Genomic DNA, 57,671 nt, shown 5'->3' with positions numbered 1-57,671 from the left:
CAAAACAAAAAAGGACTTGTCTTACTTTCGTCTAGGGAGTTGGATAAAATGCGCGTTGTTGGAAAATTGGCTGCAAATCTCCTCAATCATCTCGAACCAATGGTGCAACCGGGAGTCACAACGAAAGATTTAGATGACGAAGCAGCGCGTTTTATGAAAGCAAATGGTTCGATTAGCGCTACTTTAGGTTATGCACCTCCGAATCATCCACCTTATACGGGTTCCGTTTGTACTAGCGTCAATGAAGTGGTTTGTCACGGAATTCCCAACTCTAAAACAATTCTCAAAGACGGAGACATTATCAATATTGATGTTACCCCAATACTGGACGGCTTTCACGGCGACACTTCTAGAACATTCTTAGTTGGTAATGTATCGGATAAAGCCAAAAAACTAGTTGAAGTTACCAAAGAAGCAATGATGCGCGGGATTGCTCAAGTTAAACCCGGTGGAAGAATTGGCGATATTGGTGCTGCAATTCAAGAATATGCCGAAGCTAATGGTTACTCAGTAGTTAGAGACATGGTTGGACATGGAGTTGGTAGAGAGTTTCATACTGAACCTCAAGTTCCTCATTATGGTGAACGAGGTACCGGGTTAAAGTTGCGTAAGGGGATGGTTTTTACAATTGAGCCGATGTTAAATGAAGGAAGTTATGACTTGAAATTTCTACCGGATCGTTGGACTGTGGTTACGGAAGATGGGAAGCTATCGGCTCAGTTTGAGCATACAGTTGCTGTAACGGAAGATGGTGTGGAAATTTTGACTCTTGCTTGAATTCTTAGTCTTTTTACCGAATTGTTGTTAGCGAAGCGTGACTCGGTAGCGTTATTACAAATCATGCGGATAGGGAGACGTAGCACTGCTACGTCTCTACGTTTTTGTAGGGAAATTTTTATTTCTATTTCTTTTTATGCCCAATTTGTAACTTTTACCTGCTCCAATTAAGCATAGATTGGGGTGGATCTAGCATTTATTGCTTTGAGCTTAGTACTGTTCAAGGCTATCAAAAAATACCTTTATGGGTTCATTACATTTATCTTTCACGCTTCCATCTCGCTACAGCAGCTTTTTACCTCGTTTCTTGCGATTAGCATCTGTAAGTATTATCTCGAATATGATGGTACCTTTATCTGGAATAGTTGATACCGCATTCCTGGGTCATCTGGCAGATATTCGTCATTTAGCAGGGGTAATTTTGGCGAGCATTTTGTTTGACTACCTCTATCGAATTTTGAAGTTTTTTCGCAACGGAACTAACGCTATTACTGCTCAAGCGGTGGGAGAAAATGACGAAAAGGGAATTGTGTTGGCTCTATTGCGGAGTAGTTTAGTTGCTTTAGCGATCGCTTTGGTGATCTTAATCCTGCAATACCCGATCCAAAAGTTTGGTTTTGCTGTGCTATCTGGTTCTCCGGACGTTGAAGTTTTGGGAATCGACTATTTTAATGCTCGTATTTGGGGGGCCCCAGCGGTTCTGCTCAATTTTGTGCTGATCGGTTGGTTTTTGGGACGAGAGATGAATGCTCTAGTATTGCTGATTTCTGTTGTAGGCAATGCTTCTAATGTGGTTTTAGACTACTTAATGATTAATCGCTGGGGCTGGGAAAGCATGGGAGCCGGATTAGCTACGGCTTTGAGTCAATATTTGGCGCTGCTGGTAGGGTTAGTTGCGATCGGCTTGAGTATTCCTTGGATATTACCCGCAGCTATTAAAGATGTATTTAACTGGCAAGCTCTCAAAGCAAGTATAGTATTCAAGAGTAATATTCTCATCCGCTATTTGGCTATGGTAACAGCCTATTCTATCTTTACTAACCTCAGTGCAGCGATGGGAAATGAGGTGCTTGCAGAAAATGGATTGCTGCTTCAAATCGTACTTTTAAGTCAGTTCGCGATTAACGGTATCGGCTTAACTACTCAATCTTTAATCGGTAACTTTAAAGGTAAGGGAGAAACCGCGCCTATGATGCCGGTATTGCAAGTTGCTATTTTTACTGGATTACTCATCGCCTCAGTATTTTCCTCGGTGGCAATTTTCTTTCCGCAAACGATTTTTGGTATTTTAACCAGTCATACCGATATTAGCCAATCTGCGATCGATTATCGGGACTGGTTGTTACCCCTCTTAACCTGTGGTGCCGTTGCCTTTATGCTTGAAGGATATACAGTGGGATTAAAAGAAGGAGTAAGACTGCGTAATTCTGCCTTGATTGCCTTGGGATTGGGATTTACCCCTATGGCAGGTATAGCTTGGTACTTTCAGAACAATCATTTATTGTGGTTATCACTGACATTATACATGGCAACATTAATGATAGCTCTTGGAATACAGGTTCCGCGAATGCATAAGCAATAATTACGAAAAAACCATAACCGTAGAATAAATACTATTTGTTAAACTCAGAAAGTTGTCAAAAATGTTTCAAAATGGCGCAGATGACTTTCGAGCAATATCAACCAAAAAGTAATTGGTGGAAAAATTTAATTGCTGTAATTGCAGTGATTAACCTTGTGTTAGTACTATTTAACCTCACCTACATTCCCTTAAGAGACATTTATTTCAAGCATATTCCCTCCATAACTATTTACGATGCAGTTAAAAGTATAGAACCACATCCGGTTACTCAGCGCTATTTAAATACAGTTAATACATTAGAAAGCCATCTTCAAAACAATGGTTTACAGGCTAATTCTACAACTTCGCTGTTTGTCAATTTACGCCAACAAAGCATGGATATACTGACAGAAAATCCTTTTTTATCTGCAAATAAATTTAGTACATTTGCCACATTGAACCGGCGAATGGAATACCATATGGATACTTTATCAGCTAAAGATGCGATTACTCAGTTTTGGAGCCAAGATTATTTTAATCAAGTTGGTTCTAAGGAAGCGTTATCTTTCTTTGATAGTAAAATTCGTCCGTTACTTGAAGTTAACTATTACCGTGTTGTCGATGAAAACGGTCAATTTATCGATAAATTTTGGTTAATTGATATTGGATTTGTAATTTTCTTCACCTTTGAACTTTTAGTTAGAAGCTTCTTGGTTTCTCGACAAGAATCAAATATTAGTTGGTGGGATGTAATTTTAAGAAACTGGTACGATGGATTATTTTTACTGCCAAAATGGCAATGGTTACGAGTTATTCCCGTTGCGGTCAAGTTGCACAAATCAAGTTATGTGAATACAGAGCGGATCTTAGCACAAGTTACCTATGAACCAGTAGTTTATATTGCTAACCGCGTATCAATGTTTATTATAGTACGGTTAATTAATCAAACTCAAGATGCAATCAAATCTGGAGACGCAGCACGTTATTTACTGCAACCAAAAGGCTATCTAAAAGTTGGTCGAGTTGATAACTTTGATACTATTACCGACCGAATATTAGAATTAGTTGTCTACAAAGTTTTACCAGAAATTCAGCCAGATGTAGAAATATTTTTACAACACAGTCTCAAAAGTGCTTTGCAAGAATCGGATTTTTATCAAGTACTGCAAAATATACCGGGAATAGATTTAATTCCTGCAGAAATCAGCGAACAATTAGCGGATTATATCGCTGGAACTGCTTATGAAATCTTGGCTTCTTCCTATGCTGACCAACATGGACGTTTACTATTCGAGAATTTGACCCAAAGTTTCCGAGTCGCTTTACGCAAACAATTGCAAGATAAGAAACTTCAACAAGAGCTTCAACCTTTGATTTCTAATCTATTAGAAGAATTAAAGCTTAATTATATTCAACGTGCGAACCAAGAAAACCCCGAAGCAACACTTAATGAAGCTATGAAAATTTCGCATCGGCATTAAGAATAAATAGTACAATGATTCGTTACAGTGTACTTAACTGTATCTAACAAAAGCATAGACCATTAATTACGAATTACGAACTACGAATTATTATTATGGGTTATCAACCAATCGAAGATTACGGCATTATCGGTAATATGTATACCACTGCTTTGGTGGGGAAGAATGGCTCAATCGATTGGTTTTGCTACCCTAGACATGATTCACCGAGCGTTTTCGCTGGTATACTCGATGAGAATAAAGGCGGACATTTCAGTATTTCACCTACACTTTGCAATAATACTCACAAACAATTTTATTGGCCCGAAACTAATGTTTTAGTAACCCGCTTTCTGGCAGATTGCGGAGTCGGGGAAGTGGTAGATTTTATGCCTGTGGGATTATCCCCCGATGATAAAGGCTACCATTGGTTGGTGAGACGGGTGACTGGAGTGCGGAGCAGCATGAAGTTTCGCATGGAGTGCTACCCTGCTTTTAATTATGCTCGCGATCGCCACGAAACCCAGCTTAGTGAAGGTGGGGTGATTTTCAAGTCATCGGATTTAAACTTAGGATTGCTAACTGATATCCCCCTTAAGCAGGATGACAAAGGCGTTTTTGCCGAGTTTAGTTTGGCTGCGGGAGAATCGGCAGTATTTATCTTGCGCGAAGTTGATTGCGAACAAGGTTGCGGTTTACCATTGAATCCAGAAGAAACTACGCAGATATTTGAGCATACTATAGAATACTGGCGGCGCTGGATTTCTAAGTGTACCTATAAAGGCAGATGGCGCGAAACTGTAGAGCGTTCGGCGTTAGCGTTGAAATTGCTGACCTATGAACCTACGGGAGCGATTATAGCAGCACCTACCTGTAGTTTACCTGAATCATTAGGTGGCGAGCGTAATTGGGATTACCGTTACAGTTGGATTCGCGATGCTGCTTTTACCATTTATGCGTTTATGCGAATTGGATTTACAGATGAAGCAGGGCAGTTTATCAATTGGATTATATCGCTTTGTCCGTCACATTTAGAAAAAGATTCGCAATTGCAGATAGTATACGGTATTGATGGTAGGAAAGACCTTAAAGAAGAAATTTTAGACCATTTAGAAGGATACAAGGGTTCATCTCCAGTTCGGATCGGTAACGGTGCTTACAATCAAATGCAACTGGATATTTACGGCGAGTTAATGGATGCAGTGTATCTTTTTAATAAATATGGAACGCCAATATCCTACGATACTTGGGTTAACTTGCGTAAATATATTGATTGGGTTTGTGATAATTGGGAGAAACAAGATAGCGGTATTTGGGAAACCAGAGACGGAAAACAAGACTTTGTTTATTCAAAATTAATGTGTTGGGTAGCTGTTGATCGCGGTTTGCGTTTAGCCCAAAAACGTTCGTTTCCCGCAAATCTCGAAAAATGGCTGAAAGTTCGCGATCAAATATATTTAGATATCATGTCCAAGGGATGGAGTGAATCAAAACAAGCCTTTGTGCAGTATTACGGCAGCAATACCTTAGATGCTAGTAATCTAATTATGCCCTTGATATTCTTCATGTCACCCACCGACCCCAGAATGTTAAAAACGATCGATGCAATAATGCGATCGCCACAAGAAGGTGGGCTTTTATCCAACAGTTTAGTATTCCGGTACAACACCGAAGACTACAGCGACGGATTGGATGGTGAAGAAGGAAGCTTTAATTTGTGTACATTTTGGTTAGTAGAAGCTTTAACTCGTGCGGGAAGAGCAGATTCGGAACGTTTAAATAAAGCAAGATTAATATTTGAAGAAATGTTAAGTTACGCCAATCATTTGAAACTGTATGCAGAAGAGACGGGTACAAGCGGTGAAGCATTAGGAAACTTTCCCCAAGCTTTTACACATCTAGCATTGATTAGCGCCGCTTATAATTTAGATCGTTCGATTTGATCGTGGGAAATGAGGGGACAAGGGGATGGGGGGGATAAGGAGAAGATAACTCTTAACTTCTAATTCCTAACTCCCCAATTTAAAAAAATCGCGGCAAAATATAAATAGAGGTAATTTTAATTTAGGTAATGATTATGTTTGATTTTTGGATGAATTCTTGCTGCGGTACTGACAGCTTTTCTACTAAAAGACATCGAGAGAACAAATTACAGTTTCTCAAATTTATGAGAGATAATGTAGAAGCTAGATTAGCTGCGCTGAATGCAGCTATTGAAACTATTGAGCGTCAGCTAACCCGAAGCGATACTGTTTAAGAAAAGTTAGGAGTTAGGAGTGAGGAGTTAGGAGTTAAGAGTAATTTCACCTTGTCTCCTTGTCCTCCCCTCTCCCCTCTAATCTTTCAACGTTATTCTTGCATAAAGGTAAATTTTGACTGCTCTACTTTTAACTTTCTTGTTCTACTCTATAGTAAAAACTCGAAGAAAAAGAACGTCATTTTCTTACAAAGATTCACTAAGATATAGCCCACGCAGGTGGGCTTTGTTCTTGTAGACCCAGACTTCTAGTCTGAGGGCTTCGGGGATTTAACATCTCCCCCAATCTTCTTCAACCTAGCCATCACCTGATGCTTTTGCAAAACTCTAATCAAATGTTGCGCTTGCAATTTATATAAAGGTACTGGCAAAATTTGCGGTAAATGATTAATTAATTCTCTAGCTTTATCAAGAGGATAGTTGGAAATTTTGTGAATTTGATTTGCACCTTCAAATTTGGCTTCTTCGGTCATTGCACTTTCAATTATTATTTGCCAATGTTTGGGATAAATACCAATTCTCCCTGCTTCCATTCTTTTTAATCCGTCGATGGTTGCGAGTACTACTAAACGGATTCCTGGTTCTATTTTTCGGTATTCTTTAGGCATTAATTCCCCAATATTAGGTAGTTTTTGATACAAAATTGGTACGATTCCATAACCATACGCAATTTCTGAAAGCATTAAGCCATTTAAAGTATCGACTTCACTAAATTGATATTCGGTGACTAAAACTGTTTGATTGTGGAGCCGGAATAAGTCGAGAATGTTTTCACCAAATGCGGCTCCAGCGAAGGCTTCTGATGCAACTGCATAGGCTGAGATAATTTGAGCGTTGGGTAATATTTGAGCTAAGTTTTCACTCAACCGCTGTCCGAAAGTCCGAATTACCAAGTTACTTTTGGAGTTGAGTTTTCTAGTTTTTAACGCTATCTCCACATTCAACATTTCGTCTTCTGAGGTAGCAATGATACTCTTGGCTGTAGAAAGATTTACTTTATCCAAAGATTCGTTTAAAGCACCTTCAAATAAAGTTATATTGGGTATTTGATTGGTATCTAAGTCGTCTTCTAAAACAATTCCAACTACAGGTTGATAAAATTCCTGTAATATTTTTGCGACTTTACTACCAACTCTTTTAATCCCAATAATTACTATATGGTCTTCTTCAGGAACTTCAGTACGTCGTTTGGAAAATAAAAATTTGGTAGATAAAAGTTTTTCGGTAGCTAAAGCATATAATACACCGACAAACGCAGTTCCAGCTACACCCAATGCTAAGGCTAAAAATTGTGTAATTAAAGATTTTGTCTGTACACCGTATACAAAATCTGCATATCCACCTAATAGTAAACTAATTGTAATGTAAAACGGATTTACGGTAGTAGGTTTCTGAACTAAAAAGTCAAATAGAACGGTTCCCACCACAGCTAAAATAAGAGTAACGAAAGCTGAAACAATTACTACGCGACGAACTTGTGAACCGGAATGCCAATATTCTACAAGCTTTTTATTAACATCAATTGGTTGCCATCTACGTTTTTTATTCGGGCTGTTATTAACCAATTTTTTTTGCTGTTTGGACAGATTGCTGTCAATTGGTTCTACATATATCAGAGTTGAGTCATCTTGAATGACTGTTTCCGAATCCCAATCATAAAAGTAATTAAAGCTATCATCGTTATTTGGTAAATAACAAAGCAACATCCGCGAACTCGAATTTAACTCAAACAGTTGACGACGGTGAAAATTATCTCCATGACGAACTTTACACTGAAACACTCCCAACCAGTTACCATCTAAATTAAAATACCCTAACGAATTTCCTCCCAACGCTGCTAAAGCAAAAGATGCTGCGGATAAATGAATCGGGTCATAAGCAACAAAATTGGTTAAATGTTCCTCTAAAAGTTGATTTAAGTTTTCTTTCGTCGAACGAACTACCAAACGAGCCTTTTTATTAAGTTGTCTAACCGCGATCGCAGTTTCTGCATTAATTAGTTCGTCACTAGTTACAATAATGACAGCGCGACAAAGTTCGATTGAGGCACGTTTAAACACGCTATTATCACGACAGTCACCAATAATTAACTCATCAAGTAAACTATCTACACCAGGAATTCTCCAACTGTTTGGCTGTACCAACTCAATTCCCACAACTTTCACACCGAATTGTTTGAGCGCAACTACACAGTGCTGTCCTAATCCTCCCAAACCGCAAACTAGAAAGCGTTCATCTGTAGCCGATTGATGTTCTCCCATATATGTTATCTCTACTACTTAAAATAATTTTGGGATTAATCTTGAAGAATGTAAAATATCAAAAATTGGCTAAACATTCCTATTTTAAGGTTTTACGTAAAAATATTGAGGTATTTGGTATACATAAATTTTAATACAGTTTATTTATCCGCAATTCCCGAAAGTTGGAAAACATAGATTTTACTTCACTCTTAGAGGATGCTTCAGAAGTCTAATTTAATACTTTATCCGGCGGTTGAAACCGCATCTACACAAACAAAACCCGTCTCCACGGGTTTAAAATTAATTAGTCCACGCAGGTGGACTTTGCCTGTGTAATAGCGGTTTTAACCGCCAGATACTTTTAAAACATCCTCTTACCAAGGAGAGAGAAAGATTTACCGCAGGTAAATTGGAAAAATTCTATTTATTTTTATTCCCATCCATCACATATCGCGATTTTTCCCACAACCCCAACCCTCTTTGTTTAGCATTTGCTTCTGCTACTAAATACTGGGTTCTGCTTTCATAACAATCTTTTTCTACAGATGCTTTATGTACGACAACTTTACCTTCTTTTACCAGTTGCAGATTTATCGATTGATTATTTAAAAATACTTCCCCTACAATTTGGTCATTTTTAGAAGTATCTGCAAATCGAATCACCACGGGACTGTTTTGCACTAAAAGCTGTTTCAACCTTTGAGTTGCTGCATCTCTACGGTATTTTTGAGCGGGTATGTCAATACAAGCAAGCTTTACAGTTGCTGTTTCCCCATGATTGTTTTTAGCCTTAATTGTTTCTCCGTCTACTACACCTACTACTGTGGCAAGTATCAACATCAATTGTGTTAAATCCATGATTGAAAAAAATATGATTTTATACAGAAATCTGATTTAATTATTCGGCGAATTTAAATATAAAATCTCATCTTATCTCCAGCTTCCATCTCTTTAATAAGGAGAGGAATTGAGGGTGAGGTTTTATATTAGATTTAATTATGTTTACCTTCTTGACACACCATACTCGTAAATTATGCATCTGTTTTAGACGTAATTACTTCAGCCGGACGCAGCGTTTTTCCTCCCCAAAAGAAGCCGCGACGCACGACTTTAGTAATAGTTTGCTCGGGGATATCAGTTCTTAATTCCCGGTCAACTACCCGACATAAATTGAAATCAAGTTGTGTTTCTTCGAGTTCTATTGGTAATACTTGACGCTTTTGCAGTACGCTCATAAATTTGCGATGGACGGCTCCTATAGACCTGGGTAAACGCTGCAAAAATTCCGGGCTGGGGTCGGGTTGTTCTAAGTAATCGAGTAATGCTTTTAATGCATCACTAACTTCTAATAGTTCTAAAAATAAATCTTCTGTGTCAGCGTTAGCTTGAGTTTTTTCTGCTCTTAATAATTGTTGTAATAGTACATTATCTTTTTGATAATTGCCGAGCGCTTGGATGATTGAGTCGCGCAAATCTTCGTCAATTATATAGTTGGTTTTGCTGTTATCTTGAATGGTGGAAATACGATTAAATAAAGTATTAAATTTCATTTTTTTATACAATAAACTAAGTTTAGAAGTTGTGGTAATTTGAGGCAGAGCCTCCAAACCTGTGTTCCCAGCCGGAGTCTGGGAACCAAAGACCAGAGAACCAGAATGTTACAAACTTATTTGACTAACGCTGGAGCCTTTTTAGATAGCAATTGCAATGATTTATTTGCCCAAGCTTGTACTTGGGGATTGGAATTAGCGGTTAAAAGCTGACATACTGCAAATGCTCTATGTAATTGTCCGGTGACTTGATAGGCTTTGACTAACCAAACTTGTGCTTGAGCATAATCTTTGCTGTGACAATCTGGAGATTTTTCGCAGTATTCTTCCAAGTATTTAATGGCTTTAGGATAGCGTTTTTGTTTACAGGCTGATATACCTCCAGTTAGTAATTCCGATAAAGATATTGTTAATGGTTCTTTTTCTAAACTTTCCTCTTGGACAGCTTTCGCGATCGCCATTTCTAATCCATCATATTCTGATAGTAATATTAATGTTGGTTGGGCTTTTTCTAAAGCTGATAAATCGCTGTATTTAAAGCGTTTAACTGTAGGTAATATCGTGCATAAATAGTCGGCTATAATGCGTTCCTTGGGCTTCATTAAACTTCTTTGAGCTTTGGCAATTACATCAACAGGATATTGCTTGCTTTTCATCGCTGCGGCTACAGCTTTCGTAATTTCCGCTTTTGATGCTGCTTGTGATACTCCGAGAATTAAATAAGGATTCTTTTCCATAAATATTAGTAAATTGGGAATAGGTAATTGGGAATTGGGAATGGGTAATTGGTAATTGGGAATTGGTAATGGGTAATGGGTAATTGGGAATTGGGAATTGGTAATTATTTTAATAACCTATTTTTAAACTACGATACACTTCTTGAAAAGCTGGTTCATCGGGACAAATTTCATAAGCCCATCGTCCTAGCTGCTGGATAATTTGGTAATCGGCTAATTCTCTGTCAACTGAATTAATTAAATGTTCAATTAGAAAATTAGCTACTGAGAACTTGACTTGCTGCTGGGAGCATTTTGCTTTTTTAACTGCTTCATCATACCGCTGATTATTGAAAAGCCGCTCGATTTCTGCAACTTCTTGACTATATTCAATTCTTTCAATTAAATCAATGACAACAGGATTTTTCAGGTCATTTTTTTTAATTTCTTTGAGTAGTTTTAAAGCTTGTTGTGATGAAATTTGTTGATTAGTTAGTTTCTCGCGGATTTCTTGTGCTTTATATTCAACTAAATAACTTTTAGCCGCTTGACTTCCTAATAAACCATACCAAAATTGAGCAAATTCTAAATGTTCTGCTAATTCTGATATCTCTTGACGCTGCAATCCGCAAAGTTTATCTATTTCTTGTTCCCATTGTCGGTTCGCTTTGATCGCTGTTTTAGCTTCACTCAAAGGAACGATCGCACTTTGCCATTTTCGTTTCAACTGCTCGCAACCTTCATGGTAAGCTACAAATTCACGCGCAAATGTTTCCCCTAGAACGGCTTGATTCGAGGGTTTGAGTTGAATCGCTCTTTGGATATCTCCTTCCACACAAGCAGCAACCGCTAACCCCCAAGGAGTGTAAAGCGATCGCAATATCTCTTGTTTATCTATTCCATCGACTAAAATATTTCTCCACGAATCTAAATAACGACTGTGACAACCTGGTGTAATCAACAGTTGTTTTACTTTCATTCCCCATGAGGGTGGATTACCCATCAGGTTTAAAGCTACTGTTTCCAAACGATAGCGATCGCGCAATTCTAAGTACTCGTTAATATTTTGATCTTTAAAACTGTCTATCATATCTGACAATCGCTGTTTCAATTCCCTAGATACTGTTTCTAAGTCAACTGCTTCTAGCATCCAAGGCAAATCTTTGAGAGACGTATCGTTATGTAAGTTTGCTAATGCTGTTGATAAAGCCACAATTAAATGTTTTACAGATTCTATTTGGATTGGAGTCTCGTTACGAGCGCGGTAATATACTGCTACCATCCAATTATGTAAATTGGTTATGTTGGGTGCTTCAATCCACGCTTTTTCAATATCCGCAATCATTCCCCAGTCGCAACCTTGCCATAATGACGCTGCTATAGATGGCTGGATATGTTCGTTTAAGTTAGTTTCAACTACTGAGTTGGAACCAAACTTTTCGATAAATTCGATACTGGCTGTTTTCGCAGATTCCAAATTTTTCTGCTTAACTAACTGCTCAATATTCTGTAAATTTAGTAATTTTTGCTGTCGAGAATAGGAAAGCAGAATTTCCCTTTGAGCCTGAATTCTCTCTCCAGGTAAAGCTTGCCACTCCCGTTCTGCTGCCTGAAAATTACCTTGTTTAGCCCGAACAAACCCTCGTAAATAAGCGGCTTGTTCAATCTGTAGGTTTTCTAAGTAATTCAGTGCTGCTACCCAATCTTGAGATTTAATTAACACAATTACCAAACGAATTTTACATTCTGTAGAATCACACAGCATTAAAGCAGCTTGATACAAGGTTTCAGCTTGTTTAAAATCACCCGATTTTTCAGCCTTGAGTCCAGAACGGAATTTTTCTCGACTCTGGAGCGTAGTTTGTAATTGCTTTAATAATTCGATTCCATCGGAGCGAGGAAAAGTTGTTAAAGCTGAACTCAACAACCCGATCGCAGTTTTTAATTTTCCTGCATTCCGAGCTTGATTAACCGATTCTAAGGTACGGGAGTAAGCTTGTTCCTGTTTAATGTGAGTTTCACAAGTTGCGATCGCGTTTGTTAATGCTTCGGTAATATAAAGCTGTTGTGCTTGACGGTAAGTTGCGATCGCATTTTGGAAAAACCGATTTTCTGTTTGTAATTCTGCTTCGACAATTATTTTTTTAAACTGTCCTCTAATTGCTAATTCTTGTTGATATTTATCTATAGCTTGCGAAACCGTAGCATCACAGATAATTTTACTACAGCGTTCGTACTGGGCGATCGCGTTGCTCAGATGGTTTGTTTCTAAAGGATTTCCAGTATCTTGCTCCAGCAGGATTTTAGCATGAGCAATTAATTTATCTGCTTGCGCTAACTGTTTACGCCATTTTTTCAATTGCTGCTCAAGCTTGTCTAAATCCTTTTCTAAAAACAATTTACGCAACAAAAGCTGATGAAAACTCGGCTGTTCGTACCAAGTAGCAATCAACTTTTGAGCTATTGCGATCGCTTGTTGTAACTGCTTATTTTTAGCAAGCTTTTCGGCTGCTTCTACTTGCTTTAAAGCTTGATTTAAATCTTTAAAACTGGTCAGGAAAGCCATCAAATGTCCTCCTTGCAGTTGCAACCTTAATATAGTTTTCTGGTGCTTTAAATTGCGGGTTAGTCCCTTCTCCCCCTGCTCCCTCGATTAGCGAAATAGGAGTAAGTACCACCGAATGAATCGGTTGAACAAAAATATAGCTGCATAATATAGCTAATCCCATTCCTAATAGAAGAATGATTACCTTAGATATCAATAATTTAATTGAATCGGATTTTTCTACTAAGGGTAGCTCTTGCAGCCTCCGAATTAATAAAATATCAGTATCGCAGTTATGACAAATATTACCTTTTATCTCCGGATATTCACATACAGGACAGTTGAGCTTAATCATCGCTTTAACCCGGTAGCAATAGTATGGCTGGACAACTCCATATCTATCCAGCGGTTAACATCCGGCTGTAATTCCTGCCAAAGTCGATCTGCTTCACGTTCATTACCCTTAGACCAAACATCAAGCATCCGATAGAACTTTTCTAACATGGCATTTGCTTGAGTCGGTTCCACTGTCTGAGCTTGTTCGATCGCAAATAAACACGCTTGAATTAGCTGGGCTTCCGGGGTTAAATTCTTTAACTCCCTAGCTGCATCTTCATTCAGAGACTGCATTTGAGAAATATTATTACTGTTAATTGCAGCCTGCAAATTTTCAGATAGTTGTTGCAACCTTAACTGCTGCGGTTGAGGAATCATAAATCCGCATTCAACAATGCGATCGCACTGATTCACATTGGATTCAGCTTCGAGTCGTTCTTTCGACATTAATGCTTGAAATGTTTGCAGGTCTACTTTTGCACGTTCGCGTAAATCGATGCGTTCTTCACCACTCCTGTGGTCGATAATCCCGTTCGCTAACTGTACCACTGGTACCGATAAACGCAACGCTTCTTCAACTCCGAACTCTGTGAGAGACTGGTTATTCAACTGTGCGATCGCAGTTTCTAAGTCTTGATAAATTTTCTCATCTGAATTACCGCGAGAAAAGGTATGACTGACGCTTACCGAGGTATCATTTTTTAAAGTCGCTCGTACCGTCAAACCGCTGTTTTTTTCATCGAGATACAAATTCACCAAAATTTCCGTTCCTGCGGGATACTTCTGTTCTAAACCCAACCACAGCACCCCAATACTTTCATCCTCACCGCGAACCTCGTCGGGGCTAAAAAATCTAAAGTGAATCAAACGCTGTCCGTCAGCTACAGTTTTAAAAGTATGACTGGTCGTGACTGGTAAAATATCACCTCGGCGAATAACTTGATATTTATCATCTACCAACTGGATATAATAATCGCGGGAACTTGTAGTTACTTTCTCAATCATTCCTGCTGCAACCATCGCTGCACCTTCAGCCACCGCATACATCGGACGGGGATGGACTACAATTTTGTCACCAAAAGCTTTTTTAACACGATCTTGGACGTAGGGAATTTGGGAACAACCACCCACCAAAAGCACAACATCAACCATATCGGCAGTATATTCGGAATATTGCAGCGCTTGATGACAAATTGCGATCGAACTCTCGACTAAATCCGCGATAATTTCTTCAAACTGCTTGCGGGTGATTTCTACTTCAATCGGAATTGCTAGTCCCAAATCATCCAATAACATACTCGCAGGTTCAATTCGAGCGACATCGGTAATACTTAACTGAACTTTGGCACGTTCTACAGCAATTTTCAGGTCTGCATTAAATCGAACTTTTGCGTAATGGGGCATTTTTGCAATCAACCCATCAATATCGCTAATTTGTTCCTGTTGAGCAACCTGTTGTTTCACAAGATTAATCATTCGAGAATCAATATCATCTCCTCCCAACCACAAATCACCCGCTTTCCCCTGTTCGATAAATTGAGTACCTGCGGCTGTAATTAGAGAAGCGTCAAAAGTTCCACCGCCAAAATCATACACCAAAATTGTTTTTACATCTTCGCTATCCGGTGAAAAACCGTAGGAGATAGCTGCTGCTGTAGGTTCGGGTAACAATTCCAAAGGAGTAATTCCAGCTTTGAGTGCAGCAGTACGGGTAGCATGACGCTGTTTATCGTTAAAATAAGCTGGGACAGTAATTACTGCTTGGTCGATCGCTTGAGCTTTACCAATTTCTTCATAGTAATCTCGCGCATTTTGCACCACCTTCTTGATAATTTCCGCCGAAATATCTTCGGTCGAATATTCCTTTCCTCCCAACCAAACCGCAACACTGTTATCTGTCCCTTCGGCAGGTTGAGCAATTTTGTAACCAATTTCCGACAGTTGTTTTTGCACAGCCGAATCGCCAAAACCACGACCCATCAACCGCTTGATCGAAACAATCACATTTTCCGGTTCCGCTCGTAATTGGTTATATGCTTTATCTCCCACGATCAAATTATCTTGCTGTAGAGCAACCACAGAACGAGTTAGCTTTCTATCTGGTGGTGTATTCTCATTCGCAGTCACAACTTCAACTTGAGCTTCCTTAAATGCTGCAACCGAGTTGGTGGTACCCAAATCAATTCCAATTGCCTTACCCATGCTTCCTACCCCAGCTTGTATAATTTTTAAAAAATTTTTCAATATCTTTATTCAGTACTGAAACTAAAACCTTTAAAAATAAGGGTTATTTGTATTAGCTTCATTAATAATTACATTGATTTTATACAATTAACTGAAAGTAAACTTGAGTAATAACACTTGTAGCAAAAAAAAGAAGCCGCGCTAACTTAATTAAGTAAAAATAGCTAATTTACCCTCTCTAGATCTTTTCTCAGCGTCCTCTGCGTCTCTGCGGTTTTTTTAAATGCCTCGTTCTCAGCTTAAAATGTTGGGTTACACCGCTAAATTTCTTCTTTAGCATCATTATTTTTCGTGCGCTTAATCCAACCTACGAAATACTAGATTACCAATTACCCATTACCCATTACCAATTCCTTAAACTTCTCATCTTCTGCAATTGCTTCAAAATCCGGGTCATTAACAGCATCTTGCTTGTACTGCGGATGCAAATTAATCGCTTTTTGTAGAGTTTCCACAGCTTCATTTACGTTTCCTTGATAGCTGTAACAAATTGCTTTATTGTAATAAGCGCTAGCGTAGTTTTCATCTAATTCCAAAGCTTTATCGAAGCTACTCAACGCTTCCTCATCCTTTTCTAATTCAATTAAAACATAACCCCGCTTATCCCAAGCTTTAGGAGTCGGATTAAATTCAATCGCTTTATCAAAAGAAGCAACAGCATCTTCGTTACGCTGCAACATTTCCAAAGCCAAACCCCGATTCATCCAAGCTACACCGTCAGTTGGTTCTACTTCTACAGCTTTATCAAAAGATTGAAATGCATCTTCGTGACGCTGCAATTTTCCTAAAATTACACCCCGATCTACCCAAGCTTGATGATAATCTGGTTTAATTTTTAATGCTCGATCAAAGCCAGATATTGCGTCTTCATAACGCTTGATTCTTCCTAAACTCATTCCCAAAACAAACCATAGCTTTTCATTATCCGGCTGCTTTTTCACAACTTTACCAAAAGCGGTAATTGCAGCTTCATAACGCTTGATTTCCATCAACGCTAAACCACGATGGTACCAGCTATCAACATGATTTTGATCAACTTCCAATACTCGATCGAATGTTGCGATCGCATCTTCAAATTGTTTCAATTCCCACAGCGCTAAACCTCTTTGATACCATAGTTGAGCGTTATCTGGCTGTACTTCTAAAGCTTGATTATAAGCAACAATCGCTTCTTGGTAATTCCCAACTGCAAATAATTCGTTACCTTGAGTAACAAATTCATCGACGTTAACAAATAACTGCGGATGATTTGATTTGAGCTTTTCTATCGGTTCAATTACTTTCTCTAGCTTTTGTAAGATTTCCCCAACCGCAGAAGCGGCAATCTCGGTGGGTGTAATTTCGGATAGCTTCTGTAATATTTGCTGCTTCTCAACTATTGCATCCGATTGTACTAAATGTAATTGTTCGCTCAAGGTAGATTCCAATTTATCCAACTTTTCCAAACTAGAATCTTTGCGAGCAGTAATTTCCGATTGTAAGGATTCTAGCTGTTCGCGAGCGGTATTTTCTAATTTTCTTAAACTTTCTAAAGTTTGATTTTGCTGAGATTGTACACCGTCGGTAGAAGTTGAAATTTTGGAATTAACTTCCGCTTCCAGATTTTGTAGTGATTCCCAAGCCGAATCCTTGCGAGATTGTACCTCAGATTGTAAAACAGCAAACTGCGATCGCAATTCTGTTTCCAGTTGGGACAAGCTTTGTAGGGTTTGCTGTCTTTGCTGTTGAATTTGCGATCGCGATTCTGTAAGTTCCGCAGTTGTGGAAGTTTCGAGATTAACTACATTATTTTGAGTTGAATTAACCTGTTGTTGAATTAAGTTTTGCGCTTGCTGTAATTCTGTGGTGATTTGCGATCGTAATTGTTCTAAATTTTGTAGAGCAACATCTTTATGCTGTAAAGCTTTTTCTCTCGCTTCTGCTTCAATATCATCTAATTGCGGTGCAAAATCGGCTTCTAACTTTCGTAAATTCTGTACAATTGCATCGCGATAAAGTTGAGCATCTTGTTGGAGTTGGGACAACTGAGTCACAAAATCGGATTCCGTTCCCGCAAACTTTTGGATAGTTCCGTCTTTTTGGGTTTCCAAATCAACCTGTAGCTGAGCAACATGAGATGCAAACTGATTCTCAGAAAGTTTCAAATTTTCGATCATCGCATCTTTTTGAGATTGTACGTGAGTCAAAATCGCTGTAAGTTGCGGAGTGAAATTCGATTCTAACTGCTGTAAATTCTGTAATACCTGCTGTTGCTGCGCTTGCGTTGCCGATTGCAGTTGCTGTAACTCGTTGGTAAAATCGGTTTGCGACTGCTTGAGGTTTTCTACTGCTAAATCCTTATGTTGCTGTAAATCCGTTTGCAGTACATTTAATTTAGGTTTGAATTCCGCAGAAAGACTTTGTAAAGAAACCAAAATCAAATCTCGCTGCTGTTCTGCTGCTGATTGAAGTTCCTTCAACTGACTAACAAAATCAACCTGCGACTGTTTGAGATTTTCCACCACATGATGTTTCTGTTGCAAAACATCCGATTGTAACCCCTCAATCTGCGGGATGAATTCAGTACTCAACCGTTGCAAATTTTGAACAATCGAATTACCTTGTTGCTGAGCATTTACCTGAAGTTCCGTTAGTTGAGCAGTAAATTCTGCATCCAGTTGACTCAACGCTTGCTTAAAAACATGGATTTGCGATTCAATTTCCGACAAAGCTTGTTGCTTCGACGCAGATAGATCCGCAACCAGCAGCGATAAACCTTCTTGCTTACCACCAATATCTTCACTTAAAATTTTAGCTTCATTATTTAACTCATCGACAACAGCTTCCGCTTCGTCAATCAGTTTCTCAACCCTTTTATTAGCGATCGCGATTCTTGCTTCTAAATCACCCAACTCCTTGAGACGAGCAGTTACCAAATTCGTCACTTCCCGGAAAACCGCACGTCTTAACAAGAATATGGCAATAATGACCCCAATCATTAATACAACTAACGTAACGAGTAGCGTATTAAATAGAAAAGCCGTTTGATTGATAAACTGATTCGTAGTTTCCTGCTGCTTCTCCAACTGTTCCAACTTCTGCTGAGTCGGAGCTTGAGCAACAATGTAATTAGAATTTGGTGAATTTGGTGAATTCGGATTCGCACTTACAACCCCAACAGACATGAAAATTGAAAGCATGATATTGCCGAACGAAACCAGAGTAAACTTTGAATTAAAGCGTTCCACAACTCCCTTCCCTTGTCTGTTGGTAATTATAGTTAACGCCTATATAATAGCGGGTTTTTGGGAATGATTGGGAATTGGGAGATGGGGAGATGGGGGGATGGGGAGATGGGGAGATAATTGTAGGGTGTGTGACGCTTCGATTATTTTGTTGGTGGTTAGAAGAAGAATAGCATCACGCACCATCTTTGAGTTTTGGGGATATTTTAAAGGGATTGGTTAGAGTGCGGTAATTGCTACAGTTCAACCGGAAAAGCAAGAGCGATTTGATCAACACAAGAATGCTGAAGTTAAATAATAAATATGGTCTCCTTGTGAGGAAATTTGGCGTTGCTGAATCGTGCGGATGATTTGGGAATTTCACATTATATGAGACTTCCGCAGTGCGGAGATATCTACACAGATTCCACATCTACTACAAAATGTCAACAAATATAATTTATTACTTAATTTAGCAACGCCGGAAATTTATACTCGCAAAGCCCACTGTAGATTCAACAGTCACATAGTATTAATAGTGCTTTGCGAGCGGAGTCTCTGAGATTGTTAGCTCTCCATACCAATCCAATTCATGTGCCATTTATATTGATCGGCTTGTGCTGGAGTAAGAGGATTTCCATTTACCCATCTAATGTAAACACGAAAACCCGTAGCAGTTGGTGAGTAAATAGAGCTAGCTCCTATTGTTGCCCAGTGGCTGCTATTACCGCCAATCGATGCAATGTATACAGGGGTACCAGAGAACCTACCAGCAGTGGTATCTATATCAAGATAGACACCAGAATTTGCTGGAGGATTGTATTGTTGCCAATTTGTTGAACCTGGGGTGGTTCTTCCCGAAGCAATTCTGTGAGTTGCCATAATTACTTTCTCCTTTTAGTGAATCAATTTTCTTATTTCAGACTAATTTCTATGTCAAACTACTGATTTTGTATAATCTCGGTAAACCTTACCTTTGATTTACAGTAGTCTCATTCCGAGAAATTCACGTAACAAAATTTTCCATTGCTGGACAGATTTGTATGAAATCTCTCGTAGAATGTTTGCCTCTTCTGCTCGACACTTCTAATATACAAATGGAATGTGAGGAACTCGTGAGCTTAATGTACTTTATTTTACTCTAAAGAAAGACTAATACTGATATAGTTCGCCTTGTGTTCTTGATACTACGAGAAAGTTGCCTTATGACACGCTCCCATCGATTGTTTTATTTGCAGAAACATTGCGATCGTCTGAGAATACTCGTGTAAATTTGTTTAAAAATATGCGATGCTCCACGGAAGATGCTACGCAAACGCATCAATGATATGTTGTTTTTCATAATTTTTCTAATATCATCGGTTGGGTTACGCTTTGCTACAGTAAAGTTATAGTCAAACGAAAAAACGATTATGTCTTCCCTTCGGGTACATGAAGCCCAAAACAATTTACAAAAGTTAATTGACCAAGCCGCAGAGGGAGGTAAACCGATTATTATTGAAGGCGATTCTTTAAACGAGAGGCTTTGCCAACGCGGTAATGCGATACTGCTGGCTGAAAAAGACTGGTCTGCAATTGTGGAAACGCTTTATTTATTATCTATCCCAGGAATGCGAGAATCTATTAAATCGGGGTTGACAACTCCGATTGAAGATTGTGATGGGGATTTGGATTGGTGAATGCAACAAGAAACTGCTTCGCAACTACTTTACACAAAGCAAGCAAAAAAAGACGAATGGGTTTTTATCTGTGTAATGCGATCACTTGATAGGCATAGCAGTTTTCACGCTTATTAGAAACCTCATCCGGTTCTTTGGACACCCCTCTCCTTAACAAGGAGAGGGGAAGGGGGTGAGGTTCCTTGATGTATTCGACTCAACTGAAAACCGCTATATTTCGCAAATCAAAAAACTATAAAAATCTATCCCTGAAGACAAAAGTAAATCATCCTAGAGGCTATAAATATTTTAAGTTAATCGGATTTAAAATCATTTTAGAATTAAAACTGTAATAAAATTTAAAATAAATGCTTTTAACTAAACTATCTTACTGGCTCAGTTCCGAGGGAACGGCGAACAATTAATTAAATAATTAAGTAAAAATAATTACTTCATAGTTTTGTTATTTATACTTAATTTAGATGAATTTTTCTTTGAAAATTAAAAATAAAACAAGTAGGCTGAAAGTTCGACAAAAACTTTTTTATATTTAAATTGGTGAGATAAATATCTAATTTATAAAAACTGAACTTGCTTATTCGGCTTTGTTCGTGAAAAAATTATTGTAGTTACAGCTAAAAAAAGCTACCTGCTGCCAGTTCAAATACTATGAATACCCAGATAAAATTACCCGACGACTTGACACAAGTATCATTACGGAAGCAAAAAGAAAAAGAAAAAATGCATGATATTCTTCTTTTGTTAGAAAATTTAACCTATAGAGAAGAAGCTTCAATTAAAGTTATCATAGATAGTCTTTATGATATAGGTTCAATTAATTTAATTGACCAAAAGTTTCGTTCTCGTACCCTCAAGGGAAGCTTAAAATTAATTGCTAGATTATCCAAACCAGCAGTTAAAGTTATTGCATGGCGTTGGTATACAAGGAATTGTCCTAAATTAATTACTAACTGGTTACGTAAACAGGTAGCTTTTGAACCAGTAACTACAATTAAACAAGCAGCAGAAGTAGAAGCAGGACTAGTTCCCGAAGCCAAACGTCTCAAAACAGATTCTCTCGTAGAATGGGAAGATCAAACTCGTGAAGTGAAATATTTGCGATCGCAGGTAAAAATGCTGGCAAGTATAATAGTCAGTTTAATCGTCGTCTTTGGTGGTACCGTGGTTTGGTTCGGTTACTCTTTAGAGCGTTCTAACTTGCAAACTGTAGAACAATTGCACAATCGGATTAGAGTTTTGCAAACCAGTACTGATGAACCACTGGCTACAGGTAAGGGGAATTAAATCAGTTATTAGTGAATAATTCCGGCGTTGCTGTGGCGATATGTCATAACTAGCAACACCGATTAATTACAATATTATTTTACTTTAAAAAGTTCGCCACTTGTGATTTAGTCATTCCAGGAAGAATTTCTGGTTGATAAAGCATTTGTATAAGCGTTTTGTCAAGTTGGGAGTATTGATTAATATCAGTCCAAGGTTGATAAAAAATACTGTTTTTATATTTATAAGAATCTCTAAGAAGTCCTAAAGACTGGGTTAATTCTTCTCGAATTAGATGAGAGCGTTCTTTTTGATTAACTCCGGTTTTTGCGATCAAAATATTAGCACTGTATATTACATTATTTTGATTCCAGTTAACCCAAGCATAGCCATCATTTCCTGGTTGATAATTTGGTTCGTATTTTTTAAACTCAGATACAGGAACAAAATGAATTTTCACATTGGGACTATTGTCAACTATCTTCAGGTTGATACCAGATATCAAATTATTAATTTCATCAGTTACCGTTTTCAAAGTCTTAAGATCTTCAGAAGTTGGAGAACCAATTACTTGAATTCTCAGATCTCCCTGCCATTTTCTAATGAGGCTGGGATTTGTAGTAAACTCAGCACCAAGGGCAATTTCCTTAAAGTAATTCGTTTCTTCAGGTGTGTATTTTCTCTTGGGTAGATAAGCTTGTTGAGATTGTTGATTGCTTGTGTAACTACTTTGTGACTGTTGTAAAATTACCGACTCCTGCTTGAGTGCTTCCCTGTTGTCCAAGCTGTAATTATCTGATGAAACAGTGATGGTTTTGCTAGTTTGAGTATTTTTTTGGGTGTTTTGCTTAGCAATCAAATCTCCTCTTACCCAACCCGTAACACCAGATTGCTCTAATTTGACAAAGTACCAAATATAGCCATCAGTACCTTTTATTTGATTGCGGATTATAATGCGATCGCCAGATTTTGCATAGTTCAGAGCGTTAGATTTAGTTGTGGGTGCTAAACGAAGATTGATTTGGCTAGTGGGTTTTTTTGCCGTAAGAGTTGCTGTTTGGGCATCAGAGGAAGGAATTGCAATACTTAAAGTTGTTGTGGATGCGATACTCAGGAGAATAGTATGGCTAATCCCGGAGACAAAAAGTTGCTTAATGTTCATAAAACCTGTGTTAATTTCCGGAAACTTATCTTTGATGACACCCAATTATTTTTCAAAATCAACGCTTTTGATCGTCTTTTTGTTTTGACTTTGTAAAAGGATGCTTGTGTATCATCAATGGTTCCCATTTATATCCCAGACATCATATCTCAGAGGTTTTACTGATGCATAGGTAAAATTACAGCATTTTTATTTTTATTTTTAACAAATGATGCTTGGTAAAAAGTTACACATACAAATACTTGGTAACGAAAGTACTAATCTGTAGCAGCTAATTAGATTGGCATTAAAAATGACTTAAGAATATCAAATGATTTGCATTTTCGTTCGCTTATTGTATAGTTGTATTTACTTGTATTGAACTCATATTTTTAACACCACAATTTAGGCAAGACTTCCTTAAAAATAGAGTTCGAGAAGAATCTTTAAAGTCAGTTTTATAGCAATAACAAAGAAAAAATCCAATTATCTCATGCAAAAAGGAATAATTACTAATCAATTAATATAAGTTATTAATATGACAATATATTAACATTCCTTGTTTTGTTGTTGAAAAAATAATAGTTATAAGTAGTACGTTACAAATAGTACAAATTCCCAGGTTGTAAAAAGAACCATGAATAATTTAACATTTTTCGTGAATTGTCTTGGAAAGCAAAGAGATTCTCAAACTCAACCCAAATCGAAACAAAGTCGGAAAAATCCGATGAAGATGTTGAGTATTATCGGTTTTTGCTTGTCTTTATTTACCATATGTTTATCTTCAGGTGCTGCTTCCGCAGCTAGTGCGAGGGTGAATGCTCGTAATGGATTGAATGTCCGTACAGGACCAAGTACGAGTTATGGAAAAGTCTACGACTTAAGCAATGGACAGGCTGTTAGTACAACTGGAACCTACTCCAATGGCTGGGTACAACTCAGTAATGGTTATTGGGTATCTAACGGTTACTTAAATTACGGTGGTGGTGGTACTGGTGGTGGTACTCGTACATCACTTCTAAGAAGAATAAGTGCTGCTGGTGGAGCAAATATCCGTAGTGGTCCAAGTACTGCTTATAGCAGAGTTAATTACTTCAGAAATGGAACACCATTGACTGTTACTGGTCGTGTTAACAATGGCTGGTATGAGCTTACAAGAGGTCGTGGCTGGATAGCCGGTTATTTACTAGATGGTAATAATTCGTCCGGTGGTGGTACTGGTGGTGGTACTCGTACTTCGCTGCTAAGAAGAATAAGTGCTACTGGTGGAGCAAATATCCGCAGTGGTCCAAGTACTGCTTATGGCAGAGTTAATTACTTCAGAAATGGAACACCATTGACTGTTACTGGTCGTGTTGACAATGGCTGGTATGAGCTTACCCGAGGTCGTGGCTGGATCGCTGGTAATTTACTAGGATAACAGACACGGCTTTGTGCGAAACATCCTAACTCAATAAATAATAGTTGCAAAAAATTCCCCTCCTTTTTTCTTTCTGGAGGGGATTTGATTATCAAAAGTAACTCGATATATCAGCACATTTGGAGAAACTTGCTTGAAAATTCAGTTTGTAGGTTGGGTTAGGCACACGAAAAGATATGTTTTTAATAATAATTTATATTTGTGCCGTAACCCAACATTGTCTTATTAGTATTTTACTATTCATCCACAATTAAAATTTTGGGTTACGAAACGATTAAAATAAATTCTCGTTACATTTTGCGGAACCTCACCCCCATCCCCTCTCCTTGGGAAGGAGAGGGGAGTTTGTAGGTTGGGTTAGGCACACGAAAAGATATGTTTTTAATAATAATTTATATTTATGCCGTAACCCAACATTGTCTTATTAGTATTTTACTATTCATCCACAATTATAATCTTGGGTTACGAAACGATTAAAATAAATTCTCGTTACATTTAGTGTCTAACTCAACCTAGTAGCTCGCAATATTATCCACAATTATGATGTTGGGTTACGACACGATAAAATAGATTTTCGTTACAAATTCAAATTAGTTTTCGTATATAACCCAACCTACCGTCTTATCGATCATTGATAAACTAACTGTCTTCCTTTACCATCATCTATAAATTCCTGCTCTCCCTTTCCTATCACTTCCACAATTACTTTACGCTCGTCAGGATTCCAATTTCCTTTTCTTTCTCCAACTTCAACTACTACTTGATTCCCTGCTAAATCAACTCGATATTGTCTAGTAGAATTCATCCCATCACGATATGCAAATGTGAGTCCGTCGTCTTCATACAGCGTAAATTCTCTTTTACCCGGTGCAACTAACAACCGCATTTCATTTACAGGTAATTCTTCCGCATATTGCATTACTGGAACTAAAGGAATAATTGCACCAGCGCGAATAAATAAAGGCATTTTTTCTAAAGGTGCATCAACGAGGATGTGTTGCGAACCTTGATAAGACTTTCTACTCCACCAATCATACCAGGTACCTTCAGGTAAATAAACCATGCGATTTTCTACCCCTGGTCGATAGATTGGTGCAGCCATTATTGAAGAACCTATTAATACTTGGTCGTATAGTTCATAGGTTTTAACATCGTTAGGGTAATGATAAAGTAAAGGACGTAAAATAGGTTCACCTTTTGTTGCTGCTTGCCAAAATAAAGTGTAGAAGTAAGGTAATAATTGGTAGCGTAGCTCGATATATTTACGACAGATATCCTCTACTTCCTGACCAAATTCCCAAGGTTCGTGACGCTTTGTTCCAATCATCGAATGACCGCGCATCAAGGGATACAGCATTCCTAATTGCATCCAGCGAGCAAATAATTCTGGCGACGCATCCCCAGCAAATCCACCGATATCTGCACCCACAAAAGCGACACCTGACAAACCCAAATTACACAGCATAGGTAAGGACATTTCCAGATATTCCCACTTTGAGTGATTATCTCCCGTCCACACTGCTGAATAACGCTGCACCCCTGCAAAACCGGAACGAGTCAACACAAAAGAACGTTTATCAGAACGCAATTTCTGCAACCCTTCATAGGAAGCACGAGCCATATTCATTCCGTATAAATTATGGGTTTCCCTCCAAGTAGTTTTATCATCCCCACCACCAGAAGATGCATCCATTGGAAAGGTAATTTTATCACCTTCTAAATCCCCGAAAGGCTGATTATTTAAAGCTGGTTCGTTCATATCATTCCAGATACCAGCGACACCCACATCCGTAAGATTATGCTGTAAATTTCCCCACCATTCCCGCACATCCGCACGCATAAAATCCGGAAAAACCGCTCGATCGGGCCATACATAACCGTGGAACACTTGACCATCTGCCCTACGGATGAAATAATCTTGCTCTAAACCTCGATCGCAGACTTGGTAATCTGCCTCTGGGTCGAATTTTACTCCCGGATCGATAATATTGACTACTTTGATTCCTTGTTGCGATAACTCTTCTATTAACTTCTTAGGATTGGGGAACCGCTGTTTATTCCAAGTAAATACTCGAAAACCCTGCATATAATCGATATCTAAGTGAATCACATCACAGGGAATACGGCGATCGCGCAACTGTTTGACTAATTCTCGTACTTCCGTTTCCGAATCATAACTCCACCGACATTGATGATAACCCAAAGCCCAACGCGGTGGTAACGGCATTCTTCCGGTAAGCTGAGTATAGGTTTCGAGAATTTTTGCAGGTTCGGGGCCGTAAATAATATAGTAATCGAGTTCGCTATCTTGAGTTTTTAATTGTAGAGTATTTAATTGCGTCGCACCGACATCAAACTGACTCCAAAAAGTTGTATTGAAAAACAAACCGTAACCAAGATTTGGACGCAAAGACATAAAAAACGGGATTGCTTGGTACATCTCATCCGTCAGCATCGTGTAATCCAAACAATCCGTCGTCCAATTAGTTAAACACTTACCCCGTTGATTCAATAATTGCGATCGCTCTCCAAAACCGTAAAATCTTTCTTCTGCGGTAATTTCCTTCCAACTAGAAATTTCACCCTTACGAAAACCAATCCCCAAATCTGTATCGTGAGCGAAAGGATTACCAGCTTGATCAAAACACATTACTTTACAAGGATCGCGCTGCACGCAAACTTTGATTTTATCGGTTTCGATAATTATTTGTTCGTCAGTTTCTTGAATATCGAAATTGACATTATTCCATTCTGCATCCGGTAAATTTACAGCCCAACTCCGTCTCGGTGTCAACTCCCCATTGGGAGAAAAGCGGACTCGAATTAAATTAGGTGCAAGGATGCTTAGAGTCAAACGAGAATTATTACCGCAATCAAAATGTATTCCTTGGGTGTAGCGTCGGAAGCTTTGCACTGAAGATATAGCATTCCAAGCGGGTTCGCGTTTGGGGAGTTGTCCGATGAATTCTGGCATTGTCAGGAAGTTGGATAGTAGATGCTGGGTGTGGTGATACGCAATCTACAATAACTTGATTTGCAGATAACTAAAAGAGCTTTTCTCATTATCTCGTTACAAGGTTCTACCTTGTAATGCATTTCAAGAGGCTCTGCCTCCAGATTTTACATGAGGCAGAGCCTCTCACACAAGGTTCCCAGCCGGAGGCTAGGAACCAGTTCAACTAACCTTTGACCTTTAACCTGATTTAATTATCTTCCAAAACATCTTGCAACAAAGGCGATAATTCTTGATTTAATCGACCATTCCGCACGAATTCGGCATAGGTATCGGCTTCTACTGCTAATAGTTCATTCCGTAATTGTTCGCTAGCAAATGCTCGTAAGCTGGGATGCTCAATCTGTAATTTACCAATTTTTTCTGATATATTACTCAGTTCTCCTTTTATTAATGCTTCTTGGTAACGACAAAATTCTAAATCAAGTCCGGGACGTTCATCATCTACTTCATCTAAGTATTTTAGAACTCGTTGCAGTGCATTTTCACGCGCTACTAATTGCATATATTCTTGACGCAAAGGTTGATCGCCGAGAAGATTCAGTCGTTGTAATAAAGGTTTTGTGGTTAATCCTTGTACTAATAAAGTAAATAAAACTACCCCAAAGACCGTAGAAATAATGTCTTCTCTTTCCTTACCTAAAATAGTCGGAACGCTCAACGCTAGAGCAATAGAAACCGAACCCCGCAAACCTCCCCACCAAAGTATCGTTTGTTCTGCTAAACTAATGCCGGAATTAACTACGCGATTGCTAAAGAAACCCAAACCGTAGACGGAAACTAATCTCGATACCACCATCCCCGCAATTGTGATGCCGATAATTCCCAGGTTGTCTGCAAGGTTGGAAAATCTTATTTGGTCGCCGATTAATAAGAAAACGATTGAATTGACGAAGAAAGCGACAAACTCCCAGAACTCGCTGACAATGACCCTGGTGCGCGGGTTCATGCCGATTCGGGAACCAAAATTACCTAAAATTAAACCACAGGTTACAACTCCAATTACACCAGACCCGCCAAATTCTTCGGCAATGATGTAGGTTCCGTAAGCTGAAACTAAGGTTAAAGATTGTTCTACTAACGGTAAATCGAATCTTTGAGTTAGGTAGGAAATTCCAAAACCAATTAAACCACCAACTGCAAGACCGATACCGATAACGCTAATTAACTCTAAGACAACTTCTTGTACTCCTAATTTCGCGGTTCCCAATGGAAGTGCTACCAAAAAACCAAAAGCGACAACAGCCATCCCGTCATTGAACAAACTTTCCCCTTCCATTAAAGTTGTGAGACGCTTGTCAACTCCTAATTCGCGAAATAAAGCAGTTACGGAAACCGGATCGGTAGCAGAAAGACTTGCACCAATTAGTAAAGCTGTGCTTAAAGGTAATCCAGCAACTTGATTTAAGCCCAGCGCTACACCAATAATGGAAATTAGCACTCCTACTACAGCGTAAAGAGTTATAGGAAAAAAATCTCGTTTTAAATTCGACCACTTTAAATTCCATGCCGCTTCAAATAATAAAGGAGGCAGGAAAATCGCCAGGATTAATGCAGGGGAAAGATTTACTAACCTTACATCAATGAACGCCAAACCCAAACCGGCGATTACTAGTAATAAAGTGTAAGGTATTTGACGAAACCAGCTAAAAACTTGCGGTAACGTCGCGACGCTTAGAGATACGGACAGTACTAAGAGAAATTGCTTGAGATTTTGTTCGATACCGGCGGTTTCACTCACCGCAGTTTCAATTGCCATAGCCTTAATTGTAGATTTTTTTAACAATTGTTGCACCCCGATGTTTATGTTTGGCTGGAAATTTCGTAATTTACGAGAATATCCCAAAAGTTTAAGGTTGCAACAATTTATTTTAGGCGGTTGTTAGGCAAAATATATGCACAAAAAAATTAATCATCTGCTGTCTGTTTTGGTTAGCAACAAAGTCCACCCGTTTGTGTTAAAGGAATTACAAGACAATTTACAGCTTGAATCAACTATTAATTCTAACTATCTAATTTTAATTTTTGCTTCCTGTGCGATCGCCGCTTTTGGTTTGCTGAGTAATAGTGCTGCCGTGATTATCGGAGCGATGATTATTGCACCTTTGATGCTACCTATACGCGGGTTGGCGTTTGGTGCTTTGGAAGGAGATTTGAAGTTATTCCGCATCGCTTTCCATGCAGTGGCTGTAGGAAGTGCGATCGCTATTTTTTTAGCTTGGATAATTGGCTTACTATCGGGTATTTCTAGCTACGGTAGTGAAATATACGCTCGTTCGCAACCCAATTTATTAGATTTAGCCATTGCGATCGTTGCTGGAGGTATCAGCGGCTACGCGAAAGTACAGCCCAAAATTGAAAGTAGTTTAGCTGGTACGGCAATATCAGTGGCTTTGATGCCTCCCCTATGCGTAATTGGATTGGGTTTAGCTCAGGGTGATTGGGATCTCAGTTTGGGTGCAACTTTACTTTATCTGACCAACTTATTGGGAATTACTTTATCATGTATGGTCAGTTTTTCTATCAAAGGCTATACCCCAGCCCATCAAGCACGTAAAGCTTTAGGTTTGGTATTCGCGCTTACAGGTCTACTAGTAATTCCCCTGAGTTTGAGTTTTCTATCGTTAGTTCAACAAACTCGTTTAGAAGCCAATATCAAAAAAGCATTTCTCAGCAAAACTCTGACCTTTCGAGAAGTAAAATTAGAGAAAACTGAAACTAATTGGTTGACCAATCCTCCCGAAATTCGCTTAACCGTTCGTAGTAAAGAAGCTCTGACATCCAAGCAGGTAGGACTTTTAGAAGATTTTATCAATCAACAGATGAAAGGAAAATATAGTTTAGTTGTAGAAATTCCCCAAGTGGAAGAAGTAAAGAGATAAGGGATGGGGAGATGGTGAACCCACTTTCGTGCGGAGGAACACGACCGTTGAGAGAAGTGGTGAACCCGTTCACCTTTATGTGTTCCCGAAGGGTAGGGGGGGACAAGGGGACAAAGGGAAATATTAATTCCTAACTCCGGTGGTCTTAACTCTTCACCTTTGACCTTTGACCTTTGCCCAATTATTAACTGTTCATTGTTAATTGTTCATTAACTAAACGTTGTCTATAAGGTTTATCAGAAGTTTCTACACCATTTACCACTAAACCCAATATTTGAGCTTGATGTTCCATTAACTGTTCTAAACCATCACGAACTGAGTTACTAAAACTCATCCCTTGTTTAACAACAAACAATACATTCGGAATTTGATCTGTCATCAATGCTGTTGCACTTGTAGCGCTGAGTGGAGCAGTATCAACTAGAATATAGTCGTATTCAGCGTGAGATTCAGCACTTGCTAAGGCTCGTTGAAAGCGTCCCTGGGATACCATTTTGACAATGTTGCCGCTTTGTGGTGCTGTAGGCAATAAATCCAAGTTCGGTTCTATAGAAATAACCGCATTTCTGCTGTCTAATTCTTGAGCGTAATTTAAGCTTTGGGTTAATTCTGCTCGAATAAAATCTCCATCAACTACTAATACCCGAAAACCTAAATCTACTAATGCTTTTGCTAAACCTAAAGTTACAGTTGTTTTACCTTCTCCTTCCATTGCACTAGTAATTAATAGATGACGGTTATTTAAATGTTGTAAGCTAACTGCTGAAGCAAGACGTTGAAATTTTTCATGTTTAGTATCATCTAATTCCCATGTTACCCCACCTTTAAACTGAGGAATAGAAACAACTATCGGGAATTTCATGTCTTTCAAATCTTGAGGACTTAACAGTGGATTGCGTCTTTCTAAAAGTAAAATTAATGCAAGACTACCAATAATTCCTGCCACCGCAGCATTCAAAAGCATTAATGATTTTTTAGGAGAAACTGGCTTGCTATCAGCCCGAGGTGAATCTAATATTTCTACATTAGGATAAACATTAAAAACATCGATATTAGTTTGCTGTACTTGAGCAACTAAACCTTTGTAAACACCTTCTGCAACATCAACATTTCGCTGCAATTCTGCCAATTTTGCTTGCTGTGAGGGAATAAAATTTAAGTTTGCGTTCAGCTTATTGATTTGAGCCTGTATCTGTTGAGCGCGGTTTTGTTGACCGGAGGCTTCAGTTTCTGCGAGAATTAATTGTTGAATTAAATTGGCGCGTCCTTCTCCCTGACCGCTGACTGTAGTATCGATAGACGTTCCCGCACCAGTTTGATTAATTTGGCTTTGGATCTGATTTGATAATACTTCCTGCTGTTTAAAAAGTTCTTGAACTATCGGATGGTCATCTGTATACTTAGCGCGATCGCGGGCTAAATCTGCTTTTACTTGTGATAGTTTATCTTTGAGAAATTGATAGTCTTTATTTTCACCCAAGCTTAAAGAACGAATTGCTTGATTTGGTGACATTCCCAAACGAGTTGATAAAGTATCAACGCGATTTTGATTGTATTTTGCTAGCGATGATGCTTCTAATTGAGCTTTGGTTAAACCATCAATGGTTGTAACAATTGCTTTTGTTTGTTCGTCCGCATCCACTAATTCACTAGATTTCTTAAATTCTGCTAAAGTTTGTTGTGCCAAAAACAAATTATTTTTAGCCTCTGCTAATTCAACTGCACTAAATTCCCTTTTTGATAAACGGTTTTGTTGACGCAATTCTTTGAGTCGCTGCTGAAATAATGTGATGAGATTGTTTGTCCGTAATTCTGCTAATTGTGGAGATAAACTTTTAGTATTTACAGTTAGAATGCGAGCATTTTCATCCACAGAAACTTGAAATAAGGACTTGTAAGCAGGCAAATTTTTAAAATCATTTCTCAAAGGGTCTGCAATAAGTACCTTTTCCATCAAAGTGTCGCTGTTTAAAATACTTTTCTGTATTTCTAATTGACCGTCTGCGGGAGCAGAAATATTGGAATCTTTTCTTAAAGAACCCAAAATACCCAAACTAGCATCCAAATTGCCATTTGTCGCGGGAATCGTCAGTTGGGCTGTGGCATTCCAGACGCGGGGTGTGGTTGTAGCAACATAAGTAGTTATGCCTAAAACCAATAGATTCCAAAGTATTACCGGCTTCCAGTGTCTAATTGCGATCGCTGTTATTTTATTCATATTGATCCTAAGTTATTGATTGTTTTGTAAATTGTTTAAATAAAGGGAATGGGGAATAAGTAGATGGGGTGACAAAGAGAAATATTTATAATCCAGAAAAAGCATCCGTTATTAAAATTCAAAATTTATTACCTGCTCATTCCCAACTCCTAACCCCTAAATCTCCCCATTGGGTAACATTCGGCTGTTGCTGCTGTACTTCAGATAAAACCGCTCCTAACCAAATAAAGAAGAACCAAAAATAAATTGCCATCCAAGTTAAATTAGTGGCATGAATTAATAAATATAAAGCTACTAAACAGCCAAATGCACGCTGACAAATGGGGTTTCCTTGAATAGCGGGCTTCCAAAAGCTGCATAAAGTTGAAACTAAAGCAAGAATAAAGAAGATAAAACCGAAAATACCGTGTATATAAAGTACTTGAGCATAGGAAGAAAACGTTCCTAAAGGCAGTACAAAAACTCCATTCCCCCAACTTGCGGTTTTTTCCACAATTCCCCACCCTAACCACGGTGATTCTTTCCATGCATCGATAGTCGCATTTACAATAAATTCTCGGTCTTTTGATGAATCAGCACGAGCATTATTGAAAGTAGATAAAGGTAAAGCGATGAAGTCTTTAATGCTCAAACTTAATCCAGCCGCAAACAAAGAAGTTAAAGATATCACCCACAAATAAGCTTGTCGAGCCAACCCGCTACGAAAACAATATATAATTATCCAAACTAACGGAAAACACACCCAAGCAAGACGGCTTTGAGAAATTATTAAGCCAACAAAACTACCAGTCAAAGCAAATTTTCGTAAACGTTGGTTAGTTTCGCTCAAACACATAAAGAAACACAAAAGACCGCAAACCCCTAAAATCGGAGGATCGGCTGTGTAGAGATCTGTCCGAGGTAAAGGAATACCAAAAAACGGCTGAATTTCCGCAAACTTAACCATCAAACTGGTTTTTTCACCCGGAATTAAACGCGCTAAAGGAGGTAAAAAATGGTCTTGCGGGCCCAAACCAAAAAGTATTAGCAGTTGAATTGTCAAAAGTATTAAATAGCTAGCTGACATCCACGATACAGCCCGTACAATGGTTTGTACCTTAATGCGATGCCAAAAAGGTAAAGTCATGCAGCCGAAAATCATAAAATAGCCTTTAAATAAGGTAAAGAATGTAGCCGCTGTTTTTAAAGGATCAAAACCGATTGATTCTAACCCGAAAATATTCGTCCAAAGTGCGGCTAAAGTCATTCCCAACCATGCCCAATTACAAACTGGTAAAGATTTTTTAATCAGCTTATCTAAGTTTAAACCAGCTATTAGTAAAAATGCGCTCACAACCGGATAGACAATAGTTTGTAATCCCAACACCCACCAAAGTGGAGTCAAGAGAATTGTCCAGTAAACTACCCGTTCTGCAAATGGTTTAGCTACAGATTTTGATTCAGATTGATTACTAATAGGCTTAAATTCCAACATTATTAATAGGGAGTAGGGAATAGGGAGTAGGGAGTACCTTTAACCTTTAACCTTTAACCTTTGACCTGTTTTTGCTGGTATACCTAATACCTGTAAATACTTTTGAGTACAATTTTCTAATTTAAATTGATTTAACCATTCTGTTTCTACTTGTTTGGTATTACCTGAAAGTACGCTTAAAATAGCTTCAGCCATCGCTTTAGCATCGCCTACTGGAGTTAATTGACCATATTTACCATTGTGCAAAATCTCCGCAGGTCCGCTTTCACAATTTGTAGATACTACTGGAGTTCCCACAGCTAAGGCTTCTGCAATCACGTTACCAAAACCTTCCCAAGCGGAAGATAGAACGAAGACTGCTGACGATCGCATATACGCATAAGGATTATCAACGAAACCGAGCATGGAAACATCTGCCTGTAAGCCTAATTGCTCGATTAAATTATTTAAATTATCTTTTTCAGGACCCTCTCCTAAAATGACTAAACGACACGGACGCACTTGCCGCACTTGAGTAAATGCACGGAGCAATGTTGGATAATCTTTCTGTGGATGCAGCCTTCCTACTGCCAAAATCACTGGTGGTTCCTCTTGAAACCACGGATGATCGACTGATTCTTTTGCTTTGACAAACAATTCCGGGGTAATAACTGGGTTGTAGATTAAATCGATACGTTCGGGGGGTAAATGAGTCACCTTGGCTAAATCTGCCGCTACTCCTTGAGAAACACTGACAATACCATCAGCCCAAGGGTAGAGAAGTCTGGCTGCAAAGGGTGTCAAACGTGCTGAAAGTTGCGGAATTCGCTTGGCTTCTAAAGACAGATGATTGTGTTCTGATACTACTATTCGCGTTGATACTCCACTCATGCGTTTTGCCAAGAGAGCTATTTCGCAAGGATAATGTAAAGCTGCAAGCATTGTTGCCGGTTTTTCTTGCTGCAAGTACTTAATTAATTTTGGCAGCATACTCAACTTTGACTGCGCGTTTAAATCTACAAGTCGAATTTCTGACGGTAACTGTTCTAATAATGAGCCTACCGATTTTGCTAATACCATATCAACTTTTAGCCCTTGCTGTACGAAACCGCGAGCTAAATTAAGCAATATTCGTTCCGCACCACCACCGTAAAGGCAACGTAGAAAAATGGCAATATCGGGTGAATTAGACATGGTGAATGGCGTTAATATGTTGCGGCGATTTTTGAGATATACTTTTCATCAAGCTAAGAACTTGATCGTAATTACGTTTGGCATCAAAACGCTTTTCGGCTATCTGACGGCTAACAGCACCCATCGCGGTCATTTTTGCTGGATCGTTTTTGAGAGTTTGGACTGCATTCTTCAAAGCCGAGACATCTGAGGGCGGTACAATTAAACCATTAACTTTATGTTCTACTTGTTCGCGCAAAGGTCCGACATCAGTAGTAATGACTGGTAATCCTGCTGCCATCGCTTCTGAAACTACTATACCAAAGCAATCGGCCTCGGTTGGAAAGACAAAAATATCAGCTTGTTCGTAAAGTTGTCTTAAAGCTTGACTGTTAGCATTTAAATCGCAATGTACCCGAATCTGGGTTCCGCTTAATTCTTGTTTTAAATTAATATCTTTGGTGACGATATCTAACGTACAGTCTTGGTCTAAACCGTTACGAAAAGCTTCTAGCAGAGTATAACCGCCTTTTCTAGCAAAATCTCCTCCTACAAAAAGCAAGCGTAGGGGATTTGTGGCGGTAGAATGCAGTTTTTCCTTGGGTGTAAAATGCCACTTTCGCAAATCTACCCCTGGTGGAATTACTGTAACTTTCTCGGCAGGTATGCCATAGTCAGCAATCAAGGACTTTTTAGCCCATTCACAGAAAGTGATAATTGCAGCAGCCGCGTTATACGTACTTTTATTCCAATGAAATTTACCACGTTCAATTAAATAGCGATCGCCAACTTTATGGTTGTATCCAGCAGCAATGCTATCAAGATTGAGGGGTGTTGCATCGGTGGATACGATCGTGGGGATACGATGCATTAAAGGGATGGAAAACAGCCCTAATGACTGCGTATGAAAGTATAATGCGTCCAGAGTTTGCAGCTTCATAGCCGCCTGTATGTGCTTGCGGGTACGCAAACTAACTTGCAGCGACCAGTTGTTACGGATAACTGGCAATTTTTCCCATATATCCTTATCTTCTCCTATAGGCATCCAATTCGGTTGGATACTAGTGTCTCGATCTACCCAGTATTTTAAGTTTTGATAATGGGTAATATGTCCCAATGCTTGTTCTACAACAAAACCAAAATTAAACATAAATTTTCAACCTTTAACCTCATTGCAGTTGATTTACAGGTTCTTTAATCACAAGTTTTTTAACTATAGTTTTTAACTTTTTATATTGTTCGGGAGGTAGAAGCAATACTGTAAAAATTTTGAAGAACGCTTTCGACATGGGTTGCCATTTCCAAATAGTCGATAAATCGTTTTTAATCGCATTCCCAAAACACCGCATCGCAATTATACCGTTTTTGCGACTTGAAGGAGATTCCAACGATTTAAAGGTCAGATAATGATAAAGTGTTGAAAGAGCGTTTTTCTTGAGGTGTTGAAGGGATTCCGGAGCATCATTAAAAGCGTGTTCAATAAATTTTAAACTGCCTTTTTCCATTTTTACAATATTAGTAGATGCCGAATTAGAAGACATCCGATATAAAATCTGAGCATATGGTACGGTTACAAAATCATAGTGCTTTGCTAAACGCAACCACATATCCCAATCTTCAGCAGGTGTTAATGACGGGTTAAAACCGCCAACCTTAGTTAATGCTTCTCTACGAATTAAAGGATTAGAACCATTTTCCAAAATACTTTGGACTAATATTCTTTCGTATGCATTACCATTAATCATCACATAATGACCAGGATGAAAAAACGTGCCATCTTCATGGATGTAGTCAACCCAACTATAAGCAACTGCGGCTTGAGGATTTGTTTGTAAAGCTTTTAATTGCGCTTCCAGTTTATCTGGAGTCCAAAGGTCGTCAGCGTCTAAAAAGGAAATAAATTCACCACGAGCTTTTTCAATTCCCCGGTTGCGGCTAATGGAAACACCCGCATTTTTATAGGATAATACTTGCAATCTAGGGTCTTTGATATTAGAAACGATGTCCAAAGTTGAATCTTGAGAACCATCATTGACTACTATTAATTCAAAGTTGTGAAAGGTTTGATTTAAAACCGATGCAATTGTCTCTCTAATGGTTTTTTCTGCATTGTATGCCGGGATAATTACAGATATCAGCGGTGTTGGATTGTTTGTCATGGTCATGTTTCTATTAAGATTACTAGTTATTATGACGTAAATTCTGGACACGTTTGAGCAATTGATTAACTTTGATTTTATATTTACCAAACATTTGAGGCATAAAAATCCGGATACTGATTAGATATGTCAAAATTAATGTAAATGGTCTAATAAGTAAAGGTAAACTGAATGAAATCAGAAGACCTGGAATAATTAATAAAATCGGTATAAAGCAGGGAACAATAAACTGTTTAAACGACCAGCCTAAACTGCGACAAGCAACCCACCACCAGTAAACAGTCCAGCCAACTCCTAGCACTAATGCAACAGCTAAACTAACTCCAACAATCCCACCTAAATTTGCACCAAGAATAAAACTAATTACCGCAATTGGAGCTATTTGTAAGTTTACTTTAGCGTTAATATCGGGACGACCTTTAGCAACTAACATCGAGAATAGTGAAGAATTAATAATCCGGAAGTAGGAAAAAATTAGTAATCCTGGTATAACGTTAACAATCGGTATCCACTTTGCTCCAAACACCAAAGTGACGACTTGCGAGTCTACAACTAAGAAAATTGAAGCGCAAATTGCAACAGTTAAAATCGCCGTTTGTTCTACTACCTTTAGCAGAGTCTTTTGTTGTTGATCGTGTGATAATTGAGCAAAAACTGGCATTCCTAGTTGATTAAAGATCGCACCTACAATGCTTGAAAATGCATTTGTTAGCTGATACGCAAGATTGTAATAACCAAGACTGGTGCTACCCAACAATTTTCCTACAGTGAAATTATCAATATTGAAATTAGTATATAACCCAAAGCTAGAAGCAACAGTACCAAAGTAGAAAGATTTGACTTCAGATTTTACTTCTGGGTCAATTTGTAGCCGGAATTTATACTTTGAATAGTAGCGAGTTAATACGCAATTAACTATCCAAGAAGCAGTATCGCCGATTACAAAAGACCAATAGCTAAATCCTAAAAAAGCAGCGGCTGTAGTAGAGACTAATCGCGTAATCGAGTTCACTAAAGTGATATTGGCGATCGCTCGATATTTTAACTGTCTCGTCATGACGCTGGAATAAACGTAGCTAGCGGAAGAGAGGATCAGATTAAACGCAAAAGCTACTAATATCCACGTCAATGTTGGCTCTTTAAAAAACATAGCTACAAATGGGGCTGTAGCTGCCACCCCCACCGCTAAAGCTATTCCCACTAATAAGCTAATAGTGTAAGCAGTATTGACATATTTTGGGTGTTCTATGCCCTTATAAATAATGAAAGCACCCGCAGTATCCTGGATGAACAAGGAGAAAAAAGACCAAAAAACGTAGGCAATTCCAATGATTCCAAAGTCAGATGGCTGTAATAATCTTGCTAAAACCAGACTACTGAGGAAAGCAAATATACGGGTTACGAATGTAGCATAGGAAATCCATAAGCCATTTTTGAAAAGTGCAGTTGCTTTCACTATCAGTGTTTTCCTTGTACTGTTTTTGCAAAGCCCAAAGAACGTCCGATGGCTAGTTTCGCTACCGATGACAAACGCACCGACATTAAAGTCACCAAGGAACGTACATCTCGATAAAAAATCGATCTATCGCACATTAAGGCTTGATCGATAAAATCCCGTGCTGTTTGCATATCACCACTCTGAAGAGACAATCGCGCTAGATAACGGTACATATAAGCGTAAACTGTGGGTAACATCGGCTTGACTAACTGTGGCGATCGCAATGTTGCATCTTCAATAACTAGCTCCCCAGAATTCCGCATTTGCACGATATTGAAAGACAATCCCGAAGGACGCACGCGGTAGTAAGATAAAATCCGCTTTTCTCGGTAAAACCGCCATTTTTGCGTTGCAGCAATTCGCAACCACAAATCCACATCTTCCCAACTGCGTAGACTTTCATTAAAATCGCCGACTTCATCAATCAAACAGCGCCGAAAAACTGCATTAGAACCGTGTCCGACAAAGTTTTTACATAATAAAGCTAATACGTTATTTGAATGTATGGGTTTACCGCTCAAAGTGATAAATGTCGGTTTTCCATCATCGCGAATTGTCCGCGAAGCACTGTAAACTACCCCAATATCAGAGTCTCTATACAGTCGAGCTATATGAGTTGCTAATTTATCTTTGTGGTAAATATCATCACCATCCAGCAGAGCAATATACTCACCTTGTGCATGACGAATACCGTAATTTCGTGCGGAAGATAAGCCCCCGTTGGCTTTCTGTAATAGTTTGAACCGAGAATCTCTCTGACAAATTTGCCGCACTATAGCCGCAGTATTATCTACAGAACCATCATCAACTATTAATGCTTCAAAGTCTGAAAATGTTTGCTGTTCTAAAGAAACAAGAGTTTCTTTAATATATTTAGCGACGTTATAAGCAGGAACTATAACGCTAACTGTTGGTATCTTGGTCATTATTCTTCTCCCCATCTACTATTGTAGAAATTCAAATCGAAAATTTATCGATTAGCTGTAATTTTGGTAATTTCTCGATCCAAAATATCTAAAATTTTACTGTCTTTAGATATGTCAAATTTTCTGGCAAAATGAGCGTTACTTTGCACAATTGCGTCATAATCACTAATGGTTAACACTTTGGGTCGCCCATTCTTGGTTTTAGAAAAATCAAAGTAGCGTTGATTACCGTTGTATAAATCAAACTTTTTACTATTGAGTAAGATTGTTTGGATGAAAGATTCATCTGAATTACATACTCTCTTGTAATATTCGATAACTTCCGGATGATTTTCGCAAAAATTATGCAAATAATCTACACATTTCTGAGATAATGTCGTAAAAGAAGAACCACCATAACAAACAAAGTTTGCATTAAATATTGATTTTCTTCTGATGCCGAACATTTCATAAGCCAAATTAATTCTCACAAAAGGCTGTAAGCGATTAATGATTTTTATTGGCACAAGTAACTGCTTCGCCCAATTTGGAAATATTTTGAGTAAATTAATATTATTATATTTAAATAAATAACGAGTTTTACCTTCTTGCATACTCCAATGACTTTCTGGAGAAAAAACATCAAAGTATTCCATAAATCCATCATAATTAGTTTCTGATAAGAAATGCTCAATTTCTGCTATTGGCTTAATTGGGTAGTCTTGACCCGATAAATAAATCAACCAGTCGTATTCAACCCGATTATCAATCAACCATTTGATAGCATTTAGATAAGACTTAATTACAAAAAAATCTCCACGCTTTCCGCCATTATTTTTCAGTACTTTAATACCAAGATTTTGGAATCCAACCTCATCCAAATCACATTTACCGAAATCATGACTAATAATAATTTGATTTTCAATTTTTGATTTTTGAATCCGATCAACTAAACGATAAATTTGCTCGGCGTTTTGATGAGTTTGTATAACGTAACAAATTTTCATGATGTTTACCAATGAAAATATAATTATTTCCAACTGATAACTATAGGCTTCTCTTAATGCCATAGTTAGACATAAAATTTATAAATCTTAAATAATGCCGAAAATCTGCTTTATTCTGTATCTATTTAAGCGAAAATAAAGCATATGATCGGTTCTAATTAACCCAGTGGCAGCCGAACAGCTTCCAGTGAAGTCAACCTCAAGCTACATGAGTAAGTCGGCACAAATAAACTGAAGTATGTAGCAAAATCTAAATTAGAATAAAAGCTTTACCCTATAATTTTGCGGTTAGTTCTACTCGCAAAGACGTTTTATTAAATACTGCCAGGGCAATTTGCAGCGCAAAAGCCGGATTTCCTAATAAATAACGGGCTGCTAGACGTTTTGGTTCGCGACAAAAGCGATAAAACCATTCAAAACCAGCATTCGCTAAAATATGTGGACAATCTGGAACAACTCCAGCCATGCGATCGATAATAGCTCCACCAAGCATAATGGCATTAACTTGCAAGCCATGACTATGCTGCTGTACCCATTGTTCCTGAATCGGCATTCCCATGCCTACAACTAGGATATTAGGCTTAAAGTCATTAATTTTATCGATTACGGCTTGATTAGCTTGCGGGTCTTTTTTATCGAAATACCCATGATGTCCGGCGAAATTAGCTTGCGGATATTCTATCTGCAAATTATCGAGAGCTGTCTGTAAATATTGCGGCTTTCCACCTAAGAAAAACACAGAGAAATTTTGGTTATTACAGCTTTCTAAGATTTTAGGCATTAAGAGCGTATATGAAGTTCGGTAATCTAAAGGTAAATCCAAACCCATATAGCCGATTGCTTTTAATATGCCGACACTATCGCAGTTGGCAATCTCTGCGCTTTGTAAGAACTCGTAATACCAAGGCAATTGCATGGACAGATTAAAACTGTGGATATTGTAGTTCGCTACAACTATTTTCTTATTTTCTGTACAGGCCTTGCAAATTGCCTGCACAATTGAAGAAATAGACATACAATCTATTCTTCGCTCTAGTAAATAGACACTTAAAGCAGTTGATTCAGCTTTATTTTCGTTTATCTTTTGATTCGATGCATTGTCTGCTTTAACCTCAGCATTGCTGGTTAAAGATGTCCCTAACAAGGAAAAGAAGTTCGCCATATGAAAAATTTTCTGCAAATGGGTATCAGCAGCCCTAACTAAACTATGTAGATTGAAAAACGAATCAGTAAAGAATCGTATACTTCATCTAATCAAAATATAGGGAGTAGGCTCCACAAGGCTTATACGTCAAGCAGACGGTAAGCTTATTCTATTTTAAAGCGATTAAATCGCGTTCGTAGAAACACCCATTAAACTTTTTTCTACGATCAGTATAATTAACTAAATTATAAACAAAAGTATGGGTAAATACAAATTTTTATTTAAAAATATGTCGAAAGATAAATCCCCGACTTTTCTATTTTTTTGAAAGTCAGGGAGAGTAAGTAATAGCGAGTAAATTAGAGCATACTGCCGAAAAATTGGGTTTCGAGCAATTATTTTCTAGCCTTCGCTACAAAAATTAGAAAAATTAAACTGCTTAAAAGTGACGAGCTTTTACATTATTTTAGTAAGTCACTAAAGCAAAGCAAATAATTATACATTACAGAAATTTTTCTTGATAAAACGGAATAATTTCCATTACATCGAATTAGCACCAGTAGCAATCAAACGTCTGAATAAACCTTCAGTCCAACCAGTTTCTCTCAAAACAGCTTCTGAAGAGACTTCTACATAAGCCTGTTCGATAAAAGCCAAGTCAATCATACAAATACGTCCAAGAGCGTCTTTAATCTCTTCACTTTTTGCGTCGCTTTTCGCACGATTGCCTGCTTCTCTAATTACAGTTGCCATCGCAGGTACAACGTGCTGAGGTCCAATTCCGATCCGGACGTGAACTAAACCTATTTTCCAACGGCGATCGGCATACTCTTTACCCCAATCATCCATACCCGTAAACATTTCGTGAAACCATTCAATAAATGTTTCCCGCAGACGATGAATGCGTCCATCTGTAGCAGTTAGAATCGAATTCATTTCTTCATCGCGTCCTAAGTAAGCGTAGAAATGTTCTGCCATTTCTGGAGCAATTTGTTTTCCCCAGTCTGCTTCTGATTTAAGCAGTGCTTTATCATCTGTTGTTAAGCAAACGCGCTTTTCCAAAGTGGACATAAACGCTTGTGGATCTATACTCATTCCCAGAAGCTCCTATTATTAATCAAAAAAACTAGTGAAAACTATCCGCACCAAGGGTTTTAACCCAAGAATTAGTTTAAAATCTGCGATTTTTGTAGAAATTCGGATTTGCTTTTTAGCAGGATTAATTTATCCAAATTCTACGAATTCAAAAACGTCATGACTACCACCACGAAGCACGGATTCGGTGTGTTTGCCTTGAAAACGCTTGCCTAAAGTTTGTTCTAAAGCGCCCCAAACAGCACCTAAAGTATAAGTACATTTACGAGGAGAACCTGCTTCTTCATTAGCAGAACATAGAGTTTCGGAAGTATAAATTTTGATCGAATTTTCTTCTTGAACGATCTGATCTACAATGCATAATCTTGTACCTTCTGCACCCAGAGCAGACCTCATTTTTGCGGCAATTTCTTCGAAAGATGTGGATGCTTCTAAACCCAACTCTTTCGCAAGACTTTTACCACGCTGACGACCTGCTGCGGTTAAGGCGATCGCGGCTGCTTTTTCTCCCAAAGCATCTTCCATACCCGTTATGGCAGCTTTGAAGCAAATAATACTACTGAAATTTCCTAGCGTTGCACGTTGCATAAATTCAAGTACTTAAAGAATTGAAGCATTATAGAAATTTGGACTGAAACTAAATAAAATCGTCAATCCAAACATCGTTATAAGGATTGTATTGCGTTGCGACTCAACCCATTAACGGTGCAATCTTGGCAACAACTCGTTTAACTTCTAGAAACAATAAACCTTGCTTTACACCAGCACCAGCTAAAACCAGTAAAACCGCATCAGCACCACAACCAACCAATACACCGTAGCCTTTTTCACCTTCCACCACAATTCTATCGATGCTTCCACGGGCTAATTCCCGACCGATACGCTCACCCAGAGAAAGCATAGATGCCGACATTGCAGCAGTACGTTCTTCATCCATTCCACCAGGTAAAACCGAAGCCAAAGCCAAACCGTCGGGACTTACCAAAGCCGCACCTTGAACCTCAGAAGCAGCACTGACAAAATTTTGCAGTTCGTCTTGCAGCATTGAAACGTTAATCATTTTTTTTTCCTCCAAAATTGTTGGTAAAGATGTTTGAGTAATTTCCGCACTCGGCTGTTCTAATGTATTTTCGCCAACATTAGTTTTTACTAAACCAGTGTTTTCCTCAGATGTCATTGACAGATTGTTTTCCGTTTCTGGCAACTCCAAAGAGTCTACTGACTCAGCAGGATGTTTGTGAAAAGCTCCTTTGAGAAGCTTGATAATTTTACCCAGAGGCATTTATTCCTGACTCCTGAGCGCTATCTTAAAGTTTTAATTTATCTTGTTTTAAGTAGATAAACGTTGAACCTCAAGACTTGGTAAATTTTAAAACGAAAAAGGTTAAATTAAGAATAACGAAAGGTTATTTATCTCTTATGTTTTACAAGTAAGATATTGTCAGTATTGGGAATGGGGCATGGGGCATTGGTAATTGGTAATTGTTTATAAAACAGCCACGGAACTATTCGACTCCCAATACATACGATTCCATCACTTTTAACTCCTAATTCCTAATTCCTAACTCCCTCAGTTCTTTGATTAAGCTGCTCGACGATCGCAATCAATGCACTCGATACAGATTCGCGTTCGTTGGGATTGACAGTCATTACGGGGATTGAATTCGCTTTGTTTTGAAGTCCTAAAGCTAAAACTACATCTTCGATTTCCCACGCATCGACACAATCTGTATGGGTTACTCCGATTGTTGCCGGAATTGATGCATGATGGTTCATATAGTTGAGAACTTGACGTGCATTACGGAATTGATTGGGACGATGTGCATCTACTAAGAGAATGTAAGCATGGGCTTTTCCAATCAAAATGTCCCACATAAAATCGAATCGCTCTTGTCCCGGAGTTCCGTATAAATGTAATGATTGCTTGGATGCGATCGTCAGTTTGCCAAAGTCTAAAGCGACCGTGGTTTTTTCCTTTAATTCGGCTAACTCGTCGGTTGCTCTTTTATCAGTGTCAACAACATCAATTTCACTAATCGTCCTAATAAATGTGGTTTTTCCTGCTCCTACACCTCCTGTAACTACAATACGCAGAATTTCTGATGTCATTAAGCTTTGCTCCTTAAGTACCCAACAAGATTTTGCAACAACGAACTGCTCACTTGGGATGTTTTTGATTCTTGATGCTTTTTAACAGATCGCGAACCATATTTATTTACCCAAGTTAAATCCATATCATAGTTGTATGCACCAGAATTTGATGTTACCTGGGGTACTTCTTCTATCAAACCTACAACCATTAATCGAAAAGCTGCTTGCTGAATCTTGATAGCTGGTTGATTAAGTTGAGCCGCAATATCTTTTATGGAAATATCACCGTTGGCAAATTCCCACATCTGCCATTCAAAAGGATTTAAACGAAGTTCCGGTTTATTTTGAGCAATATTTTTGATTCCAGATTCTAATTTTGGCAGCGCATTTTCCAGAATTTGCCAATTTTTTAATACTCTTAAAGCCATTAAAACTACTTCTGTAGCTTTCAAACTTAATCCTGTCATCTCCATCATTGGTAAAGCCGCTTTGCAATCTAGTTTAAATACACCTTTTTGAATTTCAAATAATTGGCGAACTTGCTGTAATTGACTGGCAAATAACAAGTTCAATTGTTCCGCATTTAAAACATCTTGAGTTTTTAACTGCAAACCAAAAGGTGTAGTCGTAGATGCATTACTATAAATATTCTCAATAACTTCCGGTTGACTCCAACCTCTTTGGACAATTTTCGCAGCTAAACCTTGACCATTCAAGCGATGTGCCGCAGCTACTATACGTCCACTTCTAAACCAAATATAAAAGTATTTTGCCTTGGATTGAGGTGCATTAATATCTGGCAAAGTACATACACTCAAACAACCAGATTTACGTCCCTGATCGATTAATTGAAACAACTCAGCTAAAGAAAAATCTGTAAAAGAACTACTAAGACTCATAAGTTTAAATATTTTCAATGATTGGTGTTTTTTTTGATAAGACACACCCTAAATTACATTCAAATTAGATGTAATTTTTATGACTATCGATTTTCTTGCTTGTGCTGATTGCGCTTAACTATCGCTTTAAAAGAATAGTACTCGCTTTACAGCCTAAAATTGTGTAAAAAGAGTTTAATGTAATTTTACCTACAGCGAATATTTAAGTGTTATTACTGTTTTATTTATTCGATTTAGGTATTAATAAATATCAATATACAATGTATTTCAATTTACTTATTTAAATTATTTTGTTGACGACTATAAGAATAAATACTTATGATTATTCCGTAATATTACCAGAAAGCCTATGAATATTAGTTATTTTATTTGGAATACCCACGTAATTTTATGAATAATAATTGTATTTCTTATTACCTCTATATAAAGCCATGTTTACGTTGAGATTCTTGATGCTAAAGTTAACTTTGATGAATAAATTGCAACATTACGTTTGATTGGATGAGTAATCAATCAAATAATAATTAACATTTCGTAATATATATAGAAAACGCTGACTATGAAACTTGTTTGGACTTTTTGCTTGATTTTTTTATTAGTTTTCTGTTTACGTGATGGTAGCGCTCATGCTGGGGAATTAAATCGACGATTAAACAATTTTCCGCAGTGGGAGAAATTGACTAATTTACAATCTGCGGTAGGAGACTTAATTTATCCCGAATGGATCAAAGGGGAATGGCAAGTAAAAAGTACTATGCTGGATTTAGTTGCACCTTTAGCACCGGAGATTGTGACACCGGGCTTTGAAAGTAATCGTCAGTTTCTGGCTCAACCAGTTAGTTTTCAAGTCAGATTTGTAAATCAATTAGTCAATAAAAAAACAGCATCTACATTAAATTCTGATTATTTATTAAAAAGAACTTCTATAGCTGAGAATAAGTCATATCCTGTGATTGCCGATCGCGCATACAATGGTTTAAACTTAGCGCGAGCTATTTTAGGCGATGATGTAGTTAAAGCAGTAAAAGTAGACCCCGATTCTCCCAACCGTCAGATTACTTTTTTGCGAGGAGAAAGACAGTTAGTTTCCATCGTCAAAAGCCGTGCTACAGAAAGCACTAATGGTAAATTTATTGCAACAGAAGTATTTCAACAGCTATTTAAAGGTGGTTCGCGTCCCTATCTTAATTCAGTCGAATCAACCACCGCATATAGAAAGTTATCTACAACATCTACATCAAACCCAACAATTGAAGCTAATCAAGTTACTGCTGTATATCTTTCATCTCAAGACCCAGATTATTTTAAAGCAGCTAATAAACCAGTAGCTTTATATAGATATCGGTTGCAATTTTTTCCAATAGCTTCTCAAGGGAATGGGGAATAGGAGGATGGAGGGACAAGGAGATCAGGGGACAAGGAGACAAGAGGAAGAATTCAATAAACTCTTTTTTTAATCCAAAATCCAAAACAAACGCATCTGTTTTTAAAATCCTAAATCTCCTAATTCCTGACTTTTGACTCCTGAATCTTTTAATCTAAAATCAATTGACGCGGAAGCGTCTTCTCGTAGCATAATTTAAAATCTAAAATTGCATCGGGAACACTTTCCCAAGTTTTGCTGTGAAAGCAGTTTACATGGGATTTGCAATTAATTTTAAAAACCGATCTGTAAATTAAGGTTTAAATTTAGCCTCTTCCAATTTCTGTAGCCGATAATTCTTCCGTTGATGGAGGATTGCTGGCTAATTCTAAACAATATCCAGCACCATATACAGTTTTGATATAGCGGGGATGACGAGGATCTGGTTCCAGCTTGGTTCTCAAATGGCGGATATGTACGCGAATCGTTTCAATATCATCATCTGGGTCATAACCCCAAACTTCTCTGAGTATCTCGCTGGGAGAAACCGTTTGTCCGTGACGTTGTAGCAAACAATGTAGTAATTCAAATTCCAGATGAGTTAACTTTACAGTTTGGGTAAACCATATCGCTTCAAATCTTTCTGGAACTAAAGTCAGCGAACCGTAATTGAGAATTTCGCTATGCTTTGCTGCTTGGGGAATGCGATCGGTACGTCGGAGTAACGCACGCACCCGAGCCAACATTTCGTCTACTTCAAAAGGTTTAGTTAAATAATCATCCGCACCTGCATTGAAACCTTCGACTTTATCCTGAGTTTGACTTAAAGCAGTTAACATCAGTACCGGAATATCATTCGTCCGCTCATCTCGACGTAAGCGCTGACACACAGTAAATCCATCAACCTTCGGCAACATCAAATCCAACATAATTAAGTCTGGCTGCAATTGGAGTGCTAGCGCTTGACCTTTGATACCGTCTTCAGCTTGGCTAACATCGTAACCAGCCATTTCTAAATTGACCGCTACCAACTCGGAAATTGCTGGATCGTCATCTATGACAAGAATTCTCGGCATTATTAAATTATTGTTACTGTGTATTAAGGAAAGTTAAAAATCTTTGGAAAATACAAAGATTGCTTTATAAATTATAAAAAAAATTTTAAATATAACATAAAGCTTAAAATTAAAATATTCTTAAATAAACTACAAATTAGACAGAATATCTTATACAATGTGTGCCTCAACCTACAATCCACCTTGGCTTTTACGAAACGGTGTGTCAATGACCGTCGGTGCAGCTTTATGGGGGAAAAAAAATTGGGAAACCCTCCTCAACTTACCAGAGCCTAGTTACCAGGAACAAGTTTTTACAGGCGCACAAGGAGTACCTTTGTTCGGTCTGGTTGCCATTCCCGAAAATCCTCGCGGCACTATTGTAGGCACTTACGGCATTATTGGTGACTTGGAAGAAGAGTGGTTCCTGAAAATTTTGGGACGTAAAGCCTACGCTCAAGGTTATGCAGTAGTATTGTTTGATTGGCGAGCGCACGGTAAGACGGCGGAATTATCGCCAACCTTAACCAGTGATGGTTTATACGAAGGGGAAGATTTCGTTCGCATCGCTGCAACAGCTTTATCAATGGGATGTCCTGCAAAATTCTGGTTTACAGGATTCTCTTTAGGAGGACAATTAGCGTTATGGGCAGTTAAAGCCGCTGTAGAATTAACCGCTTCTGAGGAAATCGGGATTAAAGAAAGCGATATTGGTGGTGGTGCGGTGATTTGTCCCAGTTTAGATTCCAATCCTTCCCTTAAATATTTAACTAGTTATCCGGTAGGTAGATTTTTAGAAGCAAGAATTGCCAGAAGTTTGAAAAATTTGGCATGGAAAATTCATAATCATCATCCAGGAAGTTTAGACCCAGCAGCAATCAAAAGAGCGAACAGCATATGGGGATTTGACAACGAATTAGTCATCGAAAAGTTAGGCTTTCCCTCAGTAGAAGCTTACTATGAAGCAAGTAGCGCTTTACATATTTTGCCAAACCTGACCAAACCAACTTTAATTATTTACGCCGCAGACGACCCGTTTTTTGCACCAAGCGTGATTCCAAAGTTACAAGCAGCCAGTAAGCAAAACCCAGCTATAGAATTAATGTTGACTAAACACGGCGGTCACGTAGGTTATTTAAGCAGCAAAAACTGTCAGAAAGAATACGGGGATAAAGACCCTTGGTGGGCGTGGAATCGAGTCTTAGAGTGGATAGATTAGGAGTTAGGAGTTAGGAGTTAGGAGTTAAGAGTTAGGAGTTAGGAGTTAGGAGTACCCCTGTTAAGGTGTACTAATAAAGTACTAGCTAAAAGCTTATTCTTACGTTGCAACCCCTGTTTTGAAATCTAAAATTGAGCGTAAATATCGCTTTTTGACTTCAAATTTTAATAGGTGCAAGGCTGAAACCCTTATTATTCGTTAGTACAAATGCTCACCTTAACAGGGGTAGAGTTAGGAGTTAGGAGTTATAAATATTGATGTAATAACTGGTAACTGTTTTCAACCTTTGACCTTTGACCTTTAACCTTTGACCTGAATCCTATGTGGTTAAAAGCGCCGACTGATATTACTGATATTAAGTTATTACCTAACGAAGTTCATATTTGGCGAGAAAATCTTGAGAATGTAAAGCCATCGTTGGAATACTTTACACAAATTCTCTCAGAAGATGAGTTAGGGAGAGCAAAAAGATTTCATTTTGAACAACATCGACAGCGGTTTATTGCTGGTCGGGGTATTCTCAGAAGTATATTAGGTCGTTATTTGAATATTGAACCATCTAAAATACGCTTTGATTACGAACCTCGCGGTAAACCGTTTTTAGATCGAAATTATCATCGCAATCTAGGCTTTAATTTATCTCACTCCCAAAACTTTGCTTTATATGCTGTAACTTTGAACGATTCTATTGGTGTTGATTTAGAATGTTTCAACTCGACTACCGATGTAGTTTCCCTTGCTCAAAGATTCTTTTTACCAAGTGAATTCGCTGCGATCAAATCGGCTCCTCAAGAACAACAGCAACAGCTATTTTTTCGTTACTGGACTTGTAAAGAAGCTTATTTAAAAGCAACGGGAACGGGGTTAAAAGACTTACAGAAAGTTGAAATTTCTCTAACTCCAGAACAACCTGCTCGATTAAATGTCCCTGGTGAATGGAAATTAATCGAAATCAAGCCTTTTTTGAACTGTGCTGCTGCGATCGCGATTAGTAGTCGAGATTTGCAACTTAAATATTGGGATTTCGGTTCGTAATAAGGAATTTATTGCTTTCTCTAATTACGACCGACCAAACATCAGCTTGACAAATTCGTATTCTGAGCGTCTCACTTCCTACTGAAGCTAGTCCCGTTAGAACAACAATAGCAGCTAAACCTAAATCCATTATCGCATCTGGCAACTTTGTCAAAGCAGAAAAAGCCACCACAGGTAAAGCAAAAATTGTCAATATTAACGGTAAACGTTACTTAGAATTTGATAAAACATTCAGCAGTGGTGAAGGTCCCGACGTAAAAGTTATTTTACACCGCAACAGCAGCATACCCCAAAACATTAAACAAGGAGATTACCTCACACTCGCTCCAATCAAAAGTTTCAGGGGCGCTCAACGTTACGCAATTCCCGATAATGTCAACCTTGCTAATTATAAATCTATAGGGATTTGGTGCGAAGAATTTAATGCAACTTTTGGTTACGCTACCTTGCAAAATGTTTAATAAAAATGTAGAGATGTGATATATCGCGTCTCTACAAAAGTATTTTTACCAATTACCAATTACCAATTACCAATTACCCATTACCCATTACCTTCCCAAACTCCTAGGGTCGAGTGCATCTCTCAATCCATCACCAAGTAAGTTGAATGCTAATACTGTCAAAATAATTACTACAGCAGGAGGCCAAATTAACCACGGTTGCAGTACCAAAATAGAAGCGTTGGTTGCTAACGATAGCATATTACCCCAGGAAGGGTCTGGTTGCTGAATCCCCAAACCAATCAAACTTAAGATTGCTTCCGCACCGATAAAGCTGGGTATGGAAAGAGTTGCGGAGATCACAATATAGCTGGCAGTTTGAGGTAAAACGTGACGCAAAATAATATATAAAGGTTTACCTCCCATAGCTCTTGCTGCTTGAACAAATTCTCTTTCTTTAATTGACAGTACTTGTCCGCGAATTACCCGCGCTAAACCAGCCCAGCCAATAAAAGAGGTAATTAAAACAATTAGTAAGAAGCGCTGAGTACTGCTTAATCCTGGTGGTAATACCGCGCCTAATGTCACCAAAAGGTAGATACTAGGAAACGTCATCAGTACTTCTACGAATCGCATAATTACTGAATCTATCCAACCGCTAAAGTAGCCAGAAATTCCACCAACTATCATACCTAACGGAAAAGAAATCGCTACACCCAAAATCCCGATAAATAAACTGATGCGACCACCGTACAGCAAACGGCTGAATTCATCCCTTGCTTGGTCGTCAGTACCTAAAATATTGTATCTTGCTTCACCATCAGCGCCGAATAAATGTAAATTTAAAGGAATACCGGGAAATATCGTGACTTCATCCCAAGTGGGTGGTAACGGTAAACTGAACTTAAACAGCCTATATTCGGAACCTTGGACAAATAAACGTAGAGGAGAAGGTTTGCTGTAATCGACAATAATTTCGCGTTTACCCGTATCTAATTCTGTGTCACCTTGAATCGTGGGGTAAATGTGAGGACCGATAAACTGTCCTTCTTTAGTAGACCAATGTACGCGAGTTGGTGGCAATAAGGAACCATTTGGCTGCGAATAATATGGGTCATAAGGCGCGACAAAATCCGCGAAAATTACCGTTATATAAAAGATTATCAGTAATATTGCCCCAAATCGCGCTAAAGGATTTTTCTTAAGTCTTTGCCACCAGTTCATAATTTATACAGGTTACTTGGTTATGAATGTTAAAGCATAAATTATTATTGATGAATTATAAAACCTGGAGATATTTAACAAATCTTAATATTTGAAAGAATTATTGAGGACGGACAAGGATGTCCATCCCACAAGAATCTTAATTGTAGGGTGTGTGACTAGGCTGTTGACTTTGATAGAATTTACCCGTTTTTGGCTCATGCATTAACGGGTTCCCAGTCGGAGGCTGGGAACCCATGACAGTCGGCTCTGCCGACCGTCAAAAGCCAACACAAAAGCTGTATGAACTTTTAGCCCAAAAAAACCACAAAGTCAACACCCTAGTGTGTGACGCTTCGACAAATTGGAAAGAAAACTGTAATTTTGATAGCGTCACGCACCAATTACAGGATTATGATAATGATGCAATTTTAAAATAACGTCATAAGTAAGTTATAAATTTGAGAATAAATAGGGAGCAAGATGCTTTTGATAAATAGGGAGCAAGATGCTTGCACTACAGTTTTTTTCTATATATATTGAGATGCTTCTTTTCTTAATAAAGCAAACATCTTCAAATCATGAAACTCACCTTTCCAGAAGCCATATTCTTTTAAAATACCTTCTTCCACAAAACCTAATTTTTCTAAAAGTTTCATGGAAGCAGTATTTTCTAACATTACAGTTGCTGCGATTCGGTTTAATTCCATCTTTTCAGATCCAAATTTTATCATAGCGCTCAAAGCCTCTGTCATAATTCCTCTTCGCCAATAAGCTTGAGAAAGTTCGTAACCAATTTCTGCCTGAAAGCTTTTTTGCAACCAATTATAACCGCAAGTCCCAATAAGAATATTGTCTTCTTTTTTGGTAATTCCCCAGCGAATCATTTGTTGATTATGAAACCTTTCGTAAAAGCTAGCAATTAAGTTTTCTGCTTGTTCGATATTTGTAAATGCTTCTAAGTTATGATATTTCAAAACTTCTTTGTCTGAGAAATGTTGAAAAACAGCTTCTGCGTCAGATTGATTTACTTGTCTTAAGAGTAAATTTTCTGTTTCTAGTTCGGGGAATTGAGATAACATTCAATTATAACTTTTGAAATATAACTAAAATTATTATCATTATGATGCAAATAATTCAAGCTAGAGATATAAGTATTTATGAATTGGAAGAAAAGTTTGGTTTGCGACTTTCTACAGACACAGATTTTTTCACCGAATGGACGAATAATTTACCTTCGTTAACAGATATAGAAAAGCAATCTTTAAAACGAGTTCAAAGTAATTATTTTAATTTAACCAGACGACGCTTAATATCAGAGGAAGCAGTAAAAATGGTGGTGCTGTCTCCTTTGCTGGACTTGGCTGGTTTCTATCAACCACCTTTCGAGGTTGAAACTGAAACTTCTGTAGAAATTATAGCGGAGGAAGAAGGAGTAAAACTTAAAGGTAATATTGATGTTTTGGTAGTGCAAAAAAACTTTTGGATACTTGTTATTGAATCCAAGAGTACTAAATTTGATGTAACAATCGCGCTACCTCAAGCATTAGCTTATATGCTGAATTCCCCCAATCAAGAAAAACCTACTTTTGGGTTACTTGTTAATGGTAGGGAATTTGTTTTTGTAAAATTAGTACGGGAAGAAGAAATAAAATATGCTCGCTCTTATGCGTTATCTATTGAGAAGGATGATGAATTTGAGCAGGTTTTGAGTGTGTTGAAGTGGGTTGGGGGATTGCTTGTTAATGTATAAAGGCAGAGCCTTATGAAATGCATTCCTAGCCGGAGTCTGGGAACGAGAAAGAGAGATAATTTTATTGCTGTAATAATTCACGTATTTTAATGCGAAATTCTCGTTTTGCTTGAGTTTCACCATTTGTACGACATTGTGAAATAAATTCGGAAACGAGTGCTTTAGTTAATATAGGAAAATTAAAACTCTTTTCTGATTCTTGATATTCATTGCGATCTAATATATAAATAGTTAGTGATTTTCCGTTATAGCGCCAAAATTCGGGTACTTTTATATCTTGATAAAGTTGTTTTTTATTAATATCCGTATGAATAATATCAACTTCTAAAACTAAATCTGGAGGTGGGTCTTGGTTTAAGTTTACGGTTTTACCGCGAACGGCAGGCTCGTTTTTAATGTAGTAACATTTATCTGGTTCGGCACCAGTTTTTTTATCTGGTATTTTAAGTGTAGTTGAAGCCAGACTCTTGATATTTAAATTTAATTCCTCTGTGAGAATATGAATTAATATTCCTATATTTTCGCTGCTGCTTTCATGTGCCTCTAGCGGAGTCATGATTTCTAAAACACTCTGGTAATAATGCACTTTTGCCGCTCGGTTTTCGCCTAAAGCGTTTAAAATTTGTTCGTAAGCTTGCCAGCTAATATTATTTAATGAAACTCGTTTCTCTGGTAAAAGTTGCTCGATATCAGCATTGTTAATTATTTCGCTGATTGTGACCATTTTTATAAATTATATTTGTAGTGCGTTAGCTGGCTATTACAGCACTTTGCAGATAAATAAGGTGAGGTACACAAACATATTCTAAAAACCTTGTGGGATGGGCATCCCTGCCCGTCCGGATGTACTTCACTTTTAGGAAATTTGCTGTAATTCGTATCTTTTTATTATAAATAATATTGAAGTAATTCGTTTGACACCAAAATAATGGAGACGTAGCACTGCTACGTCTCTACACTGGTTACATTTTTATTTTTAATTAATCAAATGTAACTACACTACGAATTGATTCACCTTTATGCATCAATTCAAAACCTTCGTTAATCTTTTCTATTGGCATTACGTGAGTAATTAAATCATCAATATTGATCTTTCCTTCCATGTACCAATCAACGATTTTCGGTACGTCGGTACGTCCCCTGGCTCCACCAAAAGCCGAACCTTTCCACACTCTTCCAGTTACTAATTGAAAGGGACGGGTACTTATTTCTTCTCCCGCACCAGCAACGCCAATTATAATACTTTGTCCCCAACCTTTATGACAGCATTCTAATGCTTGACGCATCACTTTTACGTTACCAATGCATTCAAAAGTATAGTCGGCTCCACCTTTGGTTAAATCTACTAAATATGGAACTAAATCTCCTTCCACTTCTTTGGGATTAACAAAGTGTGTCATCCCGAATTTTTCTGCTAATTCGCGTTTTTGGGGATTAATATCTACACCGATAATCATGTCGGCTCCGACCATTTTCGCCCCTTGAATGACGTTTAAGCCGATACCACCCAAACCGAAAACTATAACTTTTGCACCGGGTTCAACTTTTGCCGTGTAAATAACTGCACCGATACCCGTAGTCACGCCGCAACCGATGTAACAAACTTTATCAAAAGGGGCATCTTCGCGAATTTTTGCGATCGCGATTTCCGGTAATACCGTATAGTTAGAAAAAGTGGATGTACCCATATAGTGGTAAAGCTTTTTATCGCCAATGGAAAAACGGCTGGTACCATCTGGCATCAAGCCTTTACCTTGAGTACCGCGAATTGCTTGACAAAGATTAGTTTTGAAGCTGAGACAATATTCGCACTGACGACATTCAGGAGTGTAAAGAGGAATAACATGGTCCCCTTTTTTAACGCTGGTGACACCTTCTCCTACATCTACAACAACACCAGCACCTTCATGTCCCAAAATTGCCGGAAATAAACCTTCAGGGTCTTTACCCGAAAGCGTGTAAGCATCGGTATGACAGATACCGCTAGCTTTGATTTCTATTAATACCTCACCAAATGAAGGTCCTTCCAACTGGACCGTTTCAATATTTAACGGCTTACCCGCTTCATAAGCTACTGCTGCTTTAACTTCCACTGTTCACCCTCTTGATTAATTTTGATAAATCTTCTTTATTGAGTGCATAGCGGTGGGGGGAGATGGGGGGATAGGGAGATGGGGAGATGGGGAGAAATTAATTACGAATTACGAATTATTTTCTATGCCCAATTCCCAATTCCCAATTCCCAATTCCCAATTCCCAATTCCCAATTCCCAATTCCCAATTCCCAATTCCCAATTCCCAATTACCAATTCCCAATGCCCCATTCCCATAAAATATTATAGTTAAAGTAAAGGTTAAACTATCTATATTATTATTCTCGACTGCTTATGAAACCTGCCCTAACTAAATTTGGCGCTCAAATGTCTAAACTGACCGGCGTAAGAGCGATTATGAAGGATATTGATGAAACTTTACGCGCTGGTGTTGGGCAGGAGTTGATGAATTTGAGTGCGGGTAATCCGTTGATTTTACCTGAAGTCGAACAACTGTGGCGCGATTGTACTGCTGAACTTTTATCAAGCTCGGAGTATGGTGAAGTCGTTTGTCGTTATGGATATTCGAGGGGTTACTCACCTTTGACACAAGCGGTTGCGAAAGATTTTAACAAACGCTACGGTTTAAACCTCACCGAACGCAATATTTTAATTACTCCCGGTAGTCAAACGCTTTATTTCTACGCTGCGAATGTCTTTGGTGGTTATAACGCTAATAATGAACTTAAAGAAATTGTCCTGCCTTTGAGTCCCGATTATACAGGTTACGGTGGAGTTAGTTTGGTTCCCGAAGCGTTGTTTGCTTACAAACCAACTTTAGATATTGACCACTCCGCTCATAGATTTAAATATCGTCCCGACTTTAGCAAGTTATCGATTACTCAAAGCACTGGTTGTGTATTATTCTCTCGTCCCTGCAATCCTACTGGCAACGTTGTCACTCACGAAGAAGTGGAAAAAATCGCTGCACTTGCGGCACCGTTAGATGTTCCAGTCTTAATAGACTCGGCATACGCACCACCTTTCCCGGCATTGAACTATACCGAAATGACACCAGTCTTTGGCGAAAATATTCTGCACTGCATGAGTTTATCAAAAGCAGGATTGCCCGGAGAAAGAGTTGGGATTGCGATCGGCAATGAAAAATTAATTGAAGCTTTGGAATGCTTCCAAGCAAACGCTAGCCTGCATTCATCAAGGTACGGACAAGCCATAGCCGCTCGTGCCATTGAGTCTGGAGAGTTAGCACGAATCAGCGAAACCGTGATTCGTCCCTTTTATAAAAACAAATTCGCTGTTTTAGAAAGCACTTTAGAAGCAGCAATGCCCGATAATTTACCTTGGTTGCTACATCGCGGTGAAGGAGCAATTTTTGCTTGGATATGGCTGCAAGATTTACCTATCAGCGATACAGATTTTTACCAACAACTCAAAAAAGTCGGTGTAATAGTTGTCCCTGGAAACTCCTTCTTCCCCGGATTGCGCGAAGAATGGCCGCACAAACACCAATGTTTCCGCGTCAGTCTCACGGGTAGCGACGAAGAAATCAAGATTGGAATGCAGCGTTTTGCGAAAGTAGCTCAAGAAGTTTATCGCAGTGCTGCGGTGAGTGTTTGA

48 protein-coding genes (1 of these 48 only partly in view) are annotated in these 57,671 nt (G+C 38.3%); 16 read left to right on the top strand and 32 right to left on the bottom strand.

Annotated elements, in window-relative coordinates; genetic code table 11:
• The 5 genes from map to VB797_RS00415 all read left to right on the top strand — a co-directional run.
• Positions 1-777, top strand: partial view of a type I methionyl aminopeptidase gene (gene map / locus VB797_RS00435; RefSeq protein ID WP_323235641.1) — the 3' portion only. It extends 42 nt beyond the left edge of the window; only the last 777 of its 819 coding nucleotides appear in the window; the start codon falls outside the window, past its left edge; the stop codon is at positions 775-777.
• 244 nt (positions 778-1,021) lie between these two features.
• Positions 1,022-2,359 carry a guanitoxin biosynthesis MATE family efflux transporter GntT gene (gene gntT, locus VB797_RS00430; RefSeq protein ID WP_323235640.1) on the top strand — a complete coding sequence of 446 codons (1,338 nt, stop codon included), beginning with the start codon at positions 1,022-1,024 and terminating at the stop codon, positions 2,357-2,359.
• Positions 2,360-2,430: 71 nt separating this feature from the next.
• Positions 2,431-3,819, top strand: a complete 1,389-nt coding sequence (locus VB797_RS00425; protein WP_323235639.1) for a hypothetical protein — start codon at positions 2,431-2,433, stop codon at positions 3,817-3,819.
• A 95-nt stretch (positions 3,820-3,914) separates the two neighbouring features.
• Positions 3,915-5,741, top strand: coding sequence for a glycoside hydrolase family 15 protein (locus tag VB797_RS00420; RefSeq protein ID WP_323235638.1), 1,827 nt, complete (start codon positions 3,915-3,917; stop codon positions 5,739-5,741).
• A 134-nt stretch (positions 5,742-5,875) separates the two neighbouring features.
• A complete protein-coding gene (locus tag VB797_RS00415; RefSeq protein ID WP_323235637.1) occupies positions 5,876-6,055 on the top strand; it encodes a hypothetical protein in 180 nt (59 codons plus the stop codon).
• Between the two features lie 248 nt (positions 6,056-6,303).
• Here VB797_RS00415 and VB797_RS00410 read toward each other — a convergent pair whose 3' ends face one another.
• From VB797_RS00410 to VB797_RS00370, 9 genes are all read right to left on the bottom strand, one after another.
• The gene (locus VB797_RS00410; RefSeq protein ID WP_323235636.1) at positions 6,304-8,316 is read right to left on the bottom strand and encodes an NAD-binding protein; all 2,013 of its coding nucleotides are present in this window, start codon (positions 8,314-8,316) and stop codon (positions 6,304-6,306) included.
• Between the two features lie 402 nt (positions 8,317-8,718).
• Positions 8,719-9,156 (bottom strand): thermonuclease family protein, encoded by a 438-nt coding sequence (locus VB797_RS00405; RefSeq protein WP_323235635.1) that lies wholly within the window; start codon positions 9,154-9,156, stop codon positions 8,719-8,721.
• Between the two features lie 173 nt (positions 9,157-9,329).
• Positions 9,330-9,848: a nucleotide exchange factor GrpE gene (locus VB797_RS00400; protein ID WP_323235634.1), complete on the bottom strand. Its 519-nt coding sequence runs from the start codon at positions 9,846-9,848 to the stop codon at positions 9,330-9,332.
• Positions 9,849-9,964: 116 nt separating this feature from the next.
• The gene (locus VB797_RS00395; RefSeq protein ID WP_323235633.1) at positions 9,965-10,585 is read right to left on the bottom strand and encodes a molecular chaperone DnaJ; all 621 of its coding nucleotides are present in this window, start codon (positions 10,583-10,585) and stop codon (positions 9,965-9,967) included.
• Positions 10,586-10,694: 109 nt separating this feature from the next.
• On the bottom strand, positions 10,695-13,130 hold the full coding sequence (locus VB797_RS00390) for a peptidase M, neutral zinc metallopeptidase site (RefSeq protein WP_323235632.1): 2,436 nt from the start codon (positions 13,128-13,130) through the stop codon (positions 10,695-10,697).
• Positions 13,108-13,464: a hypothetical protein gene (locus VB797_RS00385; RefSeq protein WP_323235630.1), complete on the bottom strand. Its 357-nt coding sequence runs from the start codon at positions 13,462-13,464 to the stop codon at positions 13,108-13,110. The genes VB797_RS00390 and VB797_RS00385 overlap by 23 nt, the downstream gene beginning before the upstream one ends.
• Positions 13,461-15,647 (bottom strand): Hsp70 family protein, encoded by a 2,187-nt coding sequence (locus tag VB797_RS00380; protein ID WP_323235629.1) that lies wholly within the window; start codon positions 15,645-15,647, stop codon positions 13,461-13,463. The genes VB797_RS00385 and VB797_RS00380 overlap by 4 nt, the downstream gene beginning before the upstream one ends.
• Before the next feature lie 371 nt (positions 15,648-16,018).
• Complete coding sequence (locus VB797_RS00375; protein ID WP_323235628.1) at positions 16,019-18,868, bottom strand: tetratricopeptide repeat protein; 2,850 nt, start codon at positions 18,866-18,868, stop codon at positions 16,019-16,021.
• Positions 18,869-19,459: 591 nt separating this feature from the next.
• Positions 19,460-19,774 (bottom strand): hypothetical protein, encoded by a 315-nt coding sequence (locus tag VB797_RS00370; RefSeq protein ID WP_323235627.1) that lies wholly within the window; start codon positions 19,772-19,774, stop codon positions 19,460-19,462.
• A gap of 530 nt (positions 19,775-20,304) precedes the next feature.
• On the opposite strand from VB797_RS00370, the gene VB797_RS00365 reads away from it, so the two are divergent.
• A complete protein-coding gene (locus tag VB797_RS00365) occupies positions 20,305-20,571 on the top strand; it encodes a type II toxin-antitoxin system Phd/YefM family antitoxin (protein WP_323235625.1) in 267 nt (88 codons plus the stop codon).
• Positions 20,572-21,219: 648 nt separating this feature from the next.
• Positions 21,220-21,855 carry a hypothetical protein gene (locus VB797_RS00360; RefSeq protein WP_323235624.1) on the top strand — a complete coding sequence of 212 codons (636 nt, stop codon included), beginning with the start codon at positions 21,220-21,222 and terminating at the stop codon, positions 21,853-21,855.
• A gap of 79 nt (positions 21,856-21,934) precedes the next feature.
• Here the strand turns inward: VB797_RS00360 and VB797_RS00355 are convergent, their stop codons facing one another.
• Positions 21,935-22,996: a DUF2927 domain-containing protein gene (locus VB797_RS00355; RefSeq protein WP_323235623.1), complete on the bottom strand. Its 1,062-nt coding sequence runs from the start codon at positions 22,994-22,996 to the stop codon at positions 21,935-21,937.
• 616 nt (positions 22,997-23,612) lie between these two features.
• Here VB797_RS00355 and VB797_RS00350 point away from each other — a divergent pair.
• Positions 23,613-24,395 (top strand): SH3 domain-containing protein, encoded by a 783-nt coding sequence (locus VB797_RS00350; protein WP_323235622.1) that lies wholly within the window; start codon positions 23,613-23,615, stop codon positions 24,393-24,395.
• A 628-nt stretch (positions 24,396-25,023) separates the two neighbouring features.
• On the opposite strand, the gene VB797_RS00345 is transcribed toward VB797_RS00350, so the two are convergent.
• Together VB797_RS00345 and VB797_RS00340 are read right to left on the bottom strand one after the other, a co-directional pair.
• Positions 25,024-27,369: a glycoside hydrolase family 31 protein gene (locus VB797_RS00345; RefSeq protein ID WP_323235621.1), complete on the bottom strand. Its 2,346-nt coding sequence runs from the start codon at positions 27,367-27,369 to the stop codon at positions 25,024-25,026.
• 229 nt (positions 27,370-27,598) lie between these two features.
• Positions 27,599-29,167, bottom strand: coding sequence for a sodium:proton antiporter (locus VB797_RS00340; RefSeq protein WP_323235620.1), 1,569 nt, complete (start codon positions 29,165-29,167; stop codon positions 27,599-27,601).
• A gap of 136 nt (positions 29,168-29,303) precedes the next feature.
• Between VB797_RS00340 and VB797_RS00335 the strand changes: the two genes are divergently transcribed.
• The gene (locus VB797_RS00335) at positions 29,304-30,290 is read left to right on the top strand and encodes a TIGR00341 family protein (RefSeq protein ID WP_323235619.1); all 987 of its coding nucleotides are present in this window, start codon (positions 29,304-29,306) and stop codon (positions 30,288-30,290) included.
• Between the two features lie 184 nt (positions 30,291-30,474).
• On the opposite strand, the gene VB797_RS00330 is transcribed toward VB797_RS00335, so the two are convergent.
• The 14 genes from VB797_RS00330 to VB797_RS00265 all read right to left on the bottom strand — a co-directional run bounded on the left by VB797_RS00330 (position 30,475) and on the right by VB797_RS00265 (position 45,932).
• On the bottom strand, positions 30,475-32,508 hold the full coding sequence (locus tag VB797_RS00330) for a GumC family protein (RefSeq protein WP_323235618.1): 2,034 nt from the start codon (positions 32,506-32,508) through the stop codon (positions 30,475-30,477).
• Positions 32,509-32,644: 136 nt separating this feature from the next.
• Positions 32,645-33,982, bottom strand: a complete 1,338-nt coding sequence (locus VB797_RS00325; RefSeq protein ID WP_323235617.1) for an O-antigen ligase family protein — start codon at positions 33,980-33,982, stop codon at positions 32,645-32,647.
• A gap of 39 nt (positions 33,983-34,021) precedes the next feature.
• The gene (locus VB797_RS00320) at positions 34,022-35,155 is read right to left on the bottom strand and encodes a glycosyltransferase (RefSeq protein ID WP_323235616.1); all 1,134 of its coding nucleotides are present in this window, start codon (positions 35,153-35,155) and stop codon (positions 34,022-34,024) included.
• A complete protein-coding gene (locus VB797_RS00315; RefSeq protein ID WP_323235615.1) occupies positions 35,148-36,284 on the bottom strand; it encodes a glycosyltransferase family 4 protein in 1,137 nt (378 codons plus the stop codon). Before VB797_RS00315 ends, VB797_RS00320 begins: the two co-directional genes overlap by 8 nt.
• Positions 36,285-36,303: 19 nt before the next feature.
• Positions 36,304-37,293 (bottom strand): glycosyltransferase, encoded by a 990-nt coding sequence (locus tag VB797_RS00310; protein WP_323235614.1) that lies wholly within the window; start codon positions 37,291-37,293, stop codon positions 36,304-36,306.
• Between the two features lie 22 nt (positions 37,294-37,315).
• Entirely contained in the window at positions 37,316-38,749 is a 1,434-nt protein-coding gene (locus VB797_RS00305) for an oligosaccharide flippase family protein (protein ID WP_323235613.1), read from the bottom strand.
• Positions 38,750-38,751: 2 nt separating this feature from the next.
• Complete coding sequence (locus VB797_RS00300; RefSeq protein WP_323235612.1) at positions 38,752-39,717, bottom strand: glycosyltransferase family A protein; 966 nt, start codon at positions 39,715-39,717, stop codon at positions 38,752-38,754.
• A gap of 44 nt (positions 39,718-39,761) precedes the next feature.
• Positions 39,762-40,766 carry a beta-1,6-N-acetylglucosaminyltransferase gene (locus tag VB797_RS00295; RefSeq protein ID WP_323235611.1) on the bottom strand — a complete coding sequence of 335 codons (1,005 nt, stop codon included), beginning with the start codon at positions 40,764-40,766 and terminating at the stop codon, positions 39,762-39,764.
• Between the two features lie 211 nt (positions 40,767-40,977).
• Positions 40,978-41,865, bottom strand: coding sequence for a WecB/TagA/CpsF family glycosyltransferase (locus VB797_RS00290; RefSeq protein ID WP_323235610.1), 888 nt, complete (start codon positions 41,863-41,865; stop codon positions 40,978-40,980).
• A 522-nt stretch (positions 41,866-42,387) separates the two neighbouring features.
• Positions 42,388-42,942 (bottom strand): protoglobin domain-containing protein, encoded by a 555-nt coding sequence (locus VB797_RS00285; protein ID WP_323235609.1) that lies wholly within the window; start codon positions 42,940-42,942, stop codon positions 42,388-42,390.
• Between the two features lie 129 nt (positions 42,943-43,071).
• Complete coding sequence (locus VB797_RS00280; RefSeq protein ID WP_323235608.1) at positions 43,072-43,530, bottom strand: hydrocarbon-binding protein; 459 nt, start codon at positions 43,528-43,530, stop codon at positions 43,072-43,074.
• A gap of 103 nt (positions 43,531-43,633) precedes the next feature.
• Complete coding sequence (locus VB797_RS00275; protein ID WP_323235607.1) at positions 43,634-44,224, bottom strand: roadblock/LC7 domain-containing protein; 591 nt, start codon at positions 44,222-44,224, stop codon at positions 43,634-43,636.
• A 272-nt stretch (positions 44,225-44,496) separates the two neighbouring features.
• Positions 44,497-45,051, bottom strand: a complete 555-nt coding sequence (locus VB797_RS00270) for a GTP-binding protein (RefSeq protein WP_323235606.1) — start codon at positions 45,049-45,051, stop codon at positions 44,497-44,499.
• Complete coding sequence (locus VB797_RS00265; RefSeq protein ID WP_323235605.1) at positions 45,051-45,932, bottom strand: DUF4388 domain-containing protein; 882 nt, start codon at positions 45,930-45,932, stop codon at positions 45,051-45,053. Before VB797_RS00265 ends, VB797_RS00270 begins: the two co-directional genes overlap by 1 nt.
• 559 nt (positions 45,933-46,491) lie before the next feature.
• On the opposite strand from VB797_RS00265, the gene VB797_RS00260 reads away from it, so the two are divergent.
• The gene (locus tag VB797_RS00260) at positions 46,492-47,319 is read left to right on the top strand and encodes a DUF6816 family protein (protein WP_323235604.1); all 828 of its coding nucleotides are present in this window, start codon (positions 46,492-46,494) and stop codon (positions 47,317-47,319) included.
• Between the two features lie 302 nt (positions 47,320-47,621).
• Here the strand turns inward: VB797_RS00260 and VB797_RS00255 are convergent, their stop codons facing one another.
• Positions 47,622-48,371, bottom strand: coding sequence for a response regulator transcription factor (locus VB797_RS00255; RefSeq protein WP_323235603.1), 750 nt, complete (start codon positions 48,369-48,371; stop codon positions 47,622-47,624).
• A gap of 157 nt (positions 48,372-48,528) precedes the next feature.
• Here VB797_RS00255 and VB797_RS00250 point away from each other — a divergent pair, with 157 nt between their 5' ends.
• Complete coding sequence (locus VB797_RS00250; RefSeq protein WP_323235602.1) at positions 48,529-49,569, top strand: YheT family hydrolase; 1,041 nt, start codon at positions 48,529-48,531, stop codon at positions 49,567-49,569.
• A 321-nt stretch (positions 49,570-49,890) separates the two neighbouring features.
• Positions 49,891-50,604 (top strand): 4'-phosphopantetheinyl transferase family protein, encoded by a 714-nt coding sequence (locus VB797_RS00245; RefSeq protein WP_323235601.1) that lies wholly within the window; start codon positions 49,891-49,893, stop codon positions 50,602-50,604.
• Here the strand turns inward: VB797_RS00245 and VB797_RS00240 are convergent.
• The gene (locus VB797_RS00240) at positions 50,579-50,797 is read right to left on the bottom strand and encodes a hypothetical protein (protein ID WP_323235600.1); all 219 of its coding nucleotides are present in this window, start codon (positions 50,795-50,797) and stop codon (positions 50,579-50,581) included. The genes VB797_RS00245 and VB797_RS00240 overlap by 26 nt on opposite strands.
• Here VB797_RS00240 and VB797_RS00235 point away from each other — a divergent pair.
• Positions 50,712-51,065, top strand: a complete 354-nt coding sequence (locus VB797_RS00235) for a DM13 domain-containing protein (RefSeq protein WP_323235799.1) — start codon at positions 50,712-50,714, stop codon at positions 51,063-51,065. The two genes, VB797_RS00240 and VB797_RS00235, sit on opposite strands and share 86 nt — an antisense overlap.
• Before the next feature lie 87 nt (positions 51,066-51,152).
• Here the strand turns inward: VB797_RS00235 and VB797_RS00230 are convergent, their stop codons facing one another.
• Positions 51,153-52,268 (bottom strand): ABC transporter permease, encoded by a 1,116-nt coding sequence (locus tag VB797_RS00230; protein WP_323235599.1) that lies wholly within the window; start codon positions 52,266-52,268, stop codon positions 51,153-51,155.
• A 236-nt stretch (positions 52,269-52,504) separates the two neighbouring features.
• Between VB797_RS00230 and VB797_RS00225 the strand changes: the two genes are divergently transcribed.
• Positions 52,505-52,687 carry a hypothetical protein gene (locus VB797_RS00225; protein WP_323235598.1) on the top strand — a complete coding sequence of 61 codons (183 nt, stop codon included), beginning with the start codon at positions 52,505-52,507 and terminating at the stop codon, positions 52,685-52,687.
• 90 nt (positions 52,688-52,777) lie between these two features.
• Here the strand turns inward: VB797_RS00225 and VB797_RS00220 are convergent, their stop codons facing one another.
• Positions 52,778-53,329 carry a GNAT family protein gene (locus VB797_RS00220; RefSeq protein WP_323235597.1) on the bottom strand — a complete coding sequence of 184 codons (552 nt, stop codon included), beginning with the start codon at positions 53,327-53,329 and terminating at the stop codon, positions 52,778-52,780.
• Positions 53,330-53,370: 41 nt separating this feature from the next.
• On the opposite strand from VB797_RS00220, the gene VB797_RS00215 reads away from it, so the two are divergent.
• Positions 53,371-54,000 (top strand): type I restriction endonuclease, encoded by a 630-nt coding sequence (locus tag VB797_RS00215; protein ID WP_323235596.1) that lies wholly within the window; start codon positions 53,371-53,373, stop codon positions 53,998-54,000.
• Between the two features lie 61 nt (positions 54,001-54,061).
• On the opposite strand, the gene VB797_RS00210 is transcribed toward VB797_RS00215, so the two are convergent.
• The gene (locus VB797_RS00210; protein WP_323235595.1) at positions 54,062-54,724 is read right to left on the bottom strand and encodes a Uma2 family endonuclease; all 663 of its coding nucleotides are present in this window, start codon (positions 54,722-54,724) and stop codon (positions 54,062-54,064) included.
• A gap of 256 nt (positions 54,725-54,980) precedes the next feature.
• Entirely contained in the window at positions 54,981-56,093 is a 1,113-nt protein-coding gene (locus tag VB797_RS00205; protein WP_323235594.1) for an S-(hydroxymethyl)glutathione dehydrogenase/class III alcohol dehydrogenase, read from the bottom strand.
• A 294-nt stretch (positions 56,094-56,387) separates the two neighbouring features.
• Between VB797_RS00205 and VB797_RS00200 the strand changes: the two genes are divergently transcribed.
• Positions 56,388-57,671, top strand: a complete 1,284-nt coding sequence (locus VB797_RS00200) for a valine--pyruvate transaminase (RefSeq protein ID WP_323235593.1) — start codon at positions 56,388-56,390, stop codon at positions 57,669-57,671.

It is taken from the genome of Rivularia sp. UHCC 0363, assembly GCF_034931125.1.
Classification (GTDB): Bacteria; Cyanobacteriota; Cyanobacteriia; order Cyanobacteriales; family Nostocaceae; genus Rivularia.
This window is presented reverse-complemented; position numbering and strand designations above follow the sequence as displayed.

Coding starts and splice junctions, on each gene's coding strand:
- gntT (WP_323235640.1), top strand. CDS start 1,022: ATGGGTTCATTACATTTATCTTTCACGCTTCCATCTCGCTACAGCAGC.
- VB797_RS00425 (WP_323235639.1), top strand. CDS start 2,431: ATGGCGCAGATGACTTTCGAGCAATATCAACCAAAAAGTAATTGGTGG.
- VB797_RS00420 (WP_323235638.1), top strand. CDS start 3,915: ATGGGTTATCAACCAATCGAAGATTACGGCATTATCGGTAATATGTAT.
- VB797_RS00415 (WP_323235637.1), top strand. CDS start 5,876: ATGTTTGATTTTTGGATGAATTCTTGCTGCGGTACTGACAGCTTTTCT.
- VB797_RS00410 (WP_323235636.1), bottom strand. CDS start 8,316: ATGGGAGAACATCAATCGGCTACAGATGAACGCTTTCTAGTTTGCGGT.
- VB797_RS00405 (WP_323235635.1), bottom strand. CDS start 9,156: ATGGATTTAACACAATTGATGTTGATACTTGCCACAGTAGTAGGTGTA.
- VB797_RS00400 (WP_323235634.1), bottom strand. CDS start 9,848: ATGAAATTTAATACTTTATTTAATCGTATTTCCACCATTCAAGATAAC.
- VB797_RS00395 (WP_323235633.1), bottom strand. CDS start 10,585: ATGGAAAAGAATCCTTATTTAATTCTCGGAGTATCACAAGCAGCATCA.
- VB797_RS00390 (WP_323235632.1), bottom strand. CDS start 13,130: ATGGCTTTCCTGACCAGTTTTAAAGATTTAAATCAAGCTTTAAAGCAA.
- VB797_RS00385 (WP_323235630.1), bottom strand. CDS start 13,464: ATGATTAAGCTCAACTGTCCTGTATGTGAATATCCGGAGATAAAAGGT.
- VB797_RS00380 (WP_323235629.1), bottom strand. CDS start 15,647: ATGGGTAAGGCAATTGGAATTGATTTGGGTACCACCAACTCGGTTGCA.
- VB797_RS00375 (WP_323235628.1), bottom strand. CDS start 18,868: ATGCTTTCAATTTTCATGTCTGTTGGGGTTGTAAGTGCGAATCCGAAT.
- VB797_RS00370 (WP_323235627.1), bottom strand. CDS start 19,774: ATGGCAACTCACAGAATTGCTTCGGGAAGAACCACCCCAGGTTCAACA.
- VB797_RS00365 (WP_323235625.1), top strand. CDS start 20,305: ATGTCTTCCCTTCGGGTACATGAAGCCCAAAACAATTTACAAAAGTTA.
- VB797_RS00360 (WP_323235624.1), top strand. CDS start 21,220: ATGAATACCCAGATAAAATTACCCGACGACTTGACACAAGTATCATTA.
- VB797_RS00355 (WP_323235623.1), bottom strand. CDS start 22,996: ATGAACATTAAGCAACTTTTTGTCTCCGGGATTAGCCATACTATTCTC.
- VB797_RS00350 (WP_323235622.1), top strand. CDS start 23,613: ATGAATAATTTAACATTTTTCGTGAATTGTCTTGGAAAGCAAAGAGAT.
- VB797_RS00345 (WP_323235621.1), bottom strand. CDS start 27,369: ATGCCAGAATTCATCGGACAACTCCCCAAACGCGAACCCGCTTGGAAT.
- VB797_RS00340 (WP_323235620.1), bottom strand. CDS start 29,167: ATGGCAATTGAAACTGCGGTGAGTGAAACCGCCGGTATCGAACAAAAT.
- VB797_RS00335 (WP_323235619.1), top strand. CDS start 29,304: ATGCACAAAAAAATTAATCATCTGCTGTCTGTTTTGGTTAGCAACAAA.
- VB797_RS00330 (WP_323235618.1), bottom strand. CDS start 32,508: ATGAATAAAATAACAGCGATCGCAATTAGACACTGGAAGCCGGTAATA.
- VB797_RS00325 (WP_323235617.1), bottom strand. CDS start 33,982: ATGTTGGAATTTAAGCCTATTAGTAATCAATCTGAATCAAAATCTGTA.
- VB797_RS00320 (WP_323235616.1), bottom strand. CDS start 35,155: ATGTCTAATTCACCCGATATTGCCATTTTTCTACGTTGCCTTTACGGT.
- VB797_RS00315 (WP_323235615.1), bottom strand. CDS start 36,284: ATGTTTAATTTTGGTTTTGTTGTAGAACAAGCATTGGGACATATTACC.
- VB797_RS00310 (WP_323235614.1), bottom strand. CDS start 37,293: ATGACAAACAATCCAACACCGCTGATATCTGTAATTATCCCGGCATAC.
- VB797_RS00300 (WP_323235612.1), bottom strand. CDS start 39,717: ATGACCAAGATACCAACAGTTAGCGTTATAGTTCCTGCTTATAACGTC.
- VB797_RS00295 (WP_323235611.1), bottom strand. CDS start 40,766: ATGGCATTAAGAGAAGCCTATAGTTATCAGTTGGAAATAATTATATTT.
- VB797_RS00290 (WP_323235610.1), bottom strand. CDS start 41,865: ATGGCGAACTTCTTTTCCTTGTTAGGGACATCTTTAACCAGCAATGCT.
- VB797_RS00285 (WP_323235609.1), bottom strand. CDS start 42,942: ATGAGTATAGATCCACAAGCGTTTATGTCCACTTTGGAAAAGCGCGTT.
- VB797_RS00280 (WP_323235608.1), bottom strand. CDS start 43,530: ATGCAACGTGCAACGCTAGGAAATTTCAGTAGTATTATTTGCTTCAAA.
- VB797_RS00275 (WP_323235607.1), bottom strand. CDS start 44,224: ATGCCTCTGGGTAAAATTATCAAGCTTCTCAAAGGAGCTTTTCACAAA.
- VB797_RS00270 (WP_323235606.1), bottom strand. CDS start 45,051: ATGACATCAGAAATTCTGCGTATTGTAGTTACAGGAGGTGTAGGAGCA.
- VB797_RS00265 (WP_323235605.1), bottom strand. CDS start 45,932: ATGAGTCTTAGTAGTTCTTTTACAGATTTTTCTTTAGCTGAGTTGTTT.
- VB797_RS00260 (WP_323235604.1), top strand. CDS start 46,492: ATGAAACTTGTTTGGACTTTTTGCTTGATTTTTTTATTAGTTTTCTGT.
- VB797_RS00255 (WP_323235603.1), bottom strand. CDS start 48,371: ATGCCGAGAATTCTTGTCATAGATGACGATCCAGCAATTTCCGAGTTG.
- VB797_RS00250 (WP_323235602.1), top strand. CDS start 48,529: ATGTGTGCCTCAACCTACAATCCACCTTGGCTTTTACGAAACGGTGTG.
- VB797_RS00245 (WP_323235601.1), top strand. CDS start 49,891: ATGTGGTTAAAAGCGCCGACTGATATTACTGATATTAAGTTATTACCT.
- VB797_RS00230 (WP_323235599.1), bottom strand. CDS start 52,268: ATGAACTGGTGGCAAAGACTTAAGAAAAATCCTTTAGCGCGATTTGGG.
- VB797_RS00225 (WP_323235598.1), top strand. CDS start 52,505: ATGACAGTCGGCTCTGCCGACCGTCAAAAGCCAACACAAAAGCTGTAT.
- VB797_RS00220 (WP_323235597.1), bottom strand. CDS start 53,329: ATGTTATCTCAATTCCCCGAACTAGAAACAGAAAATTTACTCTTAAGA.
- VB797_RS00215 (WP_323235596.1), top strand. CDS start 53,371: ATGATGCAAATAATTCAAGCTAGAGATATAAGTATTTATGAATTGGAA.
- VB797_RS00210 (WP_323235595.1), bottom strand. CDS start 54,724: ATGGTCACAATCAGCGAAATAATTAACAATGCTGATATCGAGCAACTT.
- VB797_RS00200 (WP_323235593.1), top strand. CDS start 56,388: ATGAAACCTGCCCTAACTAAATTTGGCGCTCAAATGTCTAAACTGACC.